The following is a 54,988-nucleotide window of genomic DNA, read 5'->3' as shown; positions in this document are numbered from 1 at the left end:
GTCGATCGCGCCCGGTCCGAACTCCTGTTCGATTCGCGCGAGAATCAGCGGATCGAGGCTCGTCGCCCGGCCGCGCGCATTGCGGATCGTCCCGGTGGAGCAGCCCAGTCGGGTAGCCAGCTGGGCGTCGGACAAATCCCCGTTCTTCTGGAGGTTACGGATGATCGAAGCGACCGCCAGGCGGTAGTCCTCACTCGAAAGTCTAGCGGATCGGCCTGTCGTCATGGTGTATGAACCTTTCACGTCTTTCGATGCGGGGACAAGAGCTTGTGGCGAAGGAGGCGAATCTGGCCAAGACTTTGTCGACGGAATCGCTATATGGCACCGAGGATATGAAGTTCAGCCGTCGCAATCTGATCGTTGCAGCCACCGCGTTCGCAGCGACATCGTCCTCTGCAGCCCGCGCCATCTCGTCCGCATTGCCGGAGCGGGGGCGTGGTGCTTCGCTTGTCCTCCCCAACGTTGGGTCCAAGACCGGGCCGAACGCGGGCTCGATCGCGCCGGTGTCCCCGGCAGCCTTGCCGCCGGTGCCCGCGCCGTTCCAGCCCGAGGGTATCCGCGCCGAGCTGTTCGATGCGGCGATGAAGGCGCTGGACCGCCACGATCGGCGCGTGAAGCGCGACCGGATCGGCGTGGTGGATTTCTCGGCCTCGTCCTCGCAGCCGCGCTTCCATCTGGTGGACCTGGACAATCGCAAGATCACGTCGCTGCCCGTGGCCCACGGCAGCGGTTCCGATCCCGGCCATACCGGCTGGTTGCAGCGGTTCTCGAACCGTCCCGGCTCCAACGCCAGCAGCGAAGGCGCCTATCTCACCGCCGACTATTACTACGGCGGCCACGGCCGTTCGCAGCGGCTTGTCGGCCTGGACGATACCAACAGCAACGCGCTGGAACGGGCGATCGTCATTCACGGGGCCTGGTATGCGGAGCCGAACATGATCGGGGCCCATGGCAAGCTCGGCCGCAGCCAGGGTTGCCTCGCGGTGGGGGACAGCCTCCTGGGCCGCGCCTTCGACCACCTCGGCGAGGGCCGGATGATCTACGCGGCCAAGATGGCCTGACCGGCCCGTCGCTGCCTTGCGGCCGCCGAGAAATCCCGGCGGCGCGGCAGCTTCAGATCGTCACCAGCGCGCTCACCCGGTGCGAGAAGGGATGATTGGGCGTCGATCCCCGGCTGATCTGCGAGAACATGCCCTCGCCCAGATCGGCCAGCTTGGCTTCCACCAGCGGCAAGTCCTCGCCCCGCTTGACGTCGAGATGGACGTGGAGCTTGCCCTTGAATTCCAGCGTCACGTCGTCCGCCTCGGCGATCCGCTCGCGCAGGTCACCCAGGATGGCGGAAAGCTGTTCGTTCAATGACGGTCTGGACGAGCCGGTCCGGGGGTTCGTGGAATCGATCGAGTAAACCGTTGCGTCCTTCGGCATTCGTGGTCCCATGCTGATTGCTGCCAATGCGAGCATAACATTTCAGCGCCGATAAAGAACGTTCCGGCGAACCTTTCTGTGCATTTCTTTTGGAGTAGGGGACGGTTTTCCGCCGTTCCTGACGCTTCTCGCCCTGGTTTCATCGGCCGAGTCGGGGTGTTTTCGCGCTGAATTCAGACGAGATTTTCGCTGCGGCGCACCCCGCTGTGGCATCTTTGCCGCAATCGTGTGCCGCAATCGTTGGCGCTGTTATCACCGGAGCCCCGGTGCGACCCGGAGGGCATTCCGGCCTGCTTCTCAGGCCTGGGCCGTCTTGGCGCGACTGGCTGCCACGAAGGGAGCGGCGTCGTAATAGAACGGCTTGATCTCGCAGCACTTTCCGTCGCGAAAGCGGAAACGCTCGCAGATCTCGGCGGGCGGCAGGGCGGGATCGGCGAAGCGCAGCGACAGGATCGTCACGGCATAGTCCTTGCCCGCCGTGGTTTCGATCCGGTCGAGCGCGACCACGTCGCACAGGCCCATGACTTTGGCGTAGAGTTCGCGCAACCCGTTGCGGCCACGATATTCGCCGGCCATTGGCAGGCTGTCCGCCTCGTGAGCCACGAAATCCTCGGTGAGCATGGCCGATGCCGTGTCCCAGTCGCCCGCGCCGGTGGCGGCATAGAGGCGGTCGACGAAATCGATCATCTGTTCGGGACTCATGGTCATGGCAATGCTCCTCTTCCCGCGCTCTGCTTGTGGCCGGGACTGTGACAAAGGCCGGAATTTCCCGAACCTAGCGTTTCGACTAGCAGTCCCCGCGGCCGCGCGGCGTCTAAGCTGCGCGGATGGGAAAGGTCAGACAGATAGTCCTGGCGAGGCGGCCGCAAGGCGTGCCCGTGGGGGAGGATTTCCGGCTTACGGAAACCGAATTGGCACCGCCTGGACCGGGCGAGTTCCTGGTGGCGATGCGGGTGGGCTCGGTCGATCCCGCGATCCGGGGCTTCCTTGACGATCGGCCCAGCTACGTCGAGCCGGTGGCGCTGGGCGCACCGATCAAGGGCATGTCGCTGGGCGAGGTCGTGGCATCCCGGCACGCGGACTATCCGGTGGGCACTTTCGTGCGCGCTTTCGCGACCTGGTCTGACCACTACGTTCTTTCCGGCGAGGCCTGGGGGTTGGAAAAGGTCAACCGGCAGACCGACACCGAACTGCACCACTACATGGGCGCGCTTGGCCCGGTGGGGCTGACGGCATGGGTCGGCCTGTTCGCCGTGGGCGAGGCGAAGCCGGGCGAAACCGTGGTGGTCAGCGCCGCCGCGGGCGCGACCGGGTCCACCGTCGGCCAGATCGCCCGGGCGCGGGGCTGCAAGGTGATCGGCATCGTCGGCTCGCCCGAGAAGGCGCAAGTGATCCGCGACCTCGGCTTCGACGCCGCCATCGACTATCGCGCCACGCCGGACATCGCCGCCGAAATCGCCAGGGCCGCGCCCGAGGGCGTGGACGTCTATTTCGACAATGTCGGCGGCGAAGTGCTGGAGGCGGTCCTGCCGCTGATGCGCCTTCATGGCCGCGTCGCTGTCTGCGGCATGGTCGGCCAATACAACGATGCCGACCATCCCCACGGCGTGCGCACGCTCTGGCAGCTCGTGGTCAACCGCATCCGCATGCAGGGCTTCAGCACTTACGATTACCCGCAGGTGCTGGGGCAGGCGCAGGCCGAGCTGGACGCCTGGGTGGCGGAAGGCAAGCTGAAGCCGCTCGCCAATGTGCGCGACGGGTTCGAGACGCTCCCCCAGGCCTTCATCGACCTGATGTCGGGCCGCACCATAGGAAAGACTCTTGTCCGGATCTGAGACCATGAGCGAAACCTGGCATCCCCTGCTTGCCGAGGCCGATTTCCCCGAAGAAGGCAAGCTGGCGGCGCGCGTGGCCGGGTGGAGCGTGCTGGTGCTGCGCACCGAGGAAGGCTTCAATGCCGTCAACGATCGCTGCACCCACCAGGCGGCGCTGCTCTCCGGCGGGAAAGTGCGGCGCGGCGCGATCATGTGCCCGCTCCACGGCGCGCGGTTCGAGGCGGCGACAGGCCGCTGCATCGGCGGTGCCTATGCGGACTTGCGAAGGTTCGAGTTGCGGATCGCGGACGGCATGATCGCGGTGGCCGTGCCCGATACCCCGCCCGGCCCCGACGAGCGCCCGGTGGAAACCTGAAAAGCGCCGGTGCCGCCACGATGTGCCCGGCAGGCATGGGGGGACCGATTTGCGAGAACCAGAACAGGAGACGACGATGCCCTACACCGGACCGTTCGAGGACCGCCTCGCCATTCGCGAGCTGCTGGAGACTTATGCCGATGCGGTGACGCGCCGCGATGCGGAGGATTGGGGCGCGACCTGGGCCGAGGATGCCGAATGGTCGCTGCCGGACTATCCCGAACTGGGCACGACGCGGGGCCGCCCGGCCATCGTCGCCATGTGGACCGAGGCGATGAAGGCCTATCCCGGCATCCTGTTCCAGGCCTGGCCCGGCTCCATCGAAGTCTCCGGCGCCAGCGCGACGATGCGCAGCTACACGGCGGAAGTCTATGACCACGACGGCGTGACCAAGCGCGACCGGGGCGTCTACGAGGACCGCTGCGTGAAAGTGGACGGGCGCTGGCTGTTCAGCAGCCGCTCTTTCCGCAATGTCCACCGCCAGCATGGGCCGAAGGGCTGCTGAGAAGGGCAGGGCTGCCATGACGATCCTTGGGCCGATACTGGCGTCGGCCCCGGCTGCGGATTGCGCCAAATCCGGAATCGACGCCGCGCATCCAAGCGCGTAGAGCGCAGGCATGACCTCGCAGATAACGATCCGCCGCCCCGACGACTGGCATGTGCATCTCCGCGATGGCGAGATGCTGGAAGCCGTCGTCGGCTATACCGCGCGCCAGTTCGCGCGCGCCATCGTGATGCCCAACCTCACGCCGCCGGTCATCACCGTCGCTGCGGCAGAGGCCTATCGCGGGCGCATCCTGGATGCGCTGCCTGCCGGTGCGGACTTCACGCCGCTGATGGTCTGCTATCTCACCGATGACGCCGATCCGGCCGAAATCGCCCGCGGCTACGAGCAGGGCGTGTTCGCCGCCTGCAAGCTCTACCCCGCCCATGCTACCACCAATTCCGCTCACGGCGTCACCGATATCCGCAAGCTCACTGGCCTGCTGGAAACCATGCAGCGGATCGGCATGCCGCTGCTGATCCATGGTGAAGTGACGGACCGCGATATCGACATCTTCGACCGCGAGGCCGTGTTCATCGAGCGCGTGCTGACGCCGCTGGTGCGCGACTTCCCGGCGCTGAAGATCGTGCTGGAACACATCACCACGGCCGAGGCGGCCGAGTTCGTGGCCGGCAGCGGGCCGCAGATCGGCGCGACGATCACGCCGCAGCACCTCATCATCAACCGCAACGCCATCTTCGACGGCGGCATTCGCCCCCATGCCTATTGCCTGCCCGTGGCCAAGCGCGAACGGCACCGGCTGGCGGTGCGCAAGGCGGCGGTCTCGGGTTCGCCCAAGTTCTTCCTGGGCACTGACAGCGCGCCGCACGGCATCGGCCGCAAGGAAGCCGCCTGCGGCTGCGCGGGCATCTTCAACGCGCCCTATGCGATGGAAAGCTACGCGCAAGTCTTCGACGAGGAAGGCGTGCTGGACCGGCTGGAAGGCTTCGCGTCCGAGCATGGCCCGAACTTCTACGGCCTGCCCCTGAACGAAGGCACGGTGACGCTGAAGCGCGAGGACGTGACCGTGGAGGACGTGGTGACTCACGGCGACATCCGCGTCGTGCCCTTCCACGCGGGCGAGACCATGCGCTGGCGCTTCGTCGGCTGAGCGCCTGGCTCCGCCTTGTGCACTGCGCCACGGCGCACGGCGGAAGCGGATAGGAAAAGGCCCGGCCTCCTTGCGGAGGACCGGGCCTTTTCCTTGCGCGGGGTTCAGAACTTCTTGGTGACTTCGACCATGACCGTGCGCGGCAGGGTGCCGAAGCCGAGCTGGTCGGCCTTCACCCCTGCTGGCGTGCCGGTGCCGCTGCCGGTGGAAGGACCGTCGACCACGCCGGTGACGTAGAAGCGGTTGGTGAGGTTCTTGCCGATCACGGCCAGCTGCCAGTTGTCGTCTTCGGCCCCGAAGCGGATGCCCGCATCGAGCGTGACGTATTTGCCCTGCTTCGAAAGCGGATTGCCGAAGGCCGAGGCATAGTAGCTGTCCGAGTACTTGGCATCGACGTTCATGCCCAGCTTCATCGCCGAGCCGACCGCCATCTCGTAGTTGATGCCCAGGTTGCCGGTCCAGCGCGGTGCGACGGAGAGCGACTTGCCGCCGAGGTCCTGGCGGCTGTTGCCCGCCAGGTTGCAGCCTTCCGCCGGGGTCTGGCCGGCGTAGCAGGGGGCCAGAGGGAAGTCGGTGTAGCGGGCCTTGTCGTAGTTGATGGAGCCGTGCAGGTCGAGCCCGGGCACGCCATTGGGCGCGAACTGGAATTCGGCTTCCACGCCCTTGGTCCGCGCATCGGCGGTCAGCGTCTGGAAGGCGAAGATCGGCGAGTTGAAGAAGTCCACCTGCAGGTTCTTGTACTTGTAGTTGAAGGCTGTGACGTTGAAGCGCAGCTGGCGGTCCAGCAGGGTGGACTTGAAGCCCAGCTCGTAGCCCTGCGCCTTCTCGGGGTCGAACGTCAGGTCGGCGTTGGGATCGGTCGACAGCTTCGAATTGATGCCGCCGTTGGAGAACCCGCCCGACTTGTAGGCGGTCTTGTACGCCGCATAGACCATCAGGTCGTCGGTCGGCTTCCAGGTCAGCGTCGCTTCCGGGGACCAGTTGGTGAAATGCTGGCGCGCGGTCACTTCGCCCAGCCCGTCGGGGTCGTTCCGGTCGCGGAAGATGCCGGTCAGCAGGGGGTTGTTGTAAGGCTGGGTGAAGAAGCTGTTCTTGGTCTCGTCCGAATAGCGCACGCCGCCGGCCAGTTCGAGGGTGGGCACGATCTTGTAGGTGAGCTGGCCGAATACGGCCATGGTCTCGCCCTTGGTGAAGCTGCTCTTGGCGCTGGCGACATATTCGAGACCGGCCGGCGCGGCCGAGTTGGAGACGCCGCCGGTCATCACGTATTGCTCGAAATCGCGCTTGGTCTTCTGGTAGAGCATGCCCAGCATCATGTTGAACGGCCCGTCGAACTGCGTAAGGGCGCGGAATTCCTGGCTGAAGGCCTTCCACGAGGAGTTCTCGGTCGCCCAGGTGCTGCCCGGGCCGGTGCCGCTGTTGCTGGACTGGAAGTCGCAGGCGCAGGTCCAGCGGTTGTTGTTCCACTGGTAGTTGGTGACGGAGGAGAGCTGCAGCAGGTCGGCGTCATACGTCACGTTGAGCGTGCCGCCTGCCGAACGGTAGCGGTTGTAGAGCTGGCCGTCCTTCTTGGCGAAAGGATAGGTGGCGGCGACGTCGGCCGGCATGTTGTTCTGGTGCGTGACGAAATCCTTGCCGCAGGGATAGCCGTTGAGCTGCGAGGTCTGCCCGTTGCCGCAGGCATAGGCCACGTAGTTCCACGAGGAATTGTTGACCTCGTTGAAGTCCACCGTGCCCTTGAGGCTGACGGTCAGGCGGCTTGTCGGTTCCCATTTCAGAGTGCCGCGGGCCAGGAATTCCTCCTCGCCCGGCGCCTTGTGCGCGGCCGGCGTGGCCATATGCGAGGTGGGATTGCCATTGCCGCCTGCCAGGATGCTGACGGCATCGACGTCGGTGAAGGTGACGTCTTCGGCGACGTTGCGATAGTAGCCGCCGTCCATCTTGGAATAGCGCGCAGCCAGGCGAATGCCGAGAGTTTCGGTCAGCGGCATCGAGGCATAGCCTTCGACGCGGTATTGCTGGCTGCGGAATTCGTAGCCGCCCTTGATCTGGAACTCGGGCGTGGGGGTGGGATCGGCGGTGGTGATCGAGATCACGCCGGCCGTGGCGTTCTTGCCGAAGAACAGCGCCTGCGGGCCTTTCAGCACTTCCACGCGGGCGAGATCGAAGAAGCCCTCCTGGATCACGCGGCCCTGCCCGTAATAGGCGCCGTCGACGACGACTGCGACCGATTGCTCGATGCCAATGGAGGTCGAGGACGAGCCGATGCCGCGCAAGGTGAGCTGCGCGCCCGAGCCGTTGGACGCACGCCCGACGTTGAACTGCGGCGCGATGGCGGCGATCTTCTCCACGCTGGTGATATCGCGCGAGGCGATCTGTTCGGCGGAGATCGCGGTGACGGCCACCGGCACGTCTTGCGCGGTTTCCTGTCGCTTGCGCGCGGTGACGATGATGTCGTGGATGCCGCCTGTCGCCACGGGGCTGCCGGTGGTCGACTCGCCCTGCGTTGCCGGGGGCGCGGCGCTCGGCGTCGATGGGGCTGTATCCTGCGCGGCGGCGGGCAGCGCCATGAGCGTCATGGTCAGCGTCGTCGACGTGAGCAGGATCGATTTCGAGAATCGCATTTCAGGACCTCCCACATGTTCTTCTTGTCCTGCCTTGGTAGGCCCGGCGGCGCGCGCGGCGGCCTGTGCAAACGGATAGTCCTATCAATTTGCACAGGTGGCGGGCCGGGGCGGCGCGGGCGACGGTGGCGGTTCGGCCCGCGCGGCCCATGGAGAGGCACCTTGACCGGCAATCGTTTCTGGCGGCTCGACCGTCATCCCGAAGGCAATAGGGATTTCGCCCGTTTCCTGACCCTGTGCGAGGAAGCCCCGGCGCCGCTGGCACCCGGCGAAGTGCGCATTGCCACCGCGTGGCTGTCCATGGACGCGGGCACCCGCATGTGGATGAGCCCGCGTACAGACGGCTATCAGCCGCCCTTGCCGCTGGGCGCCAGGATGGTGGGCCTGGTGCTCGGCCGGGTCAGCGAGACGCGCGATCCTGCCTTTCCGGTCGGCACCCTGGTGCGCGGCTTCGGGCAATGGGCGGAACAGGCGGTGGTCGTGCCTGCGCTCGCCGGGCTGGAAGCGGTGGACGAGGGGCTGGCCGATCCGCGGCAGCACTTCGGCGCGCTGGGGATGAACGCCTGGACGGCCTATGTCGGCGTGAAGGAAGTGGCGGCGGTGCGCCCCGGCGAATGGCTTGCCGTTTCCGCCGCGGCCGGGGCCACCGGCAGCCTGGCCTGCCAGGTCGGCCGCAATCTCGGTGCGAAAGTGGTGGGCATCGCCGGCGGCGCCGAGAAATGCCGCTGGCTGGTCGAGGACCTGGGCGTCGATATGGCCATCGACTATCGCGGCGAAGACGTGGCGGCGCGGCTTGCCACGATCGACGGCGGGATCGGCGCTTTCTTCGACAATGTCGGTGGGCCGATCCTCGATGCGGTGCTGCCCAATATGGCGCACTACGGGCGGGTGGCGATCTGCGGCATGGTGGCGGGCTATGACGGCGATGCGCCGATGCCCGGGCCGGCGCGCTTCGACCAGATCCTGATGCGGCGCCTGCGGGTCGAGGGGTTCTTCATTCCCGACTTCCTGGAGCGCGGCGCCGAGTTCCTGCCGGTGCTGCGCGGGTGGCTCGATGCCGGGAAGCTGGCGATGCGTTTCGACGAGACGGCGGGGATCGAGAACGTGCTCACCGCCTACGAGCGGATGCTGACCGGGAGGAACATCGGCAAAGTGGTGGTGAAAGTGGCCTGAATGCGGAATGGGCGTTCATGGAAACGTCGCCCCGGATCCGATCCGGGGCGACGCGATCCACACTCGTCCTTTCCCGACCGCGCCGGTCACATCGCGGTGACGCCCCCGTCCACCACGAATTCGCCGCCGGTGATGTAATTGGCTTCGTCGCTGGCGAGGAACAGGATCATGTTGGCGATGTCCACCGGCGCGCCCATGCGCTTCATCGGGATCGAGGCGACGATCTCCTTGAAGCCTTCCGGGTTGTCGCTGCGGGCGACGTCCTGCATGGCCGTCTCGATCATGCCGGGGTGGACCGAGTTGCAGCGGATGCCCTCGGCCGCGCATTCCATCGCCACCACCTTGGAGAAGATCCGCACCCCGCCCTTGGCCGCGCCATAGGCTCCGCACATCGGCACGCCCACGAGGCCGCCGATGGAAGAGAGGTTGACGATCGATCCCCCGCCGCCGGTCTTGCGCATCAGCTCCACGGCCCGGCGGGTGCCCAGGAATACGCTGTCGAGATTGACCTTGTTCTGCTTCTCCCAGTCGGCCAGCGACAGCGCGGTCAGCGGCTTGAGCACGGCGATGCCGGCATTGTTCACCAGCACGTCGAGCCGTCCGTGGCCTTTCTCGATGGCCTGGAACAGGTCTTCCCATCCCGCTTCGCTGGTCACGTCCTGCGCCAGCGCCTCGGCCTGGCCGCCGGCCTCGCGCAGGGCCGCCGCGACGCTCTCGGCGCCGCCCGCGTCAAGGTCGGTTACATAGACGAAGGCCCCTTCTTCCGCGAAGCGCCGCGCGGTGGCGGCGCCCAGGCCGCGTTCGTTCCCGGCGCCGGTAACCAGCGTGATCTTGCCTTCCAGACGACCCATGCTTTCGATCCTTCCAAATTGCCTGCCGCTCCTGAACCAGGAGCTAGAATTTCACGCCGACCGTGGCGCCGTATGTCCGCGGTTCCAGCGCCATGCCGAACGAGAACAGCCCGGCGACGGTGAAGGCGTGAGTGGTGGTCTTCTCGTTGAGGAGGTTGCGGCCGAACACGCGGAAGTAGGCTTCCTTGTCGCCGATATCGAAGTTGAAGGTCAGGCTGCTGTCGACCAGATCCTGCGTGGTGGTGCGCACGCGCGGGTCGTTGCCATTGACCACGACGCTGGTGACCGTGCCGGCGCTGTCCGTCGCCAGGGTGAGCGGCCCGAGCGAGATCTGCTCGTCATAGGGGCTGATATGGCGCCAGCCCGCCGTGGCGACGATCTTGCCGAAGCTGGTGGGCACCGAATAGTCGGCATTGACCGAGCCGGTGAACTTGGGGGCGTAGATCAGCCTGTTGGCGGAATAGTCGAAGGGCACGATCAGCGCGCCGTTGATGCCATCGGTCACGAAGTTGCGGAAGTGGGACTTCATGTAGGCGGAGGAGGCGGTGATCGTCAGTTCGGGCGTGATGCGCAAGGTGGCATCCATCTCGATGCCCTTGATGATCGCGCCGCCCGGCACGTTGCCGGTGATCGTCTGGTTGCCCAGCGGGCCGCCCGGCACGGTCAGGTTCTGCTGCATGTCCTTGTAGTCGGAGATGTAGCCGGCGATGTTGACTTCCACCCGCTTGTCGAAGGCGGCAAGCTTGGCGCCGATTTCATAGGCATCCACCGTTTCGGGCTGGAACGGCGTGCCGGCGGTCTGCGCCGTCGCCGCGCGCGGGCTGAAGCCGCCCGAACGGTACCCGCGCGACCAGGAGGCATAGAGCATCACGTCGTCGTTCGGGCGATAGTCGACGCCGATCTTGGGCGTGAACTTGGTGAAGTTGGCATCGCCCGAGCCGATCAGCCCCGCCTGCGCGAAGCTGTTGGTCAGCTTCTTGTTGTCATGCGACCAGCGGCCGCCGAACGAGAGGCGCCACTTGTCGGCAAAGGCCCAGTTGAAGTCTCCGAAGAAGGCGTAGCTGGTGGTCTTGCCGACATTGGTCTGGGGATTCTGGTCGAATTCCATCGGCGGGATCGAGGGATCGAAGCCGAAGAAGCGCGTCCACTGGGTCAGGTCGTACTTCGAATGGAAGTAGTAGCCGCCCACCACATAGTCGAAGCCGGTGAAGAGATTGCCCGCCGCGCGCAGTTCCTGGCTCCACTGGGTATAGTGCTGGCGGCGGTCCACGTAGTAGAGATCGGTGGAGGAACCATCGAAGTCCTGGGTCTGGGCTTCCTTGCTGTGGCGCCAGCCGGTGATCGAGCTGAGCTTCACCGCGCCCAGGTCGTAATTCATCTGCAACGTGGCGTTGGGCGCACGGTACTTGCTCTTCGCGGGAAGCGTGAAGACGGTGTAGAGATCGCTGGTGTTGTTGCGGTTGCACTCGTTGGCCGGGATCAGTCCGCAGAACAGTTCGGTGCTGTTGGTGAGGTTGCTCACCACCGGCTCGAAGTCCTGCACCACGTTCTCGACGCTGAGCTGGGCGTCGAAACCGCTGCCGGTGGGCTGGAACAGCAGGCTGGCGCCGTAGCTGTCTCCCTTGCTGCCGCCCGCGCGGGTGTCGCGGATGGCGTTGTGGTAGAAGCCGTCGGATTCGTTGTGGAAGTACCAGCCCTTGATGCCCCAGGTCTCTCCGTCGCCGTAATTGACGATGGCCTTGGCCGCCCAGGTGTTCCAGCGGCCATAGGTGAATTCGGCCTTGACGCCGGGCTCCATGGTCGGCTTGGTGCGGGTGATGTTGATGACGCCGCCGATGGTGTTGGCGCCGAACAGCGTGCCTTGCGGGCCGCGCAGAACTTCGATCTGGGCAATGTCGAACGCGTCCTGGAGCTGGCCGGTGCTGGTGCCGATCGTCACCCCGTCCACCACCACGCCCACGGTGGGCGTCTGGGACTTTTCGATATCGGCGTAAGTCAGGCCGCGGATCGAGATATTGGCCGCTTGCGCGCCCGAATTCTGCTGGGTGATGAGCAGGCCCGGTGCCGCGCCCTGCAAGTCGCCGATGTTGACGGCCGCCTTGTTCTCCAGCATCGCGGCGTTGACCGCGGTAATGGCCACGGGCGTGGATTGCAGCGTTTCCGCGCGGCGGCGGGCGGTGACGATGATCTCGGTCGCGCCGATGGGAGATGGCTGCGCGGCGGCTTCCGAAGCGGGGGCAGGTGCCTCTCCCGGAATTTCGCTTTGCGCCTGTGCCGGAGATACGATGCAAGTGAGCGCGCTTGTCGACAATGCGACAAGCCACGCTCCGCGACGACGTGCGGATGCCATTGGTTTCCTCCCTCTCCCCGACTATTCGTGTAGCCGACTTTACTTGATCACTATGCTACGAATTCGAGAGATACCCGAACTGACCATTTGCACAGGTGCGGCGGGGCCAGTGAACGACAAGTCAAGGCAGGCTGGAGAGGAGAACCTTGTCATGACCGCCAACCGCCGTTTCCTGCTTGCGCGCCGCCCCCGGGGAGAACCCGCGGCGGAAGACTTCGCCCTTGTGGAAACAGCGGTGCCGGCGGCTCCGCCCGGCGGTATCCTGGTGCGCAACCACTACGCCTCGCTCGATCCCGCGCAGCGCGGGTGGATGGACGATGCGCCCAGCTACATGCCGCCGATCCCGCTGGGCGATGCGGTTCGCGCGACCACGGTGGGCGTGGTGCATGCCTCGGACAATCCAGAGTTCCGCGTGGGTCAATGGGTGATGGGGCTGAACGCACTGGAGGACTATTCGGTGGCGATGCCGGGCGGGTTCACCATGGCGATCGACGTCGCTGCGGTGGCCTCCCCCTCGAACTATCTCTCGGCGCTGGGCGCGGTGGGGCTGACGGCCTATTTCGGCCTGCTGGAAGTGGCCCAGCCGCGCGAAGGCGAGACGCTGCTGGTGTCCGGCGCGGCCGGAGCAGTGGGGTCCGCCGTGGGCCAGCTTGGCAAGATCGCCGGTTGCCGGGTGGTCGGCATCGCGGGCGGGGCGGAGAAGTGCCGCCGCCTGATCGAGGACTACGGCTTCGACGCCGCCGTGGACTACAAGGGCAAGGACCACGCAGCCCTCGTCGCCGCGATTGCCGAAGCGGCGCCGGACGGCGCCGATATCGTGTTCGAGAACGTGGGAGGGCCGGTGCTGGAGGCGGAAGTGTTCAACCTCGCGCTTCATGCGCGGATCGTGCTCTGCGGACTCATCAGCGAATACAACGCGCCGGAGAAGCTGGGCCTGCGCAATCTCTGGCAGGTGCTGACGCGGCGGGCGACGGTGCACGGCTTCCTGATCGCCGACTACGCCCACCGCTTTGCCGAGGGCGGCGCGCAGATGGCGCAGTGGCTGGCGGAAGGGCGGCTCCGCGCGGATGAGGACGTGCAGGAAGGGCTGGAGAACGCCTATGCCGCCTTCATGCGGCTGTTTTCCGGCGCGAATACCGGCAAGCTGGTGTTGCGGATCGCCTGAGCGCGGGCCTGCGAGCGGCCGATCAACCGAAGACCTCGTCGCTCCGCGCGCCACCGCGAAAAAAGACGGCGGACCTTGCGGTCCGCCGTCAGCTCCGTGCTTGGAGGGTAACGCCTAGAACTGCACGCGCTTGGTATAGCCGCCATCGACCACGACATTGGTGCCGGTGGTGTAGGACGAGGCTGCGCTGGCGAGGAAGACGATGGTGCGCGCCACTTCCTCCGGTCCGCCCCAGCGGCCCAGCGCGAAAGCGGCTTCGGTGGCCTGGTAAAGTTCGGGCATGGCCTGGCCGATGGCTTCCCAGTTGCCGCCGGGAAACTTGATCGGGCCGGGGGAGACGCAGTTCACGCGAATGCCCATCGGGCCGACCATCTGGCTGAGCTGACCGGAATAGGCGATCAGCGCCGCCTTCATCGCGTTGAAGGCCTGAGGCACGATGAACGTCTCGGTCCCGGCGGTGGAGGCCATGATGACGATGGCGCCGGCGCCCGATTTCTCCAGCCAGGGCTGCAGGGTCTCGCAGCCGAGCACGGTGCCCTTGATGTCGGCGGCGAAGCAGGCTTCCCAGTCTCCTGTCGCGCCAGAGCCGGAGGCGCTGGCGCCGGGCACGAACACGTCGCAGCCGCCCAGCTTTTCAGCGGCGGATTTCAGCCATTCGACGTAAGCGTCGTGGTCCAGCATGTCGAGCGCCTCACCGACCACGATGCCGCCGTGGCGGGCGAGCGACTCGACGGTTTCCGCCACTTGTTCGGCATTGCGCGAGAAGAATGCGATGTCGCAGCCCTCCTCCGCGAAGACTTCCAGCGCCGCACGGCCGATGCCGCGGCTGCCGCCGGTGAGAATGACCTTCTTGCCCTTCAGTCCAAGATCCATGGCTGCCTGTCCTCTGCCTTCGCGCGTTGTTCTGTGCGCCGGTTGTCGCCTCTCGAAGGGGCGGGGGCCACTCCTATTTTGGTCAGGAACGGCGCGCCGCCCGCCGTGCTAGCCCCATGGAACAACCGGGAGAGAACGATGGGACGACTGCAAGGCAAGCGCGCCGTGATTCTGGGCGCCAGCAGCCCGGACAACATGGGCCAGCACATCGCCCGGCGCTTCATCGCGGAAGGCGCGCGCGTGCTGGTTTCGGGCCGCAAGGAAGCGGTTCTGGCCGACTTCGCTGCGCGCAACCACTGCGAATGGGCCGCCTGCGATCTCACCGACGCGCAGAGCGTGGAGGGTCTGGCCGAGGCGGCCACCGCCAAGCTCGGCGGCATCGACATCGCCCTCAACGCCACCGGCTGGGGCCTGCTGAAGCCCTTCCTCGACACCACGCACGAGGATGTCATGGCGATGACCATGCTCCAGTACGTGGGGCCGTTCCACTTCTTCCAGTCGATGCTGCGCCGCATGGCGCGCAGCCGGGGCGGCGAGGGCGGCTCGATCATCCAGATCAGTTCCGCCACGGCAACGATCATGCTGGACGACCACGCCGCCTACATGGGCACCAAGGCGGGGACCGACCATGTGATCCGCTGCGTCGCCAACGAGTTCGGGCGCGAGGGGGTACGGGCGAACTCGATCTCGCCGGGTCTGACCGATACGCCGATGACCGCCGATGCCAAGCAGGTGCCCGGCCTGTTCGACGCGTTCCTTGCCGGCTATCCGCTCGGCCGCATCGGCACGTCCGACGACATCGCTGCCGCCGCCGTCTGGCTCGCCAGCGACGAGTGCTTCATGACCGGCGAGAATCTGCAGGTGAACGGCGGCCTGACCTTGCGGCGCAATCCGATGAAGAGCGAGATCGACGCGGCCGTGGCGGCAGCCATGGAAGGATAGGCCGGGCGCCGTTCCGCCCGGGTCAGGTCCCGGGCGGCGTTACCGTACGCACATCTTCGCCCGCACATCCTCACGCAGCAGGTCCTTGCGCACTTTGCCGGAGGCAGTGCGCGGGAAATCCTCGCGGAATTCGAAGCGCTCCGGGATCTTCTGCCGCGCCAGGCCGCTCCCCGCGACATGGGCGGCCAGATCCTCGGCCGAAATCAGGCCCTCCGCCGCGATCACGTAAGCGCAGACGCCTTCACCCAGCCGTGCATGCGGCATGGCGACGACGGCCGCCTCGCGCACCAGCGGATGGGCGTGGAGCACGTCCTCGATCTCCTTGGCGGAGATATTCTCGCCGCCGCGGATGATCAGGTCCTTCTTGCGGCCGGTCACCGTGATTGCCCCCTCGGCCGTGCGCACGCCGAGGTCGCCGGTGCGGAAGAAGCCGTCCGCGGTGATCGCCTCGCGCGTCTGGCCGGCGTCGGCATAGCCCAGCAACATGCCGGGCCCGCGCGCAAGGATTTCGCCCTCCTGGCCATCGGGCAGGGCGTGGTCCTCGTCATCGACGATGCGGACCTCGTAATCGACCACTTTGCCGTCGGTAATGGCGGCCAGGTGCTCGTCGCGCGGCCAGCCGAACGTCACCAGCGGCACTTCCGAGGCGCCGAAGACGCGGAAGGCGCGGCACTGGGCGAAGGCGGCGTTGGCAGCGGGGATGAGGTCGGCCGGAACCGCCGCGCCGCCGCAAGCGAAGAAGCGGAACGAGGGAAGCGGATTGCCCGATTCGCGTGCCGCCGCCGCCAGTTCGACCAGGAACGGGGTCGCCGCCACGGTGCCGACCAGCCGGTGCCGGTCGATCAGTGCCAGCGCCTCGCCGGCGTTCCAGCTTTCCATCAGCACCGTGCGCGTGCCGCAGACGAAAGGCGCTTCCAGTCCGTTGGCATAGCCGGAGACATGCGTGACGGGCGAGGGCATCAGCGCCGCCTCGCCGGACGCGAAGCCCCAGTGCGCGGCGCTTGTCCGCAGGATGCGGGCGATGGACACATGGCTATGCAGCACGCCCTTGGGCCTGCCGGTGGTGCCCGAGGTGTAGAGAACCATCTTCACGCCCAGCGGATCGACGGCGGGCCGGTCGAAGCGAGCGCCGCGCCCTTCCGCGACCAGCGCGCCATAGTCGTTTCCGCCGCTGCCGCGCACCGTGAAGACATGGCGCAAGTCCGGCAGATCGGCGGCGATGCGCGCGGCCATGGCGGCATAGTCGAACTTGCGGAAGGCCGCCGGCACGAACAGTGCGGCGGCGCGGCAGTCGGCCAGCATCTGCGTGACTTCATGGTCGCGGTAGATCGGCACGATCGGGTTGACGACCAGGCCCGACATCGCGGCGGCCAGGTTGATGACCATCGCTTCGCGCCAGTTCGGCACCTGGAAGGCCAGCACGTCGCCCGGCCGCAATCCGCGCGCATGGAGCGCGGCCGACAGTGCCTCGGCATCGGCCAGCGCCTGCGCGCGGGTGACGGCGACATCGCCGTCGATCAGGGCCACGAAATCGGGGTCCGCCTCGGCCAGCGCGGCGGCCTGCTGCGCGATCGTGCGTTCGTCCCAGACGCCGGTACCGGCATAGGCGGCAAGGTGCTGCGGCGGCGTTTCGAGCCACGCCCAGGGGCTGTCGTTCCTCTCCATCATCGCCGATGACTGCCCTTGCCGGTGGTCGCGGCCAACTGGCCAAAGTACCAAGCTTTCTGTTCGACCTATCACCTTGCGCAGCTTGCCGCCACTCGCGGCGGCGCACAGGATCGCAGTCGATAACGATGCGGGAGAGGACCGAGTGGACCGCGTGAAGCAGATTGGCGATGTCGCCGAAATCATGCTCGACTATGTCGAGAACAGGAAGACCTTCCAGACGGACCGGACGTTCAAGGTCCCCACCGCCAGCTATACCGACAGGGACCAGTTCAACGCCGAGATGGAGCTGGTGTTCAAGCGCGTGCCGCTGATGCTGGCTTTCACGGCGGAAATGCCGAATCCCGGCGATTACAAGGCGATGGAGGCCGTCGGCCTGCCGGTGCTGATCACCCGCGACAAGCAGGGGCAGGTGCGCGCCTTCCTCAACGTCTGTTCGCATCGCGGTGCGCCCGTGGCCGCGGACGGACACGGCAACTGCGCGCGCTTCACCTGCAAGTACCACGCCTGGACTTACGGGGCGGACGGCCGCCTGCTCGGCATTTCCGAGGCGAGCACTTTCGGCCAGGTCGACAAGGCCGAGATGGGCCTGCGCCAGCTTCCTTGCGAGGAGCGCAGCGGCATGATCTTCGTCTGCCTCACGCCCAATGCGCCGATGGACCTCGACAATCATTTCAGGGGTTTCCTGGAGGATTTCGACGCGCTGGACTTCGCGGACTGGACCTATCTGGGCAACCGCACCATCGAGGGCGCGAACTGGAAGATCGCCTTCGACGGCTATCTGGAGGGCTATCACTTCCAGTCGCTCCATCCCGAGACGATCTTCCCGCGCACGCCGTCCAACTGCACGCATTACGAGGGCTTCGGCCCGAACATCCGCATCGGCTTTCCCCAGCACTCGATCGCCGAGCAGCTGAAGGACGTGCCGCGCGCGGAATGGGGCAACAAGGAGAACTATGGCTACGATTTCGTGCGCATCTTCTTCCCCAATGTCTCGATCTTCATCGCGCCGGAGATCACCCAGGTCGCCCAGCTTTTCCCGGGGCCGACGCCGGACCGCAACCGCACGGTGCTGAACTACCTGCGCCGCGATCCCATCCGCGACGAGGCCGACCGCGAGGGCGTGGAAGCGGCCATGAACTTCTTCCGCGATGTGACCTATCAGGAAGACTACGTGATCGGGCTGGAGATCCAGAAGGGCCTGGAATCCGGCGCACACGACGACCTGACTTTCGGCCGCAACGAAAGAGGCAACCAGTACTTCCACGAGTGGCTGAACTGGTACCTCCAAGACGACGCCTCCCTTCCCGAACCGCAGATGTAGGGCGGGCGGGACAGATGGCGCGCAAGCTCTCGCTCGCCTCGGGCGTGCTGCCCGAATTCGGCGCGGTCGACGTGGTGGAGGCCGGTGCGGCGACGGGTTTCGACGCCGTCGGTCTCTGGATAGACCCCGAGACATGGACCGCACGGCACACCCGCGAGGCCCGCGCGGCGCTGGCGTGCACCGGGATGCCGGTGCTCGACGTGGAAGTGGTGTGGATCAAGCCGGACTCCGCGCTGGACGATCATCGCCGCGTGATCGACGTGGGCGCGGAGCTGGGCGCGGGGAACGTGCTCTGCGTTTCCTCCGATCCCGACCACGGCGCCGCGGCGGCGAAGCTGTCAGCACTGTGCCGCCATGCCGAGGGTTCCGGGATGCGCGTGGCGCTGGAGTTCGGCATCTTTACCGAGGTCCGGAACCTGAAGCAGGCGCTCGCGGTGATCGGGCGCGTGGATCATCCGCTGGCGGCGGTGCTGGTCGATCCGATCCATGTCGACCGCTCGGGCACGACGGCGGCCGAAGTGGCCGCGATCGATCCGGCGCTGTTGCCTTATGCCCAGTTCTGCGACGCCCGGGCGACGCGGCCCGATCCCGCCGATTTTGCCGCCGTGATCGCCGATGCCGTGGACTTTCGCGAGCAATGCGGGGAAGGCGCTCTGCCCCTGGCGGCGCTGCTGGAAGCGCTGCCGGCGGACGTGCCGCTCTCCATCGAACTGCGCTCGGCCGCGCTGCGCGAGGCGTTCAGCCATCCGGCCTTGCGCGCCAGGGCCGTGCTCGATGCCACGCGCGGCTGGTTGGACAGGCTGGCATGACCGTCACCGTCATCACCCTGCTCAAGCGCCGCGAGGGCATGAGCCGGGAGCAATTCCGCGCCTATTACGAAAGCCACCACCGCCGCATTGGCGAACGCGTGCTGGCCGGGCATGCCACGCGCTACGTGCGCCGCTACCTCGCCCCGCTCGACGGCGTGGACCAGCCTTGCGATGCCGACGTGGTGATGGAGATCGACTTTCCCGACGAAGCTGCGCGCGATGCCTGCTTCGCCGCCCTGGCCGAACCCGAGACCCAGGCGATGATCGCCGAGGACGAGGCGCGCCTGTTCGACCGCGAGCGGATCCGGGCTTTCAGCGTAAGCGAGTCGGTGTCGGCCCTCGATCCCTAGTCGGGAGGAAAAGCGTCGAACATCGGCAGGCCGTCGCAGATCGGGTCCCAGTCGGCCTTGGAACCGGCGAAGATATGTGCGCTGGGCCGGATGGTCGGGCTGTCCAGCAAAGTGCCCAGCGTCACATGGACATATCGCTGTTTGCGAACGAGAGAGAACAGCAGCGATCCGCAGCGCGCGCAGTGGCCGTCATGGCTGCCCCGTTCGCCCTCGCCACTCTCGCCACTCTCGCCATAGCGCAGAAGCCGCTCGGGCGCGTGGACGCGCAGCCGCTCTGCCCGAATGCCGGCGAAAGGCTTGGACCCTGCTCCCGTCGCCCGGCGGCACTGCGAGCAGTGGCAGATCAGCGCATATTCGAAGTCATCCTCCACCTCGTACGTGCAAGCGCCGCAGAGGCAGGAGCCCTGAAGGATTCGCATGTCGGAAGGTATCTGCCGTTCAGCCGCCGTTTCAATCCTCCCGCGCGTCCATCGTGGTATATTCGCGGCGCGTGAAGCGCCAAGATCCCTCGATCCGCGCCAATTCGTCGGCATAGCGGCCGCGCAGGCGCAGGGTCTTGCCGGAAGCGGGGTCTTCGAAGATTTCCGAGGTATAGGAGATCGCGGTCGCAGCATCGCCCTCGACGCGAATCTCGCCCGGGTGGGCGACATAGATCATCGCTCGCTCGCCGCCGCCCAGCCCATAGCGTTTCATCGATTCCACCCAGGCCGCGACAATGGCCGCCTTGCCCGAATAGCCGCCGAGGTCCGGGAACTCGGGAAGCGCCCAATAGGCGTCCTCCGCCCAGGTTCCGCCCCAGGTTTCGGCATCGCGCGTCATCACGCCGTGGGCATATGTGTCCAGCAGTTCGCGGATCAGGATGCGGTCTTCCAGCGGTCCGGTAAAGGCCATTGCACGGTTCTCCCGGTTACCAGGCGTGGGTTTCGCCGTTCCACTTGTAGAACCCGCCCGACATTTCCGGCGTCAGCCGCTGCGCCAGGGCGGCAATGCCCTGCGCGCTTTCCAGCGGGGTGAGTTCGGCGGCGGGGCCGCCCATGTCGGTCTGGACCCAGCCGGGATGCACGCTGATCGCGATGATGCCGCGGTCTTTGGTGCCCAGGGCCACCGAAACCATCAGCCGGTGCAGGGCGGCCTTGGAGGCGGAATAGGCCTCGTAGCCCGGATAGGGCCAGGTCGAGGCGCCGACCTGGCTGCCGAAGCTCACCACTTTCGCGCCGGATCCGAGGCGCGGCAGGAAGGCCTGGAACACCCGCATCGGGCCATTGACGTTGACGTTGAACACATCCAGCCAGTCAGCGAAATCGGCGCTCTCCAGCTCGGAATCGGTGCTGCCGGAAACGCCCGCGACATTGTAGAGCACATCGATCGCGGCATCGCCGGTATCGGCCGCGCCTGCCTTTACCGAGGCATCGTCGGCCACGTCCATGGCGTGAAGCGTCACTTTCCCGCCCGAGCCTGCGGCAACGCCGCGAAGTGCGTCCGCACCATCGGGATCGCGCAGCAGGGCGAAGACACGGTCGCCCTTCGCCAGGTGCAGTTTGACGAGTTCCAGCGCGATGCCGCGCCCCGCCCCGGTGATTGCCACGTTCGCCATCGACAGATCCTTTCACGGGGCGATTTTTCCAGCGCCCACCAGCCGTTATCATCCTCTTGCGCGCAAGCCTATCAAAGGGCGGCGGCGGGCTGACCTCTCCATTCGATCAGGGCGCTGTGGCGACGTAACGGGAGCGCCTCAACGCGAGGCGCTCTCCCGCAGCCGGGTCGCCGCGGCGAGACGGCCGAGCAGGGGCGGCCATAGCCCGAGCAGGCCCGAGGCCAGCCGCGCCGCGATGGGCAGGCCGGTCACCCGGTGGAGCGCCATGGCCTTGCGGACTTGCGGCGCCACTTCGCGGCGCAGGCGGCGGGTATAGTCGGCGGAAGAGAGCCCGGCGAGCCATGCCTCCACCGCCAGGGCCGCGCTGCGCAAGGCGATGGCCATGCCGTCCCCGGTGAGCGGCGCGGTGAGCACGGCCTGGTCGCCCAGCCGGAACAGGCCGTCGCGGTCTTCCGATGGGCGGTGGACATAGCCGTAAGGCAGGCCGGCGATCGAGCAGGGCCGCTCGAACAGTTCGCTGGCGCCGTCGAGCCGCCGCGCGACATGCTCGTCGCGCCCGAGTTCGGCCAGCAGCGCGCTCCAGGAACCGCCGAAGCGGTCCTTGCGGACCAGCACGCAGAAATTCATCACCCGCGCGGCCACGCGCTGCAGCCCCAGATAGCCGCCCTCGACGAACACCAGTTCCACGGCATTGCCCAGCGCGGCGTCCTGCTCGGGCGTGATGCGCCAGTGCATCTTGAAACCCACGTAGCCGGAGCTGCCGCCACCAGCGGGCTCCCTTCCGGCACCGCGAATATCGTGCTTGCCGGTGGCGAGGAACCGCGCCGGCGCATCGAACCGGCCCGCGCTGGTGTCCATGCCCGCCGCGTCCAGGCCGATCACTTTCACCCCGCGCCGCACTTCGGCCCCGGCCGCTTCCGCGGCTTCCAGCAGGGCCTCGTCGAGGAGCAGCCGGCTCACCCCAAGCCCGGTGAAGGGCAGGCGCGATTCCGCGCTGCTGCGCCCGTTGACCAGCCGCACCCGGTCGATCGCCACGGCGCCCAGCCGAAGCGGCTCGAAGGCCATGTCGCGCAAGTCACGCTGGGCTTCCACCGACAGGAATTCGCCGCAGACCTTGTGGTGCGGCCCGGCCTGGCGCTCGAACAGCTGGACGCGCGCCCCCGCCCGCGCCAGCCGCAAGGCGGCCGAGGCACCCGCGGGGCCGCCGCCCAGCACGGCGACCTCCGATCCGGCCGGATCGTCCGGGCCTACCATTTCCGCCGGTCCACGCAGTAGCGGAACGGGAAGCGCCAATGGACCTCGGCGCGATCCTCCAGCCCCGCGGCGGCCAGCAGCAGGGCCCAGTCCTCCCGGCGAAAGGCGCGGGCGATGGAGAGCGGGCCGTCGTGGCGGACGAAAGGATGCCAGCGCACCGCCCCCGCCAGCAGCGAGAAGCCGTGATAGGCGAACCAGTGGCGGTGCAGGTCGTTGACGAACCAGCCGAGCGCGGCCTTGCGCTCCATCCATTGCAGGAATGCCACGATCCCGGCGTCGTCCATGTGGTGCGTGACGAGCGAACTCACCACCAGGTCCACCGGCTCGTCCGCCGCCATGGCGAAAGCGTCCCCGGTGCGGAAGTCGATGGCGAGATCGGGCGGCGTCAGGCGGCGGGCCACGGGTTCGCTGCGGGGGTTGATGTCGAAGCCGATCAGCCGCAGCGAACGCCCCCGTTTCCGCCCGTGCCGCGCCAGCGCGCGCAGCATGTCGCCCGCGCCGTAGCCCACATCCACCACGGTCAGCGTGCGGGCGGGCGGCGTGGCGGCGAAAGCACGGTCCAGGAAGGCCAGGGTCGGCGGGCGCGCCAGAGTGACGGTGTTGACCTGGGCCAGGTCCTCGATGCAGGCGGCGAATTCCTGCGCGGTCACGGCTTCGCCATCCATCCATTCCGCCTCGTGGGAGCGATGGCGAAGGCCGCGCATGGCTAGCGGGGGACCATTGTGAACCGGAAGCTCTCGGCCGCGAGTCCGGGGCCGAAGGCCATGGCGATGCCCTTACCTTTGCCGTTGCCTTTGCGGAGGTCGCCCTCATCGTCCTGCGGCGCCGCGCCCGCATGGCTCTCGATCATCGCTGCCAGCACGAACATCAGCGTGGCCGAGGACATGTTGCCATAGCGCCGCAGCACGTCGCGCGAGGGGCCGAGCGCTGCGGAGGGCAGCTCCAGCGCGCGTTCCACCGCGTCCAGGATCGTGCGGCCACCGGCATGGACCGCCCAGAGGTCGTAGTCTTCCGGCGCCAGATCCCGGAAGATTCCCTGATCGTCGTTGCGGCTGCGCTCGGCGCGCAGGGCATTGGCGATGAAACTGGGCACGCGCCCATCGAGGTGCATGTCGAAGCCCTGGTCGCCGATGCGCCAGGTGATCGCCTCGGCCGAACCGGCGATCGCGGCGGAGCGGAAATCGGTGAGCGCCACGCCCCTGGGTTCGGCGGTGACCAGCGCCGCTGCCGCCCCGTCTCCGAACAGCAGCATGGACAGCAGCTTTTCGAGGTCCTGCGTGCGCTGGAAATGGATCGTGCACAGCTCCAGGTTCACCACCAGCACCCGGGCTTCCGGTTCGGAGCGCACGATATGATGCGCCAGCCGCAGGGCGTTCACCGCCGCATAGCAGCCCATGAACCCGACCACGGTGCGTTCGACGGCGGGATCGATGCCGGTCTGCGCCACCAGCAACTGGTCCAGCCCCGGCGCGACGAAGCCGGTGCAGGATGCCATGACAAGATGCGTGATCCCCTCGGCGGCGATGTCGGGGCTGAGCGCCCGCACCGCCTGGAGCGCCAGCGCCGGGGCGTCTCGTTCGTAGCGGGCCATGCGCTCGGCCGTGGAGGGCCAGTCGCCAAGGCCGTAGAAACGTTCGCGGTCGGTGAGCTGCCCGTCGGGCAGCACTTCCGGCTCGATGAAAGAGAACCGCCGGTCGATCCCCGACCGCGACACCATGCGGTCGAACAGGCGCAAATGCGCCGGCTCCCGAAGGGCCGAGCGCACGAAGGCGACGAAGGCGTCGTGGACCTGGTGGGGCGGAACGGCGGTGCCGATGGCGTTGATATGGGCGGTTGCGGTCATGACGGGAGCCGGCCGATCAGCACGGCGTTGAGGCCGCCGAAGGCGAAGCTGTTCGAGACCAGCACCCGGTGGTCTATCGGCACGGCGCCGGGCGAGGCTTCGGCAAGGGCCAGCGGCAGGTCGCAATCCGGGGCGGCGCCGAGATGGTTGAGCACCGGTGGCGCAGCCCCGCGCGCCAGGGCCTCCATGCCGATGACGAATTCCATCGCCGCCGTCGCGCCGATCAGGTGGCCGTGGGCGGACTTGGTGGCGATCACCGTGCTTGCTTCCAGGGAGCGGCCGTAGATCGCCCGGATCGCCGCGGCTTCCACGGGGTCGTTCAGCCGCGTGCCGGTTCCGTGCGTGGAGATCAGCGCGGGCACTTCCGAAGCGATCCCGGCGTCCTCGTGCGCTGCGCGGATCGCGGTTTCTATGCCTTCGCGGTCCGGCGCGGTCATGTCGGCGGCGTCGCTGCTGGTGCCGTAGCCTGCCAGTTCGCCCAGGATATTCGCGCCCCGCGCCTGGGCATGGTCTTCGCTTTCCAGCACCACCACGGCCGCGCCTTCGCCCAGCACCATGCCCTTGCGGTCCTTCGAAAAAGGCCGGCAGGTATCGTCCGCCATCACTCCCACCGCGCTCCACGCCGTCCACGAGCCGAGCGTGAGGCAGGCCTCGCTGCCCCCGGCGATGGCCACGTCCGCGCGGCCGGAACGGATCATGTGCATCGCCTCTCCCAGGGCATGGGCGGATGAGGCGCAGGCGCTGGCGATCACGAACGTCGGCCCGTGAACGCCCAGCACCATGGCCAGGTGGCTGGCGGGGGCCGAGATCATCGAAGCAGGGATCGTCTGCGGATGAACTTTCGCCAGGTCGCGGGCGTAGAGGCGCTCGTAGGCCTGGTCCATCGTCGCATTGCCGCCGCTGCCGCAGCCGATCAGGATGGCCGTGCGCCGCGCCAGCGAGGGATGGCCGCGCAGCCCGGCGGCCTCTACCGCCTCCAGCCCGGCCGTCAGCGCGTGGAGCGAGAGGGGATCGAGCTGCCCCAGCGGCCGGAGGTCGTCCTTGTCGCCCACCGCCTGTTCCAGGGCCATGCGGCAGGCCTCGGCGTCGACACGGGCGGCGGGGCCGTCGATCCGCCAGGCGGGATGGCCTTCGGGCGCCTCGCGCCGCCAGGGCCGGATCGCCCCTTCGCCTGCGGCCAGTTTGCGCCAGGTCTGCGCCAGGCCGATGCCCAGGCCGCTGACGCAGCCGAAGCCGGTCAGGACGACCTTGCGGCTCACGAAGGGGCCAGTCGCATCACGAGGTCCACGAAATCGGCGATGGTGGAATGGGGATCGAGCTTGTCGGGATCGACTTCCACGCCGAACTTGTCCTCGATGATGAAGAGCGTGCTGGCGACGTCGAGCGAGCCTATGTCGAGCTGTTCGAACGTGGCGTCAGGCCGCAAGGCAGCGGGATCGAGCCCGGACTCTTCCGCAATGACACCCAGGATCGCTTCCTTGGAAACCGTCATGCCGCTGCTTTCCCCTTACATGTTTTGGGTTTCGGTGAACCGTTATCCGGCCTGTCTTGCCGATGCCGGGCCGTCTTTGCCTGCGGGCCGCTCATGCGGTGCCCTGCGCATCGGTGAGACGGGCGGCGGCAGGCCAGTTCGTCGCTGGCGGGCCAGCCGGGGCCGCAAGGGACGCGATCGAAACCAGGGCGAGCAATGCCTTCATGACGATCCTCCACCATGGCCGAAATGTCGGGCCGGAGGAGACGGTATCACGCACAATCAGCCGCGTACACGGAATTGCGCCCGTGAAGACAGGGTCATGCGGAATGGTCGGCCCGCCCGATCCGGCATGCTTCGGCCGGGGCAGGATTGTCGGCGCGGCGAAGGTGATCTAGGCCTCGCAGACGGCAGGGCAGACAGTTGGGCGATCAGGTCGGGGAAAGACGATGACGGACGTGCTGAAACTCTTGCCGATCCTGTCCGGTGCGGATGAGGGGGAGCGCTTCGACGATCTGCTGCGCCGGCCGGGTGTCCGCATCGAGCGGATCGAATCCCATGGCCACGTCGCCCCGGCCGACCAGCCCTATGTGCAGGACTGGGACGAATGGGTGCTGGTTCTCTCCGGCGCGGCGGAACTGGATCTGGACGGCACGGGGCGGTGCAGGCTGGGCATGGGCGAGGCACTGTTGATCCCGGCAGGCACGGCGCACCGCGTCACCTATACCGCCGATCCAACCATCTGGCTGGCTATCCACCTGGGTGAGACCGAGCCGCCCGCTGCCGGGTAGGAGAGAGCGGTCTGCGAGGGTCTGGTTCGGGACCACGACCGGAAACGGATTCTCGCTCGGCGGGGCGCCTTTTCGCTTCAAGTTCGCCAGCGGTGCCGGACGACGACAACCTTAAGCGGGTTCAGAAACCGTAGCGCAATTCGGCGGTGCCGCGCGGCGGCAGGGTAAGCGACCAGGTCGCCACGCCGTCGATCCGTTCGAGACTCTGTCCTTCTGCGGTAATGTCCTGCCCGGCGGAACCGATCGGCACATCGACCGCGACGGGAAAGGGATTGGCGTTGGTCAGGCTGAGCACGGCGCCCTTTGGCGAGGTTTGGCGCTGCGACACCAGCACTTGCGTGCTGGTTCCGGCGGAAAGGCGGAAGGTCTCGCCTTCGGCGCGGTCGGTGAGTGAACCCAGGCCGAGGAACTGCGTGCCGGTTCCGGGCGCCTGCGCATAGAGGGCGGTGCTGCCGGCGGGAAGCGCAAGGCCCAGCCCTGCCTCACTCTTGTTGCGCAGCACCAGGACCACGGCGCTCGGCGCATTGTCCAGCCTCTGCCCCGGATAGACCGCGCGCCGGTAGCGTCGCTCGAAAGGAACGGCGCTGCGGGAGAGCAGGGCCACCTGCTTCTGCCCGCGCGGGGAGACGGTGACGCGTTCGGGCACGCGGTAGAGCTTGAGATCGCCCAGGTCTTCCGGTGGCGGCGGGGGAGGCGGCGGCGGCGGTGGGGGCGGCGCAGGTGCTGCCATGGGGGGCGGGGGCGGCGCTCCGGCGCGCATGGCCGTGACGAAGATTTCCTCGGCCTGCGGAACGATCCGGCGCAAGTCGGAAGTGGTGGTGCCCAGGGGATAGCAGACGAGGCGCAGTGCCGAGACTGCGGCGCGCAAGGAGGGCGTGTAGACCCGGTTGAGGCGCCCGGCGACGGCGTTCACTTCGGCATCGGCGAAAGCCTGTCCGTTGCCGTTGGCCAGCGTCAGCCAGGCGAAGAGATCTAGCGAGCGACCGTCCGCGGCCTGGGTCGCGACATAGCTGGCGCGCCAGTCGAAGCCCGAGGCGATGTAGCTGAGGCGCACGGTGACCGTGCGCGCAGCCGGGCTTTCGGTGGTCACGCTCAGCACCGGCTTGCTCGAAAGGCCGGCCGGCACACCGTCGTAATGCAGCTGTTCGGGCAGTCCCGAACAGCGCAGCGTCTCGATCCCCGCCTTCGTCTGGAGCACGACACCGGGCTGAGGCCCTGCAACGATGGTGGCATCCTCGCTCACCGGGCGGCCGGTGGCCTTGTCCGTGCGCGTCAGCGTGACCTGTCGCCCCAGCGTGCCGTCCACCAGCGAGGCGGGCGAGAGCAGGCGGGCGTCGCGGTTCTTCTCGATCGTGCCACCGGGCAGGCCCTCGATCACGGCGCTGACCGGGATCACGCCCTCCGCCACGCCTTCGAAGCGCAGCACCGCCCGGCCGCGCGGCAGGCGGACCTTGCGCGTTTCCGTCACCATGGCGAACCCGTCGAGGTTACGCAGGTTCAGAGATCCCCCTCCGTTCGGCGCGCGGTAGACGGTCAGCGAAACCCGGTCCGGCCTGGGCGAGGTGACGGTGATGTCCGGCCGGGCGGGTTGCGGCGCGGCGCGCGGCGCCGGGGCGCTGTCCTGCACCCGATCCTGCGCTTCCAGCGCAGGCGCCGCAAGCGACGCAGGCAGCAGGACCGCCAGGCAGAGCCGCCGGAACATCAGTAGCGCGTGTCGAACGTGGCGGTGACGACCGCCTCTCCATTGGCGGGGACCGGCACCTGCCAGACCGTGGAGCCTGCATCGCGGCGCTCGCTCTTGCGGTTTTCCTCGGTCACGCGCGTATCCGTCCAGTCCAGGCCGCTCTGGACCAGTTCGACGGTGGCCGGCCGGCCCCGCGCATTGGTCAGGCGGTAGCGCATCTGGGTGCGCCAGCGCTGGTCACTCAGCTTGGTGCGGGCGACCACGGTGGGCTGCACTTTCACGTCGAAAGCGTCGCCGGTGGGCAGGGAGATCGTCGATCCCTGCGGGGTGTGATCGATGCTGTTCTCGCCGGTGAACTGCGGCTGGCCGCGCGCATCGCGCACATAGACGCGCACCGTGCCGGCGGGCAGCGCGTCTCCCAGGCCGGCGGCACCGGAATTGGCGAAGCGCAGCACGCTCTGGGCGCTGCGGCTCTCGTTCGCGCTACCCAGCCAGCCGTTCTCGAACCGGTATCCGGCGCTGGCGGCCACGCCCTTCGCGTCAAGGAAGCTGACCTGCTTGGTCTGCTTGTCGGCAATGGTGGTGCGCTCTGCCAGGGGATAGAGATAGAAATCGCCCAGTTGCTCGCGCTCGGCACTTTCGGTGCCGGGCTGCACGCGGGTCATGCGGCGGGGCTGGGGCATGTAGCTGTTGCGATCGTTCGTATTGCCCACTTCGCCGGCCACGAGCAGAGTGCGCGCATTGTTGAACGTGGTGCCGCTGGTGTTGGTCAGGGTGACCCAGCCCTGCACGTCCACTTTCCCGCTCTTGTCGTCGAACAGGGCGACATAGTCCGCGCTCCAGCCCAGGCCGCCGCTGAGATAGGAGAGCGTTGCCGGCCGCGTGCCCGACCGCGTGCTGGCGAGCGTGACGGACAGCGTGGGGCGGGCACGGAGCGATTCGGGCACGCGGTCGAACACGGCGCGCACCGGCAGACCATCGTCCCGCAGCACTTCGACATGACCGCCGACGTCCAGCACCACGCCGCCGTTTACCGCCAGGACTTTCGCCTTCTCGCGCGTTTCGGCGCCGGTGGCGGGATTGGTGCGGATGAGAGTGATCGTTTCTCCCTGCGCCTTTTCCATGAGGCTGGACGGGGTGAGCAGGTCGAAGTCGAAATTCTGCTCCACGATGGCGGCATCGGCCAAGGTGAGCGAGACCGTCTCGGGCCGGATGCGGGCGCTGACATCGGGGAAGTTCTGTCGCACGCGGCCGCTGGCGAGGCTGAGCTGGCGCACGTCCTGCACCAGGGCGACATCGTTGTTGTAGATCGTGACCGAGAGATCGCCCTGCGCGGTGGGTGCATTGGGCGTGGCGGGGTCCGTGGGGGCAGGCGCCTGAGCCGTTTCCTGCGCCGCCAGCGGCAGTGGCATGAGGCAGAGGGCCAGGATCGGCACGGCCCCTATCGGAACCACACGCGCGAAACGACCGGCCAGAAACGTGCGCATCGAATTCCCCTCTGCCATGACCGCTCCTTCATGCCGGTCCGCAGCGCGTCATTCAATGCACACTTGCTGTAAGATTTTACGAAAACGGACCTTTCTCCGCCTTGACCGGCTCGCGATGCTCGTTGAGGTCCTGCATGGTGCGGGCGGCGAAGCGGTGCAGGCGGGCCAGTCGTTCGCCGCTGCCGAAGATCGGCCGGTGCAGCAGCATGCCCATGTGCATGGCGCTGGTGAAATCGTGCGCCAGCTTGAGATTGTCCCAGTCGTCGCGCCACTGCGGGAAAGCCTCGATCATCTCGCCCATCCAGATCTCGTCGTAGCGGCGGGCGACGGGATCGAAGATGGCTGCCAGTTCTGCGTTCGTCCGCGCCGCCACGGTCAGTTCCAGCCAGGCGGCATATTCGCGCGTCTGCACGGAGCGCCAGTGCGCCTCGCAGGCCAGCTCGATCTTCGGTTCGCCGGCGCGGCGGGACAGCAAGTCGAGATAATCGTCCAGGAAGCTGCGCATGCGGTGGTAGACGGCATGGTCGAGCACGGCGCCGACCAGCGCCAGCCGCGAAGGAAAGTGGTGGTGCATGGCCCCGCGCGAAACGTCGCAGCGCGCCGCGACGGCGGCCGTGGCGAGGCCGGGATAGCCGTGTTCGACCAGGCAGTCGATCGCCGCCGAAACCAGCCGCTCGCGCATCCGCGCGCTCTTGCGTTGCTGCCATTTGACGGGCGGCTCGGCATGGATTTCCGGGGCCAGGGCGCTGAGGATGCGGTCCTGAAGGGTTTCGCTGTTCATGGCCTCTCCTTGGCCCTCATTGCTGCCTCACGTTGCTGCCCCTCTGGGCATGCGAACGCCACCTAGCCTTAGTCGCAGGTGAGGGACTGGGCCGCCTCATACCATAAAACCGGCAGTTGAGTCGGTTTTGGACGGCTCATCGGGCCCATCCAGACATGCCGCGAAGGCATGCGGGGGCGGAGAGGAAGGCAGACCATGACCGAGGCGCAACTGGCGACAGCCTACGATATTGCGGCGGAAGTGCGCGACCTTGCCGCAAGGCGCGACATTGCCGAGGCAGCGCACCGCTACATGCGCGGGCTGGACCGGCTCGACGCGGCGCTCCAGCGCCAGGCGTTCCACGATGACGCGATGATCGACTGCGGGCTGATGAAGGGGCCGGCGGACGAATTCGTCGCCTTCTGCCAGGATCTGCTCGGCACGATGGAAGCGACGCATCACCTGCTGGGCCAGCACCGCATCGAGATATCGGGCGAAAGCGCAACGGGCGAGGCCTATTTCCAGGCCTGGCACGGCGTGCGCGACGAGGCGGGCGGGGTGCGCGACCTCTTCATCGCCGGGCGCTATCTGGACGAATACGCCTGCCGGGACGGCGAATGGCGCATCACCTCGCGCCTGCTCGTGACCGACTGGGTCAAGGACGACCCCGGCTCGCTCGATTTCTTCGCCGCCAATCCCGGCGCCGTTCGTGGCGGGCGCCACGGCGCGGATCCCAGTTACACCCAGGCCCGACAGGCAGGAGCAGGTTCATGAACCTCCAGAGCAAGGTTTCCCGCTATTCGCAGGAATTCGATCCCCCGGTGCGCGGCGATACCATCACTGCCGACCGCTATATCTCCAAGGAGTGGATGGCAGGCGAGATGAAGAACCTCTGGCCCAAGGTCTGGCACCTGGGCGGCGTACTGGCCGATCTGGAGGAGCCGGGCGACGTGATCCGGCACAATTTCGCCAAGGAATCCGTCATCATGGTGCGGCAGGAGGACGATTCCGTTCGCGCTTTCTACAATTCCTGCCCCCATCGCGGAAACCGGCTGATCCTGGCCGATGTGACCAGCGTGCCGCGCATCACCTGCGGCTACCACAACTGGACTTATGACTTGGACGGCACGCTCATCAAGGTGCAGGATCCGGACGATTTCGAGGGCGGCAGCCCCTGCGGCAAAGTCCACTTGTCCGAACTGCGCTGCGAGACCTGGGGCCCGTTCGTGTTCTGGTGCATGGACGACGACGTCGCCCCGCTGCACGAATGGCTGGCGCCTTTCCCCGAGCGTCTGGCCGGCTACGGCATCGAGAACTGGGTGCGCGTGCTCAACCTCTCGGCCGATTGCGAGTTCAACTGGAAGATCATCCGGGACAATTTCAACGAGAGCTACCACCTGCCGACCATTCACCCGGAGCTGGCGACTTTCATCAACGACGGGCTGCCGGACACATTGTTCGAGATGTACCCCTCGGGCCACAACTCGATGTGGATGAAGGGCCATCAGGCCACCACCCGCGTCGATTACCACACCACCGAAGTCCCCGCCCCGCTCGACCAGATCGCGCGGGCCTGGGGTATCGACCCGGAGGCCTACGCCGGCCACACCGGCGACTTGCGCGCCGCCGTAATCGAGGCGAAGCGGCGGCTGGGGCCGGGCCGGGGCTTCACCAACTACGATAGGATGAGCGACCAGCAGCTGGTGGACTATTTTCACTGCACGCTGTTCCCCAACCTGACGCTGACCATGAGCCCCGAACAGCTCCAGGTCCTGCGCACGGAGCCGCATCCCACCGATCCCGAGAAGTGCGTGTTCCAGCACTGGTGCCTCTATCCGCCGGTGGAAGGCATGCGCGAGGTGGAGACTCCGCTCGGCACCGTGCCGCTGCGGCATGACGCGGTGGCGCGCCATTCGGTCTATGGCGACGGCGTTTCGGTGGGCTTCGTGGCGGATCAGGACCTCTCGATCGGCACCAGCCAGCAGCAGGGCCTCAATTCGCGCGGTTTCAAGGGCTGCATCCTGCCGGGCCAGGAAAAGCGCGTGCAGCGCTTCCACGAACTGCTCAACGACATGGTGCAGGGGTGAGCCCGGCGGCGCCCCGTCTCATCGAACGATGCCCGATCGAGGACAGGCTGGCGATCCAGGACCTGCTGATCGCCTATGCCCATGCGGTGGACAGCCTCCACGACATCGACGGCATCCTCGCCGTCTTCGTGGAGGATGCGGTGTTCGACCTGTCGGGCATCGGTTTTCCGGCTCTGGAGGGGCACGGGGCGATCGGCGGGTTCTTCCGCGATACGTTCGCGGCGATGGCTGCACACGCGCATTACCTCAGCAACTTCGCGATCACCGCCTACGAAGGCGACCGGGCCTCGATCCGCGCCTATGTCACCGGCATGGGCCGGTACGCGGCCGGTGGCGGGATCACCGTCCACGGGCGCTATTACTTCGATGTCGTGCGCACGGCGGCGGGCTGGAAGGCCGTGCGCTATACGATGGATTTCCTGATACCGCCCGAAGGCGCGGTGCCGGTCGAGGGATAGCCCCGGCCGGCTTGCCGCCCGCGGGCGGTCAGTCGACCGAGTCCTGGAGCGTGACTCCGAAAATCTCCCTGCGCGGCCAGCCATCCTCGTCGTAGACCGGCTCTACGCCTGTGGCTGCGTAGATCTGCACCGCAAAGCCCGTAAGCTCGTAGCGGCCGAGATGGTCGCGCATGGCGGCATAGGAGCTGTGCGCGAAGTGGCCGAGCAGGGCGCGTTCGCTCTCCCATTCCTCGTAGACGTGGATCAGGCCGGGATCGAGCGGATCGACCGCCCAGTTGTAGGCCGTGCAGCCCTGTTCCTCGCGGCTGGAGGCGATATGGGCGGCGCCGCCGCGGATGATCTCGCCGCAGAGCGCGCCGTCGCCCGCAAAGCGAAGGGTTCCGGCCACGATGATGCGCATGATGAGTCCTTTCAGATCGGGCGGATGGCCGGTGTCTCGTGGATTTCCAGGATTTCGAAGACGTTGCCGAAGAAGTCGCGGCAATACGTTCCCGCGTAGCCGTGCCGGCTGCCGTCGGCATCGGTGGTGATGGTGGCCAGTTCCGGCGGGGCGTGCACGGGAAGGCCGGCCGCGACGATACGCGCGTGGACGGCGGCAAGGTCCTGCACCTGCAAGGCGATATGGGTATAGCCATATTCGTTGACGCCGCGGCGCGGGTCCTGCGGCTGCTGCTTCGGCGCGCTATATTCGAAGACCTCGATCTGCACATTGCCGAGGCGGCAGAAGAACTGCTCCGCCGCGCTGCCCTGCAAGCCGACGATCTCGTCGATGAAGGGATTGTCGGCCCAATGCAGGGGCTCCACTTCTTCGACCGCGCCGAGGATGCCCAGGTAGAATTCGCGCGCCTTGCCGAGATCGGGCACCGAGACCCCGATGTGATGAATGCCGAGGATGCCGGGAAGCGGGGCGGGGGAGCTGGGTGTCATGGGATCTCTCCGGAAGGACCTTCGGTCAGACCTGGCTGAACCCTCCGTCCATCACGAGTTCGTCGCAGGTCATGAAACTGGATGCCTCGCTGGCGAGGAAGACCACGCCGCCGGCCATTTCCTCCGGCCTGCCGAGGCGGCCGATGGGATGGGTGGTGTTCATCGCCGCCAGTGAAGCCTCGCGCGAGGGCGAGGCGCCGAGTTCGACATAGCGGTCCATGATCGAGGCCAGCATCGGTGTCTCGATGCCGCCGGGATGCACGGAATTGACGCGGATATTGTACTTGAGCGCCGCGAATTCGGCGCCGAGGCACTTGGACAGCATCTTGATCGCCGCCTTGCTGACGCAATAGGCCGCATTGAACGCCGCGCCGCGCAGGCCGCCGACGCTGGAGAAGTTGATGATCGAGGCCCCGCCCTTGCGCGCCTTGCCGCCTTCCTTGAGCAGATCCAGCAGGACTTGCGTGCCGATGATCGCGGAATCGACGTTGATCGCGTTAATCCGGTGGAATTCGGAGAGCGGAGTCTCCTCGAACCTGGTGACGATCGAGAGGCCGGCGTTGTTCACCAGCACGTCGAGCCGGCCGTAGCTTTCGCGAACCAGCGCCTCCACCGCGCGCCAGTCGGCCTCGCTGGTGACGTCGTGCTTCAGGTAGTGGTCGGCGCCTTCGATCTCCGCCCCGTCCTTCAGATCGGTGGCGATGACGGTGGCGCCGGCGGCCTTCAGGGCCTTGACGATCTCGCGGCCGATGCCGCCCGCCGCGCCGGTGACGACGGCAATGGTGTCGGGAAGGGCGCCGGGTGAGGGTGCGGTCATCGTAAGTTTCTCCAGAAGGCTGTCATTTCGTTGGTCCTTCCCTCGCCTTTCGTCATTGCGAGGCCCGAAGGGCCGCGGCAATCCAGAGCGCAATGGCGCGGCGCTGGATTGCTTCGTCGGCTTCGCCTCCTCGCAATGACGAAGGGGGGAGAGTGTCCGGAAGGGTCACTGCGCGGTCCAGCCGCCGTCGATGACCAACTCCGCGCCGGTCATGTAGGAACTGTCCGCAGAGGCGAGGAAGAACACCGCGCTCGCCAGCTCGGAAGGATCGGCCAGACGGCCCATCGGCGTCTTGCTCGACATCAGGTCCACCAGATCCTGCGGCTTTTCGGCGACGCCCTTGTCCACCCAGCGCTGGAAGCCTTCCTTGAGCAAGGGCGTCATCACGAAGCCGGGATGCAGCGAATTGGCGCGGATCGGCATTTTCTTCTCGGCGAATTCCAGCGCGATGGACTTGGTGAACAGCCGCACCGCGCCCTTGCTGGCGTTGTAGCCGGAAACCTCGCTCATGCCGACGAGGCCCATGATCGAGCTGACATTGATAATCGAGGCGCCGCCCGCCACTTCCGCGCCGCTTGCCGCCATCAGCGGCACGAAAGTGCGCACGCCCAGGAACACGCCGTCGACATTGATGCTCATGATCCGCCGCCAACCCTCCAGCGAGGTCTCAGCGACTGCGCCGGTGAGGTCGATGCCCGCGTTGTTGACCAGGATATGGAGTTTGCCGTGGCGCTGGGTTACGGCATCGAGCACGGCGGTCCAATCCTGCTCGCTGGTGACGTTGGCCTGCACATAGCTGGCGGCCTGTCCCAGCCGCCCAAGCGTTTCGCCGACCAGCGCGCTGTCCTGCGCCTCAAGGTCGGTGAGCACGACTTCTGCGCCCTCGGCCAGAAAACGCTCCACGCAGGCGAGGCCGATGCCGCGAAGCCCGCCCGAAACCAGCGCCACGCGGCCGGTGAGCCGCTGCGAACCCAGATCGCTCATACGCCCATCATCCCTGCCGTGGTTGCCCCGTCGATCACGTATTCGCTGCCCGAGACGAACTGCGATTCGTCCGAGGCGAACCACGCGACCAGCCCGGCGATCTCTTCGACGCGCGCCATGCGGCCGAACGGGGACAGGCCCTCGTAAGCGGCGCGGGTGGTTGCCGGATCGCCCGAAGTCTCGATCAGGTTGCGGATCAGCGCCGTCTCCACCACGCCGGGCAGGATCGCGTTGACGCGGATGCCGTATTTGCGATTGCCCGCGTGGACCGCCGCCGACTTCACCAGCGCAACGACTGCCGCCTTGGAGACCGAATAGGCCACGAAATTGCCCATCGCCCGGTGCGCGTTCATCGAGGAATTGACCAGGATCGACCCGGTCGGCCCATCCGGGTTTTTGGCCATCAGCCGCATCGCGTGCTGCACGGTGAGCATGGCGCCGGTCTGGTTGACGCCGATGACGTTCTCCCACCCTTCCAGCGAGATGTCCTCCACGCTGCCGTCGCCGTGTTCGGTGCCGGCATTGGCGAAGGCGAAGTCCAGGCGGCCGTAATCGTTCGCGATCCGGGCGGAGAGCGCATCCCATGCGGCGCCGTCGCGCACGTTGTGGCTGACGAATTCGGCGCCGGTCTGGCTGCACACCGCGTCCGCAGCATTGCGGTTGGAGCCGGTGAACACGACCCGCGCGCCTTCCGCGCAGAGCCGCTGCACGGCCCCGGCGCCGATGCCGGATGTGCCTCCAGTGACCAGGGCCACCTTGCCTTCAAGCCGCTTCACGGCATTCTCCCAGCTGTTTGTTGCTTTCGAACATGGCGGATCTGCGTGATGGGGCAACCTATGATTAGAGCAAGGTGACTTCCCCTTCCCGCCGGTCCAGACATGCCCCAAACAGGGAAAAACGAAACAGGTTGGGAGACCTTGGAGCCATGGCCGAACGCGACCTTGAATTGGGCCGAGATCTGGGAGAGGACCGCAGCGAGGGCATCAGCTGGGCCGAACTCATGGCGCAGGATTCGCGGCAAGCGCCCGCGATCCTGACGCAGGAGAGCTATAGCTATCGCGGGTCGGACCCGATCCCGGCGGAGCGCTACATCAGCGAAGACTTCGCGCGCCTGGAACGCGAGCGGATGTGGCCCTACGTCTGGCAGTTCGTGGCGCGCGAGGAAGACCTGCCCGAAACGGGCGACTTCATCGTCTACGAGAACGCGGGCCGGTCCTACCTCGTCAGCCGGCAGGACGATGGATCGATCCGGGCGATGCACAATGTCTGCCTCCATCGCGGCCGCAAGCTGCGGACCGAGGACGGCCATGCCGACAAGTTCGTCTGCCCGTTCCACGGCTTTGCCTGGAACAAGGACGCCAGCTTCCATTCGATGCCCTGCCAGTGGGACTTCCCGCATCTGGCCGAACAGAACCTCGACTTGCCCGAGGCCGAAGTGGGGCGCTGGGCGGGCTATGTGTTCATCCGCGAGGAGAAGGGCGGGCCAAGCCTGGAGGAATTCCTCGCGCCGCTCCCCGAGCATTTCAAGCGCTGGCGGCATGAGGAATGCGCCAGCGTCATGCGCGTGGCCAAGGAAGTGCCGGCCAACTGGAAAGTGGTGATGGAAGCCTTCATGGAGGCCTGGCACACTATCGTCACCCACCCGCAACTGCTGCCGTTCACCGGCGATTCCAATGCCGCCTACTGGACCTGGGGGGACAATGTGAACGTCAACCTCGTGCCCTTCGGCGTGATGAGCCCGCATATCGAGCAGGGTCAGGGCGAGCAGTGGATCGTCGACGAATTCGTCAAGTACAACGGCCGCTCCGGCGACAATTACGAGGGCGAGGCTTCGGCCAATCCCATGGCGATCCGGGTGCCCGAGGGCGTCACCGCCCGCGCCGCACTGGGCGCGGCGATGCGCGCGGCCTATACGGAGAGCACAGGCTATGACCATGGCGAGGCGACCGACGCCGAACTGCTGGACGCGCTGGTCTACAACGTCTTTCCCAATTTCGCGCCCTGGGGCGGCTATATGCCGAACATCGTCTACAACTGGCTGCCCGGTAAGACGCCGGATACTTGCGTGATGGAAGTGCGCGTGCTGGCGCGCATTCCCAAGGGCCAGCCGATCCCGCGCGGCGCCCCGCTCAAGATGCTGCGGCTGGACCAGAAATGGACCGAGGCGCCCGAACTCGGCATCCTGGGTGACGTGTTCGAGCAGGACATGGATAACCTGCCTTATGTGCAGGAAGGGCTCCATGCCTCGAAGACGGGCAAGGTGAACCTTGGCAATTACCAGGAAATCCGCATCCGCCAGTTCCAGGACACGCTGATGAAATATATCGGCGGCGAACTGGGCGGTTCGCAGTCGGGCGGGGCAGCTTGAATCCATGAGCGACACTGCTGAAAGCCACCCGCCGCGCATCGACTGCGTGCTGATCTGCGGCGGGGTGTGGCACGACATGGACTTCGCCCGGCTGGAGCTGCTCAAGCTGCTGGCCGAGGATCCTGCCGTGCGCACCCGCGTGTTCGAGGATTACGAGAACCTTGACGCCATCCGCGGCGCCGATGTGCTCATCACTTACACCTGCGACGTCACGCCCTCGCTGGCGGCGCAGGAAGTGCTGCGAGACTGGCTTTCCGCCGGCGGGCGCTGGTATGCGCTTCACGGCACCAATTCGGTGCTGCGCCTGCTGGCGGACGGACCCGATGCGGGCTTGTGGGACGCGCCGCGCTGGGCGCCGCTGTTCATGGACCTGCTGGGCAGCCAGTTCGTCAGCCACCCGCCGATCGCGCCGTACACGGTCAGGGTGGCCGATCCCGGCCATCTGCTGGTGCAGGGCATCGCACCGTTCGACACGACCGACGAACTCTACCACATGGAGCGGCACGGCGACCTGCATGTCCTGCTCGAAACCGAATGCACCGAGGAAGGCACCGGCTTCGTCGAGGCGGCGGATGCCATCGGCACGCACCCGGTCATGTACATCAAGCAGCACGGCAAGGGCGCGGTGCTCTACAACACGCTCGGCCATTGCCGGGGCCATTACGACCTGCAGCCCATGCTGGACTGGTGGCCCACGGTGGACCGCTGCGCCTGGGACTTGCCGGTGTTCTACGAACTGCTGCGCCGCGGGATCGGCTGGATCAAGCAGCGCGAGCGGTAGCGCACCTGCCGGGGCCTCGCGCTCGCAGGCTCCGGCTGCTACAGGGCGCGGCATGAAGTTCCCGGACTCGAATCCGCTCCCCGCATCAGCCTCAGGCCCCGCTTCCGACGAACCCGATTTCGTGGTGGTCGACGTCGAGACCGCTTGCGCGCGGGTCAGCAGCATCTGCCAGATCGGCATCGTCGGATTCCGCCAGGGCCGCGAAGTCTTCGCCTACGAAACGCTCGTCGACCCGTGTGACGAGTTCTCCACGTTCAACATCCGCATTCACGGCATCTCGCCCGAGCATGTCGCGGGCAAGCCCACCTTCGGGGACATCCATGGCCTCGTCGCGGGCCACCTGACCGGCCGCATCACTGTGGCCCACTCCGGCTTCGACAAGGGCGCGCTCTCGGCCGCCTGCCGGATCGCCGAACTGGCCGCGATCGAGACCACCTGGCTGGACAGCGTGCGCGTGGCGAAGCGCGCCTGGCCGCAGCTTTCCAGCCACCGCCTCAACGTGCTGTCGCGCCACCTCGGGATACGGCACCGGCACCACGACGCGCTCAGCGATGCGCGGGCGGCGGGCATGGTGATCGTGCGCGCCATGGAAGAGACCGGCATCGACCTGCAGGGCTGGATGGCGCGGCCGGGCAAGCAGGGCAAGGCGCCCGCCGCCGCGGAAGCGGGCCCGCTGAAGGGGCAGCGCATCGCCATCCTCGGCGAGCCGCGCGACGGCGCGCTGGCGCAGTTCGTGGCCGGGGCGGGCGGGCGCGTGCTCACTGCCGTGGGCGCGACCACCACCATGCTCGTCATCAGCGCGCGCCAGCCTTACGGGCGCTGGGTGACGGCCGATGCCCAGCACCGCAAGGCCGAGGAACTGCGCAGCGCCGGGGCGCGGATCGAAATCCTGACCGAGGCGGAACTCCGCGCAAGGCTCGCCGGGGCCTAGCCGCCGGCAGCAGCGCCGGCATCGTTGGCCTCCGGCGCCAGTTCGCGGCGAACGGCCTCCATTTCGGCGAAGAACCGGTTGCGCGCGCCTTGGGCGAAAGGGTTGCTTTCGATGGCATGGCTGACGCCGGGCGCATCGTGGCGGACCATGTCCACCGCCTGCCGGATCAGGTCGAAGCTGCGCGTGGTGATGCGGTCGGGCAGGTGATCCATGCGCAGCAGCGCCTTGGCGATCAGGTGCGTCAGCCCCTGCGTCAGCGCGGCCTCGCGGTCATGTTCCTCGGGCGAGGCGATGAGCACGGCCAGTCCGAAGCGCAGCCGCAGGAAGGCCGCGATACGCGGCGCCGAGCGCCCGCGCAGAGGGCAGATCACCACTTTCAGCCCGCGCGTACCCGCAGCAATGCTTTGCGGGCCGAACATGGGATGAGTCGCGACGAGATCGACGTGAGGCGGCAGTTCGGCCAGCAGGATGCCGGCGGGCTGCACTTTGGTGGAGCAGACGTCCATGACCACCGTGCCGGGGCGCAGCAGCGGCGCGATGGCGCGGCACACTTCGGCCAGGGCGGAGAGCGGCACGGCGATCACCACCAGGTCGCAGCGGCAGACGCGGTCCAGCGCGGCCATCTCCACCCCGGGAAGCGGCGATTCCGTCACCAGCGGATCGGCCGCGAGCACGCGGAAATAGGGCAGGAGATAGCGCGCGGAAAGCTGCCCGAAGGCTCCGAATCCGATGATGCCCAGCGAGGGGCCATGCTGCGGCTGACTGCATTCCACGATTGTCACGACCAGGGGGCCTTCGAATGGGGCTCCGTAACCGTGGGTCTTGCTGGGAAGAGTTCAACCGCTGGTCACGCAGCGGTTGAGAACGACAAGGTGCCCACCGCCAATCAGCGGTAGTAATAGCTTCCTGCAAGGGCGGGCATCTTCGTCATGGCGTCCGAGCTAGGCGGGCGGCGTGAGCCTGTCAATCCTCGAGCGCCCATCCTAGAGCGCCCGCGACAGCACCAGGGTGAGCGCACTGCCGTCCCGCATCGTGCGCGCATCGGTGCCGGAAAGGGGGTAGGCGCGGGTCGGGCTGTGGAAGCGGCGCAGGCGGTTGCTGTGCACCCCGCCGATGGCGCTCGCCTTGAGCGAGAGCTTGACGCCGGCCAGGGCCGTGGTCTCGACATAGGCGCCCCATTCCTCGCCGTTGTTGGAGGTGAGGTGTTCGTCCACGTAGTAGATGTCGTAGCGTTCGGACACCGTGTAGCTCACGCCCCAGGAACTGCGCAGATGGGGCAGGTCGTGCCGGAATTCGGCGGTGAGGGCGCGGCGGGCCAGGTCGTCGATGCGGCGGTCCCGTCCGGTGATCGGATCGCGCAGCCTCGTCTTGCGCCAGGTGCCGTCCAGTGTCAGCCGTGCGCCCGGCAGCACCGCGGACAGCGGCAGGCTGGCCTGCGCGGTGGCGCCCCATTGGCGGGCATTGCCCAGAGTGCCCAGCGCCTGGTCGCCCGAGGGCAGCAGGATATAGCCGAGCATTCCCTGGTGGCGTTGGTGGAAGGCCTCCACCGCGATGGCGCCGCCCTTGCCCCAGCGGTGATCGATGCGCAGCAGCGCGCGGCTGATCCGGGCCGGACGCAGGCGGGCATTGCCGCCCAGCGGCCGTCCGTCCGCCTGGTTCACGGAGGCGGCGAAGTCGCTGAAGTCCAGCTGGTCCACCGTCCGCCGCCAGCCCAGCCGCACTTGCGTGGACTTGCCCGGCGACCAGACGAGCGCACCGGAGGGCTTGAGGTAGGACAGGCTCTGGCTCTGGTTGCTGTCTCCGGTGACGCGGATGCGAGAGAATTCCACGGCCAGCCCGGCTTCGGCCTCCAGGTTCCCGGAAAGGCGCAAGTTCGCATTGGCGAAAGCCTCGCCGCGCAGTTCGGTCACGCGGGTATCGGCATTGGTCAGGTCCACCGGGACCATCGTGCCGCTGCCCGCGTCCTCGCCGTAAGCGAGCTGGCTGGCGAGGCGGTTGTACGCCAGTTCCGCGCCGAATTCCGGGCGCAGGGCGTGGCTCCCTTCGCGCGAGACGGTGGTGCGGGCGACGAGTTCCAGCGGCTTCTGGTCCTGCTCGGACAAGCTGCGGAACGTGCCCTGCCGGTAATCCTCGTCCACCGAGGCCCGCTCGATCCGGGCCAGGCCGACGAGCTTGGTGTTCCAGTCCGCGCCGAGCGGCCGTGTCCAGTCGGCGCCGAATTCGCCGGTGGTGGACGTCTCGCCGTAGTCGATCAGGCGTTCCGCCGAGGGAGCGCCGGAGGATCCGGTTGCGTCCTCGCCTTCGCGAATGGCGATCTTGCGGTGAGAGGCATATTCATCGTGGTTGAGCCGCAAGTTGAGCGTCAGCGTACCGCCGGCCAGCGGGCGCGAGGCCGAGGCGGTCAGGCCATATTCGGGCGCCTTGGCCCGGATGCTTTCCGCGCGCGATTCCTGCAGCGTGCCGTCCGCGCCGCGGGTGCGATAGTCGGCCTCGGTGACGTAGCGCTCGTTGATGGCGGAGAGTTCGAGGCTGGCCTGCCACGCACCGATGCGGCGGGCATGGCTGACCCGCGCCGTGGGCGAGATCCGTCCGTCCTCGGTGCGTGCCAGTTCCAGCACGGCATTGCCCGAGCCCGCCGCATCGGTCTTGCGGATCACATTGGCGACCAGCGGCTGGCCTTGCGCTTCGGCCGCCTCGCTGCCGCGCAGCAGGACGATCCGGTCCACCTGCCGCGCGCCGATCCGCCGCAGGACTTCGGTAATGCCGCCTGCCTTGACGGTGGGGCGCTGCCCGTCGATCAGGACATTGCCCGCAGCCCCGCCGAAACCGCGCACCGCACTGCCTTCGGAGAGCAGGAAGCCGGGCGTGCGCTCCAGCATGTCGAGCGCGGTCTGGGGCTGGAAGGCGGCGTAGAAGGCGGCGGGATAGACGGGGTCCGGCCCGGTCGGCACGAAGGGCGCCTGGCTCTCCCCATCCGGCCGGTGCACCGCGTCCTGCGCTTCGGCATCGAGCGGCCCGGCGGTCATGGCCAGGCCCGCCAGCATCCATCGTATCGTCGTCATCGGTCGTTTCCGGGAAATTCGGGAAGCCGGGCGGATACGCCGCGGCCTCGTTGCAAGACTCGTTTCTGCTATTAAGACGTATTAGCAACAGAAATCACGACACGAGACGTGCGAATTTTCGAAAAAATGTCCCGCCGGTCCAGCGGGATGCGGGTTTCAGGCGGGGAAGGTGACGATGACGCGCAGGCCCGGTGCGGCATCTTCCAGCGCGAGGGCGGCGCCCAGTCGCTCGGCGGAAGACTGCACGATGGCCAGCCCCAGGCCGCTGCCGGAAGGGCCGTTCTCGCCCTGGAGGCGGGCGAAACGCGACATGGCCTGCGCGCGCAGTTCGGCCGGGATGCCGGGGCCGTCGTCGCTGACGATCAGGTGCACGCTCGCTTCGTCCTTCCGCAAGGCGATGGTCACTTTGCCGCCCGGCCGGTTGTAGCGGATGGCGTTGTCCACGAGGTTGGACAGCATCTCGTAGACCAGCGAACGATGGCCCTGGACGTGGAAGGCGGCGTCCTGCTCATCGTCGAGCAGGAGTTCGACATCGGCCTCGATGGCCTGGCGGATGCGGCGCGAAATCGTCCGGCGGCTCACTTCCACCAGGTCGACCTGTTCCAGCGGCGGCAGGGTGCCGGCCTCGTCCGCGCGGGCGAGAGTGAGCAACTGGGTGAGCAGGCGCTCCAGCCGGTCGGTCGCCTCGTCGATCTCGCGCAGGGCATCGTCAGAGCCGCGCCGGGCCAGCGCAACCTGGAGTTTCAGCACCGAAAGCGGCGTGCGCATCTGGTGCGAGGCATCGGCAGTGAAGCGGCGCGTGGCCGTGGTCGCATCGTCGAGCCGGGTCAGCAGGCGGTCGAACGAGCGCGAGAGGGGTTGCAGTTCGGCGGGCAGGGGGCCGGTCTGCAAGGGCGAGAGGTCGGGCGCGGCGCGGGTGTCGCGGGCCTCGATGGCGGCGCGCAGTTCGGCCAGCGGGCGCAGGCTCCAGCCCAGCGCTGGGCGGATCAGCGCCAGCGCCACGCCGACCAGCACCATTTCGCCGACCAGGAGCGCCGTCATCAACCGGCGGCGCAGGGCGTTCCGGTTGTCGAGCGTCTCGGCCACCTGCACCACCACCGGGCCGGAGACGCGCGGTAGGTCGCGCCGCACTTCGCCGATGCGGATGCGCTGGCCGCGATATTCGGCGTAGCGGAAGCGCGGTTCCTCGGTGGAGAGCGTGGCGATATCCGGCGCGGGCAGGTCGGCATAGCCGGTCAGCAGTTCGCGGCCCACGGCGATGCGGTAGTAGACATTGTCGCGCTCGGCGTTCTCCAGCATGCCGAAGGCGGCGGGCGGCAGGTCCAGCGTCACTTCGCCGCGCTCCACTTCGACCGTCTCGGCAATGGCGCCCAATGCGCCGCCGAGCACGCGGTCGTTGGTGCGGCGCACGACATCGGAGATCAGCGCCCAGCCGAACAGGCCCAGCGCCAGCGCCGCGATCGCCAGCGGACCGAGCATCGCGATGCCCAGCCGGAGCCGCAGCGAGACCGATCCCGCCCGGCCACCTGCCCTGTCGTCCCCGGACTTCACGAACGGTCGAGCATGTAGCCGACGCCGCGCACGGTGCGGATCGCCGGGCCGTCCGGCGCGAGCTTGCTGCGCAGGCGCGTGACGTTGACCTCCAGCGCGTTGGAGCCGACCGGATCGTCGAATCCGAAGACTTCGGCCTGCAAGGTCTCGCGCGAGACGATCTGCCCCGCGCGGGCTGCCAGCGCTTCCAGAACGGCCCATTCGCGGCGGCGCAGCTCGATCGGGCGGGTCCCCACTTCGACGCGCCCGGTGGAGCGGTTGATGGTCATGGCCCCGATCCGCATTTCCGGCGCCGCGTCTCCGCCGCGCCGGCGGCCGAGCGCACGGACGCGGGCTTCCAGTTCCTCCACGTCGAAGGGCTTGCGCAGATAGTCGTCGGCGCCGAGGTCCAGCCCGCGCACGCGGTCGTCCAGACCGTCGCGGGCGGTGAGCATCAGCACCTGCACCCGGTCGCCCCGCGCGCGCAGCCGGGCCAGGACTTCGAAACCGTCGATGTCGGGCAGGCCGACGTCCAGGATCACCAGCGAATAGGGCTCCGTCGCGGCCACCGACAGCGCGTCCTCGCCATTGGCGACATGGTCGATCGCGTGACCCGCCGCGCGCAGCAGCGAGACCACCCCGCGCGCGAGCTGCGCGTCATCCTCGACGATCAGGATGCGCACGAGGGCATTCCGATCCGCGGTTTTTCGTCAGCCGGGCTGTGAAAGTTTTCATGAAAGGTGGGTGACAGCTTCGGATCGTAGGGCATGACCAGCAGCTTATCCGACATGAGACCCGGAAAGCGAGAGGATACGGGAATGCGCAGCTTCATCACGGTTTTGACACTTGCAGCGATGGTCGCATTTCCCGCGATGACGGCGCCTGCCGATGCCCAGCGCCAGGGCAGGCCGGTCCAGGGCGGGCAGGTCCAGCGGCCTGCGGGCTATCCGCGGTCTTACGACGGTCTCATCGCCGATGCCCGCGCCGAGGGTACCGTGCGCATCTATGCCAATGCGGACAAGGCCGAGATGGTGCCTGTCGTCGCGGCCTTCCGCCGCGCCTATCCGGGCATCCAGGTGCTTTACGCCGATCTCGGTTCGGCCGAACTCTATCGCCGCTACACCGCGGAGACGCGGGCGAAGCAGTATTCCGCCGACATCGTCTGGTCCTCGGCGATGGACCAGCAGATCAAGCTCATCAACGACGGCTATGCGCAGCAGTACGCCAGCCCCGAGAAGCCTGCCCTGCCGGCCACGGCCGTGTGGAAGAACATGGGCTTCGGCGTCACCGCCGAGCCGATCGGCATGGCCTACAACAAGAAGCTGGTCCCCGGGGCGCTGGTGCCGCAGAGCCACCAGCAGCTCGAACAGCTCCTGCGCCATCGCCGCTCCGCTTTCATGGGCAAAGTGGCGACGTTCGATCCGGCGCGCTCGAACGTGGGCTATCTCTACCTCTCGCAGGACTTCCAGATCACCCGCGACACCCGCAGCCTGGCGGAGGCGATCGCGGCGACGCGCCCGGTGCTGGCCACGCATACCGAGGAAATGCTGCAGGGCGTCGCTTCGGGCAAGCTGGCCATCGCCTACAACGTGATCGGTTCCTACGCGCTGGAACGAGCGCGGCGCGATCCGAACATCGGCGTGATCTTCCCGCACGACTACACCATCGTCACTTCGCGCATCGCCTTCATCGCGCGCGAGGCGCGCCATCCGGCGGCCGCGCGGCTGTTCCTGGACTTTCTTCTCTCCCGCGCCGGGCAGTCCCAGCTCGCCCGGCACAGCCTCTGGCCAGTGCGTACCGACGTGCCTGCTTCCCACCGCCTTCCTGCCGGCCAGGCCCGCCCCGTGCGCGTCGGCCCGCAGCTTCTCGTCAATCTCGATCGCCTGACCCGCGCGCGCTTCCTGCGCGACTGGAACGCGATCCTCGCCTCCGGACACAAGACTCCATGAAGATGTTTGCATCGGGCACCGCGCTCCTCGCCCTGATCGCGGCGACCCCGGCGCTGGCCCAGGAACCGAGCAAGGAAGACCTTGCCGAACTGGTGCGCGCGCAAGCCGCCGAAATCGCCTCGCTGCGCCAGCGGGTGGAGAAGCTGGAAGCCGGGGCCACGCCCGCTCCCGCGATGGCCGCCGCTCCGCAAGCGCCCGCGGCTTCCCCGCCCGAGCCCGCCCCGCAAGTCGTGGTGACGCAGCCTTATGCCCCGCAGCTCGTTCCGCCGGGACCGGCCGAGCGCGATGTCGAGCGCGTGCGCGCCGCCGCCGTCTCGGCCTCGGGCGTCAGCACCGAATGGGGCGCGGGCCTGCCGGTATTCCACTCGGCGGACGGCATGTTCAGCTTCAAGCCGCGCGGGCGCATCATCACCGATGTCAGCACCACCACCGGATCGAAATACAGCGGCCGCAATCTCACCACCACCGGCATGCGCGCGCTGCGCATGGGCCTGGAAGGTACGGTGGGCACGCACTTCTTCTACCAGTTCGAGAGCGATTTCTCGGAGAACGAGGTGGATGTCGTCACCGCCTTCATGGGCTGGCGCAACCGCATCGCGCCGGGCATGGACTATGACGTGCGCGTCGGCCACTTGTTCAACGACCGCAGCTTCGAAGGCTCGACGGGTTCGGACTCGACGCCCTTCACCGAGCGCTCGGTGGTCGCCACCGCGATCATCCCGCAGCGCGCCTTCTACGGCCTCGGCATCATGCCGCGCCTGTTCTGGAAGACCGGCCACGCCTCGCTGACCGTGACCGGCGACCGCATCGACGGCGACCAGAGCACGTCCGACAATCGCACCGTGCTCGCCCGCGCGCACTGGAATCCGCTGAAGACCGACCGCCAGGTGCTGCACCTCGGCGTGTGGGGTTTCGACGAGATGCTCCACCCCGGCAAGAACACGCTGACCCGCAACACCGTGATCGGCGGCCGCTTCAACGGCGCGCTCAGGCTTTCCACCGGCACGCTGATCGGCGGCACCGGCACCACCGGCTACGGCGTGGAACTGGGCGGCTATTCCGGCCCGCTCTGGATCATGGGCGAAGCGGGCGAGCGCCACGCACGCCTCGACAACGGCCGCCCCGATTTCGTCACCCGCGCCTGGAGCGTTTCGGGCGGCTGGTTCCTCACCGGGGATCTTCCTCCCTATAACCCGCGCCTCGGCAGCTTCGGCCAGCCCAAGGTGCTGCGCCCGGTCTTCGAAGGCGGCCCCGGCGCGATCGAGCTGACCGCGCGCTACGAGAACCTCGAATTCGACGACATCGTCACGCCCGCCCAGGGCTGGGCGGCGACGCTGGGCGTGAACTGGTACCTCAACAGCTTCACGCGCTTCCAGCTCAACGCGATCCACTGGAACACCCAGAACACTGCCGGTGCCTATACCGGCAAGGACGATGGACAGACCCTGACGGCACGCGTCGGCGTGACGTTCTGATTATGTGTCTGAAAATTCGCCGGAAGCGAATTTTGCGGCACCGGCCCACCCCCCCCACCCGACCTCCCATCCAGGGTACACTGCTGTGGGAGGCCGGGTGGGGGCGTGGGCCGGTGCCGCACCGAAAATGCCCCTCGGGGCATTTTCCAGACAGCTCCCTTCACATCCATGACAGACATTCGGGGACAATCATGAGTCTCGCCCTTATCGGCTTCCTGATGGTGGCCACTTTCATGACGCTCATCATGACCAAGCGGATGACGCCGCTGGTCGCGCTGATCGTCGTGCCTACGCTGTTCGCACTGCTCGCCGGGTTCCACTCGGGGCTGGGCGACATGATGATCGAGGGCCTGACCAAGCTGGCGCCCACCGGCGTCATGCTTCTCTTCGCCATCCTGTTCTTCAGCACGATGACCGACACCGGCCTGTTCGACCCGCTGGTGGGCCGCCTGATCCGGCTGGTGCACGGCGATCCGATGCTGATCCTGATCGGCTCGGTGGTGCTTTGCGCGCTCGTCAGCCTCGATGGCGACGGATCGACGACCTACATCATCACGATGGCCGCCATGCTGCCGCTCTACAAGCGCTACGACATGAACCGGCTCTACCTCGTCTGCCTGCTGATGGTGACGAGCGGGGTGATGAACCTCACCCCCTGGGGCGGGCCGACCGCCCGCGCCGCCAGCGCGCTGAAGCTCGATCCCTCGACGCTGTTCGTGCCGCTGATCCCCGGCATGGTCGCGGGCCTGGCCTTCCTGGTGCTGCTGGCGATCCACTTCGGGCGCAAGGAACGCCGCCGCATCGGCCGCGTTCACGCCGCGACACCGCAGGAACTGGCCGACTTCGCGGTTTCGCAGTGGCCCGAGGCGCGCCGTCCGAAGATGATCTGGTTCAACGCCGCGCTCGTCGTGGCGCTGCTGGTCCTGCTGGTCTGGGGCGTGCTGCCGCTGCCGATCCTGATGATGCTGGCCTTCGCCATCTCGATGATCGCCAACTATCCCCATGTGAAGGAGCAGAAGGAGCGCATCGCCGCCCATGCCGGCAACGTGCTGGCGGTGGTCTCGCTGATCTTCGCGGCAGGCATCTTCACCGGCATCCTTTCGGGCACCGGCATGGTCGAGGCGATGAGCCGCGAGGTCGTGAACTTCATCCCGCCCTTCCTCGGCCCCTACATGGCGCCGATCACCGCGCTGATCAGCCTGCCGGGCACGTTCTTCATCTCGAACGACGCCTTCTACTTCGGCATGCTGCCCATCCTGGCCGAAGCCGGCGCGCACTACGGCGTGGAGCCCATGGCCATCGCCCGCGCCTCGCTGATGGGCCAGCCGGTCCACCTGCTCAGCCCGCTGGTGCCATCGACCTACCTGCTGGTCAGCCTTGCCGGCGTGGACCTGGCCGACCACCAGCGCTTCACCCTGGTCCCGGCAGCGCTGTGCTGCCTGGTCATGACGGTGGTGGGCATGCTGGTGCTGGCGTTCCCGTTCGTGGGGTAACAGTGTTGCACCAGCCTCGGTTTCGTCATTACGGCCCTGCTCGTCACTGCGAGGGTAGCCCGCCCCCTCGTCACTGCGAGGGTGGCCCGCTCCCGCGTCATTGCGAGCGTAGCGAAGCAATCCAGGGCGGCGCCGCACCGCTCTGGATTGCCGCGCCCCTGCGGGGCTCGCAATGACGAAGGATGGGACGAGAGCGAGGCCGAGGCCGAGGCCGAGGCTGGGGGCGGAAACGGAAACGAAGCCGAAGCCGAAGACCAGCCCGGGGCCGATCACCATTACGGTCATGATCCTGCGCTTTCTTGCCGCGCTCGCGCTGGGCGCGGCGGGGGGCGCGCTGTTCTGGGCGGTGGGCGCGCCGCTGCCCTGGGTGCTTGGCGCGATGATCGCCTGCGCGGCGGGCAGTATCGCCCGCCTGCCGATAGCCGCCTCTTCCGCCACCCGCCGCCCGATGTCGGCGGTGATCGGCGTGGTGCTGGGCAGCGCCTTCCATCCCGGCCTGATGACACAGGCGGCGGAGTGGATCGTGCCCATCGCGCTGCTGCCGCTGTTTCTTGCCAGCGCCGCGTTCCTTTGCGTCATCTATTTCCGCCGCGTCGCCCGCTTCGACCCGCCGACCGCCTATTTCGCCGGAATGCCCGGCGGCATTGCCGAAATGGTGTTGATGGGCTCCGAACGCGGCGCGGACGAGCGCATGGTCGGCCTGATCCACGGGGCGCGGATCTTCCTGGTGGTCTTCATCCTGCCCTTCCTGATCCGGGCTTTCGAGGCGGACGTCCATGCGCCCCCGTTCGTGACCGCGCTGGCCGCACCGGTGACGACGGAAGCGACCGGCTGGCCGCTGCTGTTCTGGGGCCTTGGCTGCGCGGTCGTCGGCAGCCTCCTCGGCCGGACCTTGCGCCTGCCGGCATGGCACCTGATGGGGCCGCTTTTCGTCAGCGCGCTGGTGCACCTGACCGGCCTTTCCGATTTCCACATCCCCGCCTGGGCCGTCGCCGCCGCGCAAGTCGGCCTTGGCGCGACCATCGGTTGCCGGTTCGTCGGCCTCGACCTGGCGACATTGGCGCGCACCCTGCTGCTGGCGGCCGGATCGACGGCGATCCTGCTTGTCATAACCTTCGGCTGGGCCTTTGCGATCGGCTGGGCTACGGGGCTCAACCCGGCGCTCGTCGCGTTGGCCTATTCACCCGGCGGGGTCGCGGAAATGAGCATGGTCGCCCTCAGCCTCTCGCTGGAGGCGGGCTTCGTCATCGTCCACCACCTCGTGCGCGTGATGCTGGTCATCGTCGGCGCGCCGCTTTCCTTCCGCATCATGGGAGCCCCCCGATGACCCCAGTGCCCGACCCCCGCGAACAGACCATCGCCATCCTCTACCAGGCGCTCGAACCGCCGGTGATCGACGGCGCGCGCAAGGAAGCCAAGCCCGGCGGCTATTCGGACAGCGGGGCGGACATCGGCGTGGCGCTCCTCGCCGCCGGGTGCACTTTGGCGACGCCGGTGGCAGACCCCGATCCTACCCGCGTGTTCGACTGGGTCTGGCCCGATACCGAGGAAGGCATCGCCGCTGCGCTGAACGCAGGGGCAACGCTGCTATGGGCCAATACCGTGGTCTTCGCCGGCCACCCCATCGAGGCGGCCAGCCGCAAGGCGTGGGTCGTCGGGCCGGACCCCCGCGCCATGCAGGAGATCGACGACAAGGCCGCCACCAATGCCCGGCTGCTCGACGCGGGCCTGCCGGTCGCGCGGTCCTGGCTGATCGATGGCGACGGCGATCTCGATGCCCAGCTCGCGCCTTTCGCGCAGGCCGTGCCGATCGTGGTGAAGCCCTTGCGGGGTCGCGGAAGCCAGGGCGTGGGCGTGGCGCGGACGCGTGAGGAACTGGCCCAGCAGGTTCGCGAACTGGCGGAAAGCCGCCGCTTCGGCGCGGCGATCATGCTGGAGCAGTTCCTGCCCGGCCAGGAAATCACCATTACCGTGATGCCCGCCGCCTGCCGCGCGGGCGAAGCCGGTCCTTTCGCCTTGCCGCCGGTGCGCCGCTTCGACCAGATCGGCGATGTGGCGCCCTATAACGGCGACGTGCCCGTCAGCCGTAACAGCGCCGCGATGACGCCCGAGGAATGCGCCGATCCTGCCATCGCCGCGGTCACGGCGGCCTGCGAAAAGGCCGCCGCGCTCCTCGAAATCCGCGCGACCATGCGGATCGACTGCCGGGCGGATGCCCAGGGCGCCTATTTCCTTTTCGACGTCAACGCCAAGCCCAACCTGACCGGGGCCGGCAGGCCCGGGCGCGAGGACGAAGACAGCCTTTCCACCATTGCCGCCGCCGCCTGCGGCTGGACCTATCCGGACTTTCTCCTGGCTGCCGCTCGCGGCGCCTGGAGGAGCCCCCAAGACCAACAGGGATAATACCACATGACCGACCTGTGGCAGCACATCGTTGCCGATTTCTCCAACCTCGGCTCGCCCACGGCGCTGGCCGCCTTCGGGCAAGTCGTGCTGATCGACGTGATGCTGGCGGCTGACAATGCCATCGTCGTCGGCGCCCTTGCCGCCGGACTTCCCGCGGCCATGCGCCGCAAGGTGATCCTGATCGGCGTGCTTGCCGCGCTGGTCCTGCGCATCGCCTTCGCGCTTGTCGTCACTCAGCTGATGCAGCTTGTCGGCCTGGTCTTCGCCGGCGGCCTGCTGCTGGTCTGGGTGGCGTGGAAGATGTGGCGCGAACTGCGCGAGGACGCGGGCGGAGAGGGCGATCCCGTCGCCAGCGCCGCGCCGCGTTCCTTCGCGGCGGCGGCCTGGGCCGTGGCCGTGGCCGACATCAGCATGAGCCTCGACAACGTGCTGGCCGTGGCCGGTGCCGCGCGCGACCATCCCGGCATCCTGGCCATCGGCCTGATCCTCTCGGTGGCCCTGATGGGTCTTGCCGCCAACCTGCTGGCGCGCGTGATCGAGCGCTATCGCTGGATCGCCTACGTCGGCCTGCTCGTGATCCTCTGGGTCGCCGGCAAGATGATCTGGGAAGGCCTGGTAGACCCCTCGCGCGGGTTGCTGGTGCTGTTCTGACAATGAGCTTCAGGCCGCGGTGCATCCTGCGCCGCGGTCCCGGGCTTCCCATGCGCGCCCGCCGTCGGGGGCCGCTCAGTTGAGCGGCGTGGGCGGGGGCACCGCGTTGCCGGTCTGCCCGTTCGTCACCAGGGCCCGAGCCTGCGATACCCGGCTATACGGCGGTACGCTGTGCGTCAGCCAGACATTGCCGCCGATCTCCGAGCCCCTGCCGATCGTCACGCGCCCCAGGATCGTGGCGGCAGCGTAGATCACCACGTCGTCCTCGACGATGGGGTGGCGCGGCAGCGCGCGGACCAGCGCGCCCGAACTCTCCGTCGTGAAGTCCTTCGCGCCCAGGGTGACGCCCTGATAGAGCCGGACATTGTCCCCCACGATCGCCGTCTCGCCCACGACCACGCCGGTGCCGTGATCGATGAAGAAGCCGCGCCCGATCCGGGCGGCGGGGTGGATGTCGATGCCGGTGGCGCCATGGGCGATTTCCGAGAGGATACGCGCCACCAGCGGCGCACCCAGCCCGTGAAGGGCATGGGCCAGCCGGTGGTGGATGATCGCCAGCAGGCCGGGATAGCAGATCAGCACTTCGTCCAGGCTGCGTGCGGCCGGATCGCCGCGAAAGGCGGCATCGATGTCGAGGTCCAGCAGGCGGCGGATATCCGGCAGGCGGCGCGAGAATTCCAGCACCAGCGCGTCGGCGCGCTGCTCCACGGCCTGCCGCGCCTCCTTTGCGGCATAGAGCAGTTCCAGCCGGACTTGCGCCTGCAACCGGCTGAGCGCGATCTGCAGGGACTGGGTGACGAAAGTCGCTTCATTGTGATGCCGCACGAAGTCCGGGCCGAGCCGCAGCGGGAACAGCGCGCCGCAGAGTTCCTCCGCCACTTTCGCCAGCCGCACGCGCGAAGGGAAGCCCTCGGCCCCGTGCTCGGCATGCTGGCGGCCTTCCGCGCGCCGGTTGCGGCGGATTTCGGAGAGTTCGCCGGCAATGTCCTCGACATTCCAGAAGTCGTCATCGGGGGTGGCGGCACCGTCCGCCGCCTGCCCATCGCCCGCCGCTGGAGGTCCGCCGCTCGTGGCCAGGGAGAGCGCGCCGCCGGGACGGGAATCGGCGGCGCTCGTGTCGCCGGAATTCGGGGAAGCCATCGTTTTCACCTCGTTGCTGAGGGATCACGACGCTTGGCGTTGTCGCCCCAGCATCGCGCGCTTTAGCGGTTGGTAACGCGGAGCAAGCTGCATCCCGATCAAATGCCGCGGGTCGACAAAGTGCGATGACGGGTATCGCCGACCGGACGCCCGTACTCCGGTTATTCGGGCAGAGCGCGCCGCCGTCAAGCAAGCGCGGGCCGTCCGGCGATAGAAAATCTGGCCGGTGCGAAACGCGAAGTTGCGCCGCGCACCGCGGGGGCGCTGCCATGCGATTGGCCCTTCCCACGGCGCCTTTCAGCGCCTAGAGGCGGCTCATCCCCGGGGGGCCGCTGACGCGCGGCTGAGAGGTGGTCAGCAGACCACGACCCGCTGAACCTGATCCGGTTGGTACCGGCGTAGGGAGGGCTGGCGGCAGAACCGTTGTCCCTCCGATTGGAGTGGACGCGACGCAATGAATACCCGTTCCCGCTGCATGGGCCATGCCATGCTGACTCTCCCGGCCCTGTTCCTCGCGCCTTCCGCCATGGCGGAAACCGAAGCGGATGCGCGCGACAACACCGCGCCCGACAGCATCGAAGTGATCGGCCACCCCGATCCCGAGGGCCTGCTGCCCGACCAGACCGCGCCCAAGGCCGTCAGCGCGATCTCCACCGACTTCATCGTCAAGCAGGCACCCACGCTCAATGCCTTCCAGCTGGTCAATCTCCTGCCCGGCGCCAATGTCTCCTCCAGCGACCCTTACGGCCTCTCCACCAGTTCCAGCCTGACCCTGCGCGGCCTGGGGCAGGACCAGATCGGCGTGCTGATGGAAGGCGCGCCGCAGAACGACATCGGCTATTTCTACGCCTATCCCTCCCAATTCGCCGATGCCGAGAACGTGCGGCAGATCACATTGGCGCAGGGCGCGGTGGACATCGACGCGCCGGTCGTGGCCGCCGCCGGAGGGCTGCTTTCGCTCTCGCTCGACGATCCCCGGCCGGAGATGGGCGGCCTGGTCAATCTCTCGGTCGGATCCTACGACCAGCGCCGCGCCTTCCTGCGCTTCGATACCGGCACGATCGGCAAGACCGGCCTCAAGGCCTTCGTTTCCTATTCGAACAACCGCGCGGACAACTGGCGCGGCGCGGGCTACGACCAGCGCCAGCATGTCGATGCCAAGCTGCTGGGCGAATGGGGCGATGGCAACCGTGCCAGCCTGTCGCTCTCGTTCAACGAGGCCAAGACTTCCGCTTATCCCAGCCCCACCATGGCCGACTGGCAGGCCGCCGGGCGCGGTTTCAACCACGATGAGCGCTACGATCCGACGGGCGCCTCGGGCAGTCTGGGAGGGACGAATTACTGGCGCCTCTACCGCGCGCCGTTCCGCAACTTCTATGCCGCCGCCCCGGTGCACCTGAAGCTGAACGACCGGCTGACGTTCGACAGCAGCGCCTATCTCCAGCTCGGCCACGGCAATGCGCCCTACGGCACGCAGCTCAGCGAAACCGGCAATTTCCTGGGCACCGAGGAACTGGCCCAGCCGATCACCCTGCCGGGCGCCGTGGACGGCGTGGCCACCGTGCTCGGCAACTGGACGGGCAAGCAGTTCCGCGTGGGCGATGTGAGCAAGCTGACGTTCGAGGCCGGCGCGCACCGGATCACCGCCG

At 67.5% G+C, this 54,988-nt stretch carries 54 protein-coding genes and 1 riboswitch (2 of these 55 cut by a window edge); of the genes, 25 read left to right on the top strand and 29 right to left on the bottom strand.

The features are described 5' to 3' along the window. Positions 1-225 carry the start of an XRE family transcriptional regulator gene (locus EDF58_RS16670; RefSeq protein ID WP_132267590.1) on the bottom strand. 234 nt of this gene lie to the left of the window's left edge, so the window shows 225 of its 459 coding nt (coding positions 1-225); the start codon lies at positions 223-225; its stop codon lies beyond the left edge, outside the window. A 107-nt stretch (positions 226-332) separates the two neighbouring features. Here EDF58_RS16670 and EDF58_RS16665 point away from each other — a divergent pair, with 107 nt between their 5' ends. Continuing rightward, a complete protein-coding gene (locus EDF58_RS16665; protein WP_132267589.1) occupies positions 333-1,061 on the top strand; it encodes a murein L,D-transpeptidase catalytic domain family protein in 729 nt (242 codons plus the stop codon). A 52-nt stretch (positions 1,062-1,113) separates the two neighbouring features. Here EDF58_RS16665 and EDF58_RS16660 read toward each other — a convergent pair whose 3' ends face one another. Both EDF58_RS16660 and EDF58_RS16655 read right to left on the bottom strand, forming a co-directional pair. Further along, positions 1,114-1,425, bottom strand: a complete 312-nt coding sequence (locus EDF58_RS16660; RefSeq protein WP_243654315.1) for a hypothetical protein — start codon at positions 1,423-1,425, stop codon at positions 1,114-1,116. Positions 1,426-1,722: 297 nt separating this feature from the next. Continuing rightward, entirely contained in the window at positions 1,723-2,133 is a 411-nt protein-coding gene (locus tag EDF58_RS16655; RefSeq protein WP_314467299.1) for a nuclear transport factor 2 family protein, read from the bottom strand. Between the two features lie 119 nt (positions 2,134-2,252). Between EDF58_RS16655 and EDF58_RS16650 the strand changes: the two genes are divergently transcribed. The 4 genes from EDF58_RS16650 to pyrC all read left to right on the top strand — a co-directional run bounded on the left by EDF58_RS16650 (position 2,253) and on the right by pyrC (position 5,270). Continuing rightward, positions 2,253-3,260: an NADP-dependent oxidoreductase gene (locus tag EDF58_RS16650; protein WP_132267587.1), complete on the top strand. Its 1,008-nt coding sequence runs from the start codon at positions 2,253-2,255 to the stop codon at positions 3,258-3,260. A gap of 4 nt (positions 3,261-3,264) precedes the next feature. Further along, positions 3,265-3,615, top strand: coding sequence for a Rieske (2Fe-2S) protein (locus EDF58_RS16645; RefSeq protein WP_132267585.1), 351 nt, complete (start codon positions 3,265-3,267; stop codon positions 3,613-3,615). 76 nt (positions 3,616-3,691) lie between these two features. After that, positions 3,692-4,120, top strand: coding sequence for a nuclear transport factor 2 family protein (locus EDF58_RS16640; protein WP_132267583.1), 429 nt, complete (start codon positions 3,692-3,694; stop codon positions 4,118-4,120). 112 nt (positions 4,121-4,232) lie between these two features. Further along, on the top strand, positions 4,233-5,270 hold the full coding sequence (gene pyrC / locus EDF58_RS16635; RefSeq protein ID WP_132267581.1) for a dihydroorotase: 1,038 nt from the start codon (positions 4,233-4,235) through the stop codon (positions 5,268-5,270). 104 nt (positions 5,271-5,374) lie between these two features. Here pyrC and EDF58_RS16630 read toward each other — a convergent pair whose 3' ends face one another. Continuing rightward, entirely contained in the window at positions 5,375-7,894 is a 2,520-nt protein-coding gene (locus tag EDF58_RS16630) for a TonB-dependent receptor (RefSeq protein WP_132267579.1), read from the bottom strand. A 162-nt stretch (positions 7,895-8,056) separates the two neighbouring features. Between EDF58_RS16630 and EDF58_RS16625 the strand changes: the two genes are divergently transcribed. Next, the gene (locus tag EDF58_RS16625; protein WP_132267578.1) at positions 8,057-9,067 is read left to right on the top strand and encodes an NADP-dependent oxidoreductase; all 1,011 of its coding nucleotides are present in this window, start codon (positions 8,057-8,059) and stop codon (positions 9,065-9,067) included. Between the two features lie 86 nt (positions 9,068-9,153). Here EDF58_RS16625 and EDF58_RS16620 read toward each other — a convergent pair whose 3' ends face one another. Both EDF58_RS16620 and EDF58_RS16615 read right to left on the bottom strand, forming a co-directional pair. Next, positions 9,154-9,918: an SDR family oxidoreductase gene (locus EDF58_RS16620; RefSeq protein ID WP_132267576.1), complete on the bottom strand. Its 765-nt coding sequence runs from the start codon at positions 9,916-9,918 to the stop codon at positions 9,154-9,156. A 43-nt stretch (positions 9,919-9,961) separates the two neighbouring features. Then, entirely contained in the window at positions 9,962-12,268 is a 2,307-nt protein-coding gene (locus EDF58_RS16615) for a TonB-dependent receptor (RefSeq protein WP_132267575.1), read from the bottom strand. Positions 12,269-12,419: 151 nt separating this feature from the next. Between EDF58_RS16615 and EDF58_RS16610 the strand changes: the two genes are divergently transcribed. Continuing rightward, positions 12,420-13,433 carry an NADP-dependent oxidoreductase gene (locus tag EDF58_RS16610; protein WP_132267573.1) on the top strand — a complete coding sequence of 338 codons (1,014 nt, stop codon included), beginning with the start codon at positions 12,420-12,422 and terminating at the stop codon, positions 13,431-13,433. A 114-nt stretch (positions 13,434-13,547) separates the two neighbouring features. Here EDF58_RS16610 and EDF58_RS16605 read toward each other — a convergent pair whose 3' ends face one another. Next, entirely contained in the window at positions 13,548-14,306 is a 759-nt protein-coding gene (locus EDF58_RS16605) for an SDR family oxidoreductase (RefSeq protein ID WP_132267571.1), read from the bottom strand. Between the two features lie 138 nt (positions 14,307-14,444). Here EDF58_RS16605 and EDF58_RS16600 point away from each other — a divergent pair, with 138 nt between their 5' ends. Then, entirely contained in the window at positions 14,445-15,248 is an 804-nt protein-coding gene (locus EDF58_RS16600) for an SDR family oxidoreductase (protein WP_132267569.1), read from the top strand. A gap of 39 nt (positions 15,249-15,287) precedes the next feature. Here the strand turns inward: EDF58_RS16600 and EDF58_RS16595 are convergent, their stop codons facing one another. After that, positions 15,288-16,916, bottom strand: coding sequence for an AMP-binding protein (locus EDF58_RS16595; protein ID WP_132267568.1), 1,629 nt, complete (start codon positions 16,914-16,916; stop codon positions 15,288-15,290). Positions 16,917-17,058: 142 nt separating this feature from the next. Here EDF58_RS16595 and EDF58_RS16590 point away from each other — a divergent pair, with 142 nt between their 5' ends. Genes EDF58_RS16590 through EDF58_RS16580 form a run of 3 tightly spaced genes read left to right on the top strand, consistent with a single transcriptional unit; the run spans position 17,059 to position 19,396 of the window. Then, positions 17,059-18,237: an SRPBCC family protein gene (locus tag EDF58_RS16590; protein WP_132267566.1), complete on the top strand. Its 1,179-nt coding sequence runs from the start codon at positions 17,059-17,061 to the stop codon at positions 18,235-18,237. A gap of 14 nt (positions 18,238-18,251) precedes the next feature. After that, positions 18,252-19,046 carry a TIM barrel protein gene (locus tag EDF58_RS16585; protein WP_132267564.1) on the top strand — a complete coding sequence of 265 codons (795 nt, stop codon included), beginning with the start codon at positions 18,252-18,254 and terminating at the stop codon, positions 19,044-19,046. Beyond that, positions 19,043-19,396 carry an EthD domain-containing protein gene (locus EDF58_RS16580; RefSeq protein WP_132267563.1) on the top strand — a complete coding sequence of 118 codons (354 nt, stop codon included), beginning with the start codon at positions 19,043-19,045 and terminating at the stop codon, positions 19,394-19,396. The genes EDF58_RS16585 and EDF58_RS16580 overlap by 4 nt, the downstream gene beginning before the upstream one ends. Here the strand turns inward: EDF58_RS16580 and EDF58_RS16575 are convergent. From EDF58_RS16575 to EDF58_RS16540, 8 genes are all read right to left on the bottom strand, one after another. After that, complete coding sequence (locus EDF58_RS16575; protein WP_132267561.1) at positions 19,393-19,815, bottom strand: GFA family protein; 423 nt, start codon at positions 19,813-19,815, stop codon at positions 19,393-19,395. The two genes, EDF58_RS16580 and EDF58_RS16575, sit on opposite strands and share 4 nt — an antisense overlap. A gap of 31 nt (positions 19,816-19,846) precedes the next feature. Then, entirely contained in the window at positions 19,847-20,287 is a 441-nt protein-coding gene (locus EDF58_RS16570; RefSeq protein ID WP_132267559.1) for a nuclear transport factor 2 family protein, read from the bottom strand. 16 nt (positions 20,288-20,303) lie between these two features. Then, positions 20,304-20,990, bottom strand: a complete 687-nt coding sequence (locus EDF58_RS16565; RefSeq protein ID WP_132267557.1) for an SDR family oxidoreductase — start codon at positions 20,988-20,990, stop codon at positions 20,304-20,306. A gap of 138 nt (positions 20,991-21,128) precedes the next feature. After that, positions 21,129-22,244 carry an FAD-dependent monooxygenase gene (locus tag EDF58_RS16560; RefSeq protein WP_132267556.1) on the bottom strand — a complete coding sequence of 372 codons (1,116 nt, stop codon included), beginning with the start codon at positions 22,242-22,244 and terminating at the stop codon, positions 21,129-21,131. Continuing rightward, a complete protein-coding gene (locus EDF58_RS16555; protein ID WP_243654314.1) occupies positions 22,238-22,909 on the bottom strand; it encodes a methyltransferase domain-containing protein in 672 nt (223 codons plus the stop codon). Before EDF58_RS16555 ends, EDF58_RS16560 begins: the two co-directional genes overlap by 7 nt. A gap of 41 nt (positions 22,910-22,950) precedes the next feature. After that, positions 22,951-24,087 carry a type III polyketide synthase gene (locus EDF58_RS16550; protein ID WP_132267552.1) on the bottom strand — a complete coding sequence of 379 codons (1,137 nt, stop codon included), beginning with the start codon at positions 24,085-24,087 and terminating at the stop codon, positions 22,951-22,953. Further along, positions 24,084-25,346, bottom strand: a complete 1,263-nt coding sequence (locus EDF58_RS16545; protein WP_132267551.1) for a beta-ketoacyl-[acyl-carrier-protein] synthase family protein — start codon at positions 25,344-25,346, stop codon at positions 24,084-24,086. Before EDF58_RS16545 ends, EDF58_RS16550 begins: the two co-directional genes overlap by 4 nt. Further along, positions 25,343-25,579 (bottom strand): acyl carrier protein, encoded by a 237-nt coding sequence (locus EDF58_RS16540; RefSeq protein ID WP_132267549.1) that lies wholly within the window; start codon positions 25,577-25,579, stop codon positions 25,343-25,345. Before EDF58_RS16540 ends, EDF58_RS16545 begins: the two co-directional genes overlap by 4 nt. A gap of 437 nt (positions 25,580-26,016) precedes the next feature. Here EDF58_RS16540 and EDF58_RS16535 point away from each other — a divergent pair, with 437 nt between their 5' ends. Beyond that, complete coding sequence (locus EDF58_RS16535; protein ID WP_243654313.1) at positions 26,017-26,349, top strand: cupin domain-containing protein; 333 nt, start codon at positions 26,017-26,019, stop codon at positions 26,347-26,349. A 121-nt stretch (positions 26,350-26,470) separates the two neighbouring features. Here the strand turns inward: EDF58_RS16535 and EDF58_RS16530 are convergent, their stop codons facing one another. The 3 genes from EDF58_RS16530 to EDF58_RS16520 form a co-directional block, all read right to left on the bottom strand. Beyond that, positions 26,471-28,051, bottom strand: coding sequence for a hypothetical protein (locus EDF58_RS16530; RefSeq protein ID WP_243654312.1), 1,581 nt, complete (start codon positions 28,049-28,051; stop codon positions 26,471-26,473). Next, entirely contained in the window at positions 28,051-29,445 is a 1,395-nt protein-coding gene (locus EDF58_RS16525) for a DUF4139 domain-containing protein (protein WP_243654340.1), read from the bottom strand. The genes EDF58_RS16530 and EDF58_RS16525 overlap by 1 nt, the downstream gene beginning before the upstream one ends. A gap of 151 nt (positions 29,446-29,596) precedes the next feature. Next, entirely contained in the window at positions 29,597-30,301 is a 705-nt protein-coding gene (locus EDF58_RS16520; RefSeq protein ID WP_132267545.1) for a TetR/AcrR family transcriptional regulator, read from the bottom strand. A gap of 195 nt (positions 30,302-30,496) precedes the next feature. Here EDF58_RS16520 and EDF58_RS16515 point away from each other — a divergent pair, with 195 nt between their 5' ends. Genes EDF58_RS16515 through EDF58_RS16505 form a run of 3 tightly spaced genes read left to right on the top strand, consistent with a single transcriptional unit; the run spans position 30,497 to position 32,825 of the window. Beyond that, complete coding sequence (locus EDF58_RS16515) at positions 30,497-31,054, top strand: nuclear transport factor 2 family protein (protein ID WP_132267543.1); 558 nt, start codon at positions 30,497-30,499, stop codon at positions 31,052-31,054. Further along, the gene (locus tag EDF58_RS16510; RefSeq protein ID WP_132267541.1) at positions 31,051-32,367 is read left to right on the top strand and encodes an aromatic ring-hydroxylating dioxygenase subunit alpha; all 1,317 of its coding nucleotides are present in this window, start codon (positions 31,051-31,053) and stop codon (positions 32,365-32,367) included. The genes EDF58_RS16515 and EDF58_RS16510 overlap by 4 nt, the downstream gene beginning before the upstream one ends. Further along, the gene (locus EDF58_RS16505) at positions 32,364-32,825 is read left to right on the top strand and encodes a nuclear transport factor 2 family protein (RefSeq protein ID WP_243654311.1); all 462 of its coding nucleotides are present in this window, start codon (positions 32,364-32,366) and stop codon (positions 32,823-32,825) included. Before EDF58_RS16510 ends, EDF58_RS16505 begins: the two co-directional genes overlap by 4 nt. Positions 32,826-32,853: 28 nt before the next feature. Here the strand turns inward: EDF58_RS16505 and EDF58_RS16500 are convergent, their stop codons facing one another. The 5 genes from EDF58_RS16500 to EDF58_RS16480 form a co-directional block, all read right to left on the bottom strand. Further along, on the bottom strand, positions 32,854-33,225 hold the full coding sequence (locus EDF58_RS16500; protein WP_132267540.1) for an antibiotic biosynthesis monooxygenase: 372 nt from the start codon (positions 33,223-33,225) through the stop codon (positions 32,854-32,856). 11 nt (positions 33,226-33,236) lie between these two features. Continuing rightward, entirely contained in the window at positions 33,237-33,752 is a 516-nt protein-coding gene (locus EDF58_RS16495; protein ID WP_132267539.1) for a VOC family protein, read from the bottom strand. Between the two features lie 25 nt (positions 33,753-33,777). Next, positions 33,778-34,569: an SDR family oxidoreductase gene (locus EDF58_RS16490; RefSeq protein ID WP_132267538.1), complete on the bottom strand. Its 792-nt coding sequence runs from the start codon at positions 34,567-34,569 to the stop codon at positions 33,778-33,780. 165 nt (positions 34,570-34,734) lie between these two features. Next, positions 34,735-35,553, bottom strand: coding sequence for a glucose 1-dehydrogenase (locus EDF58_RS16485; protein WP_132267537.1), 819 nt, complete (start codon positions 35,551-35,553; stop codon positions 34,735-34,737). Next, positions 35,550-36,329 (bottom strand): SDR family oxidoreductase, encoded by a 780-nt coding sequence (locus tag EDF58_RS16480; protein ID WP_132267536.1) that lies wholly within the window; start codon positions 36,327-36,329, stop codon positions 35,550-35,552. Before EDF58_RS16480 ends, EDF58_RS16485 begins: the two co-directional genes overlap by 4 nt. A 149-nt stretch (positions 36,330-36,478) precedes the next feature. On the opposite strand from EDF58_RS16480, the gene EDF58_RS16475 reads away from it, so the two are divergent. The 3 genes from EDF58_RS16475 to EDF58_RS16465 are packed head-to-tail and all read left to right on the top strand — an operon-like array spanning position 36,479 to position 39,633. Continuing rightward, positions 36,479-37,921: an aromatic ring-hydroxylating dioxygenase subunit alpha gene (locus EDF58_RS16475; RefSeq protein ID WP_132267534.1), complete on the top strand. Its 1,443-nt coding sequence runs from the start codon at positions 36,479-36,481 to the stop codon at positions 37,919-37,921. A gap of 4 nt (positions 37,922-37,925) precedes the next feature. After that, positions 37,926-38,702, top strand: coding sequence for a ThuA domain-containing protein (locus EDF58_RS16470; RefSeq protein WP_132267532.1), 777 nt, complete (start codon positions 37,926-37,928; stop codon positions 38,700-38,702). Between the two features lie 52 nt (positions 38,703-38,754). Beyond that, a complete protein-coding gene (locus EDF58_RS16465; RefSeq protein WP_243654310.1) occupies positions 38,755-39,633 on the top strand; it encodes an exonuclease domain-containing protein in 879 nt (292 codons plus the stop codon). On the opposite strand, the gene EDF58_RS16460 is transcribed toward EDF58_RS16465, so the two are convergent. From EDF58_RS16460 to EDF58_RS16445, 4 genes are all read right to left on the bottom strand, one after another. Beyond that, a complete protein-coding gene (locus EDF58_RS16460; RefSeq protein WP_207913036.1) occupies positions 39,630-40,415 on the bottom strand; it encodes a prephenate dehydrogenase in 786 nt (261 codons plus the stop codon). The two genes, EDF58_RS16465 and EDF58_RS16460, sit on opposite strands and share 4 nt — an antisense overlap. A gap of 201 nt (positions 40,416-40,616) precedes the next feature. Next, positions 40,617-42,695 (bottom strand): TonB-dependent receptor, encoded by a 2,079-nt coding sequence (locus EDF58_RS16455; protein ID WP_132267530.1) that lies wholly within the window; start codon positions 42,693-42,695, stop codon positions 40,617-40,619. A 156-nt stretch (positions 42,696-42,851) separates the two neighbouring features. Further along, the gene (locus EDF58_RS16450; RefSeq protein ID WP_132267904.1) at positions 42,852-44,174 is read right to left on the bottom strand and encodes a sensor histidine kinase; all 1,323 of its coding nucleotides are present in this window, start codon (positions 44,172-44,174) and stop codon (positions 42,852-42,854) included. A gap of 68 nt (positions 44,175-44,242) precedes the next feature. After that, the gene (locus tag EDF58_RS16445) at positions 44,243-44,908 is read right to left on the bottom strand and encodes a response regulator transcription factor (RefSeq protein WP_207913035.1); all 666 of its coding nucleotides are present in this window, start codon (positions 44,906-44,908) and stop codon (positions 44,243-44,245) included. Between the two features lie 135 nt (positions 44,909-45,043). On the opposite strand from EDF58_RS16445, the gene EDF58_RS16440 reads away from it, so the two are divergent. From EDF58_RS16440 to EDF58_RS16415, 6 genes are all read left to right on the top strand, one after another. Continuing rightward, complete coding sequence (locus EDF58_RS16440; protein WP_207913034.1) at positions 45,044-46,174, top strand: ABC transporter substrate-binding protein; 1,131 nt, start codon at positions 45,044-45,046, stop codon at positions 46,172-46,174. Beyond that, positions 46,171-47,649 (top strand): porin, encoded by a 1,479-nt coding sequence (locus EDF58_RS16435; protein ID WP_132267528.1) that lies wholly within the window; start codon positions 46,171-46,173, stop codon positions 47,647-47,649. Before EDF58_RS16440 ends, EDF58_RS16435 begins: the two co-directional genes overlap by 4 nt. A 164-nt stretch (positions 47,650-47,813) precedes the next feature. Then, entirely contained in the window at positions 47,814-49,142 is a 1,329-nt protein-coding gene (locus EDF58_RS16430) for a CitMHS family transporter (RefSeq protein ID WP_279388330.1), read from the top strand. A gap of 283 nt (positions 49,143-49,425) precedes the next feature. Continuing rightward, positions 49,426-50,469, top strand: a complete 1,044-nt coding sequence (locus tag EDF58_RS16425) for an AbrB family transcriptional regulator (RefSeq protein ID WP_132267524.1) — start codon at positions 49,426-49,428, stop codon at positions 50,467-50,469. Continuing rightward, a complete protein-coding gene (locus tag EDF58_RS16420; RefSeq protein WP_132267522.1) occupies positions 50,466-51,545 on the top strand; it encodes a biotin carboxylase in 1,080 nt (359 codons plus the stop codon). Before EDF58_RS16425 ends, EDF58_RS16420 begins: the two co-directional genes overlap by 4 nt. Positions 51,546-51,551: 6 nt before the next feature. Continuing rightward, positions 51,552-52,199, top strand: coding sequence for a YjbE family putative metal transport protein (locus EDF58_RS16415; RefSeq protein ID WP_132267520.1), 648 nt, complete (start codon positions 51,552-51,554; stop codon positions 52,197-52,199). A gap of 75 nt (positions 52,200-52,274) precedes the next feature. On the opposite strand, the gene epsC is transcribed toward EDF58_RS16415, so the two are convergent. Further along, positions 52,275-53,339, bottom strand: a complete 1,065-nt coding sequence (gene epsC / locus EDF58_RS16410) for a serine O-acetyltransferase EpsC (RefSeq protein ID WP_132267518.1) — start codon at positions 53,337-53,339, stop codon at positions 52,275-52,277. 312 nt (positions 53,340-53,651) lie between these two features. Then, positions 53,652-53,761: riboswitch (TPP riboswitch) on the top strand. A gap of 32 nt (positions 53,762-53,793) precedes the next feature. Between epsC and EDF58_RS16405 the strand changes: the two genes are divergently transcribed. Further along, positions 53,794-54,988, top strand: the 5' portion of a protein-coding gene (locus tag EDF58_RS16405; protein WP_132267516.1) for a TonB-dependent receptor. Its footprint extends 1,133 nt past the window's final position; 1,195 of the gene's 2,328 nt are visible here — the first part of the coding sequence; it begins with the start codon at positions 53,794-53,796; the stop codon falls past the right edge of the window.

This window comes from Novosphingobium sp. PhB57, assembly GCF_004342985.1.
In the GTDB taxonomy this organism is placed as follows: Bacteria; Pseudomonadota; Alphaproteobacteria; order Sphingomonadales; family Sphingomonadaceae; genus Novosphingobium.
This window is presented reverse-complemented; position numbering and strand designations above follow the sequence as displayed.

What these genes read in the sequence shown, in the direction of transcription:
- EDF58_RS16575 (WP_132267561.1), bottom strand. Translation starts at nt 19,815, where the DNA reads ATGCGAATCCTTCAGGGCTCCTGCCTCTGCGGCGCTTGCACGTACGAG.
- EDF58_RS16630 (WP_132267579.1), bottom strand. Translation starts at nt 7,894, where the DNA reads ATGCGATTCTCGAAATCGATCCTGCTCACGTCGACGACGCTGACCATG.
- EDF58_RS16555 (WP_243654314.1), bottom strand. Translation starts at nt 22,909, where the DNA reads ATGGATGGCGAAGCCGTGACCGCGCAGGAATTCGCCGCCTGCATCGAG.
- EDF58_RS16655 (WP_314467299.1), bottom strand. Translation starts at nt 2,133, where the DNA reads ATGACCATGAGTCCCGAACAGATGATCGATTTCGTCGACCGCCTCTAT.
- EDF58_RS16490 (WP_132267538.1), bottom strand. Translation starts at nt 34,569, where the DNA reads ATGACCGCACCCTCACCCGGCGCCCTTCCCGACACCATTGCCGTCGTC.
- EDF58_RS16510 (WP_132267541.1), top strand. Translation starts at nt 31,051, where the DNA reads ATGAACCTCCAGAGCAAGGTTTCCCGCTATTCGCAGGAATTCGATCCC.
- EDF58_RS16440 (WP_207913034.1), top strand. Translation starts at nt 45,044, where the DNA reads ATGCGCAGCTTCATCACGGTTTTGACACTTGCAGCGATGGTCGCATTT.
- EDF58_RS16620 (WP_132267576.1), bottom strand. Translation starts at nt 9,918, where the DNA reads ATGGGTCGTCTGGAAGGCAAGATCACGCTGGTTACCGGCGCCGGGAAC.
- EDF58_RS16470 (WP_132267532.1), top strand. Translation starts at nt 37,926, where the DNA reads ATGAGCGACACTGCTGAAAGCCACCCGCCGCGCATCGACTGCGTGCTG.
- EDF58_RS16450 (WP_132267904.1), bottom strand. Translation starts at nt 44,174, where the DNA reads ATGCTCGGTCCGCTGGCGATCGCGGCGCTGGCGCTGGGCCTGTTCGGC.
- EDF58_RS16530 (WP_243654312.1), bottom strand. Translation starts at nt 28,051, where the DNA reads ATGTTCCGGCGGCTCTGCCTGGCGGTCCTGCTGCCTGCGTCGCTTGCG.
- EDF58_RS16500 (WP_132267540.1), bottom strand. Translation starts at nt 33,225, where the DNA reads ATGCGCATCATCGTGGCCGGAACCCTTCGCTTTGCGGGCGACGGCGCG.
- EDF58_RS16605 (WP_132267571.1), bottom strand. Translation starts at nt 14,306, where the DNA reads ATGGATCTTGGACTGAAGGGCAAGAAGGTCATTCTCACCGGCGGCAGC.
- EDF58_RS16610 (WP_132267573.1), top strand. Translation starts at nt 12,420, where the DNA reads ATGACCGCCAACCGCCGTTTCCTGCTTGCGCGCCGCCCCCGGGGAGAA.
- EDF58_RS16665 (WP_132267589.1), top strand. Translation starts at nt 333, where the DNA reads ATGAAGTTCAGCCGTCGCAATCTGATCGTTGCAGCCACCGCGTTCGCA.
- EDF58_RS16660 (WP_243654315.1), bottom strand. Translation starts at nt 1,425, where the DNA reads ATGCCGAAGGACGCAACGGTTTACTCGATCGATTCCACGAACCCCCGG.
- EDF58_RS16645 (WP_132267585.1), top strand. Translation starts at nt 3,265, where the DNA reads ATGAGCGAAACCTGGCATCCCCTGCTTGCCGAGGCCGATTTCCCCGAA.
- EDF58_RS16650 (WP_132267587.1), top strand. Translation starts at nt 2,253, where the DNA reads ATGGGAAAGGTCAGACAGATAGTCCTGGCGAGGCGGCCGCAAGGCGTG.
- EDF58_RS16600 (WP_132267569.1), top strand. Translation starts at nt 14,445, where the DNA reads ATGGGACGACTGCAAGGCAAGCGCGCCGTGATTCTGGGCGCCAGCAGC.
- EDF58_RS16580 (WP_132267563.1), top strand. Translation starts at nt 19,043, where the DNA reads ATGACCGTCACCGTCATCACCCTGCTCAAGCGCCGCGAGGGCATGAGC.
- EDF58_RS16465 (WP_243654310.1), top strand. Translation starts at nt 38,755, where the DNA reads ATGAAGTTCCCGGACTCGAATCCGCTCCCCGCATCAGCCTCAGGCCCC.
- EDF58_RS16495 (WP_132267539.1), bottom strand. Translation starts at nt 33,752, where the DNA reads ATGACACCCAGCTCCCCCGCCCCGCTTCCCGGCATCCTCGGCATTCAT.
- EDF58_RS16565 (WP_132267557.1), bottom strand. Translation starts at nt 20,990, where the DNA reads ATGGCGAACGTGGCAATCACCGGGGCGGGGCGCGGCATCGCGCTGGAA.
- EDF58_RS16420 (WP_132267522.1), top strand. Translation starts at nt 50,466, where the DNA reads ATGACCCCAGTGCCCGACCCCCGCGAACAGACCATCGCCATCCTCTAC.
- EDF58_RS16515 (WP_132267543.1), top strand. Translation starts at nt 30,497, where the DNA reads ATGACCGAGGCGCAACTGGCGACAGCCTACGATATTGCGGCGGAAGTG.
- epsC (WP_132267518.1), bottom strand. Translation starts at nt 53,339, where the DNA reads ATGGCTTCCCCGAATTCCGGCGACACGAGCGCCGCCGATTCCCGTCCC.
- EDF58_RS16570 (WP_132267559.1), bottom strand. Translation starts at nt 20,287, where the DNA reads ATGGCCTTTACCGGACCGCTGGAAGACCGCATCCTGATCCGCGAACTG.
- pyrC (WP_132267581.1), top strand. Translation starts at nt 4,233, where the DNA reads ATGACCTCGCAGATAACGATCCGCCGCCCCGACGACTGGCATGTGCAT.
- EDF58_RS16615 (WP_132267575.1), bottom strand. Translation starts at nt 12,268, where the DNA reads ATGGCATCCGCACGTCGTCGCGGAGCGTGGCTTGTCGCATTGTCGACA.
- EDF58_RS16595 (WP_132267568.1), bottom strand. Translation starts at nt 16,916, where the DNA reads ATGATGGAGAGGAACGACAGCCCCTGGGCGTGGCTCGAAACGCCGCCG.
- EDF58_RS16485 (WP_132267537.1), bottom strand. Translation starts at nt 35,553, where the DNA reads ATGAGCGATCTGGGTTCGCAGCGGCTCACCGGCCGCGTGGCGCTGGTT.
- EDF58_RS16415 (WP_132267520.1), top strand. Translation starts at nt 51,552, where the DNA reads ATGACCGACCTGTGGCAGCACATCGTTGCCGATTTCTCCAACCTCGGC.
- EDF58_RS16475 (WP_132267534.1), top strand. Translation starts at nt 36,479, where the DNA reads ATGGCCGAACGCGACCTTGAATTGGGCCGAGATCTGGGAGAGGACCGC.
- EDF58_RS16640 (WP_132267583.1), top strand. Translation starts at nt 3,692, where the DNA reads ATGCCCTACACCGGACCGTTCGAGGACCGCCTCGCCATTCGCGAGCTG.
- EDF58_RS16560 (WP_132267556.1), bottom strand. Translation starts at nt 22,244, where the DNA reads ATGGTAGGCCCGGACGATCCGGCCGGATCGGAGGTCGCCGTGCTGGGC.
- EDF58_RS16540 (WP_132267549.1), bottom strand. Translation starts at nt 25,579, where the DNA reads ATGACGGTTTCCAAGGAAGCGATCCTGGGTGTCATTGCGGAAGAGTCC.
- EDF58_RS16550 (WP_132267552.1), bottom strand. Translation starts at nt 24,087, where the DNA reads ATGACCGCAACCGCCCATATCAACGCCATCGGCACCGCCGTTCCGCCC.
- EDF58_RS16425 (WP_132267524.1), top strand. Translation starts at nt 49,426, where the DNA reads ATGATCCTGCGCTTTCTTGCCGCGCTCGCGCTGGGCGCGGCGGGGGGC.
- EDF58_RS16525 (WP_243654340.1), bottom strand. Translation starts at nt 29,445, where the DNA reads ATGCCACTGCCGCTGGCGGCGCAGGAAACGGCTCAGGCGCCTGCCCCC.
- EDF58_RS16455 (WP_132267530.1), bottom strand. Translation starts at nt 42,695, where the DNA reads ATGACGACGATACGATGGATGCTGGCGGGCCTGGCCATGACCGCCGGG.
- EDF58_RS16585 (WP_132267564.1), top strand. Translation starts at nt 18,252, where the DNA reads ATGGCGCGCAAGCTCTCGCTCGCCTCGGGCGTGCTGCCCGAATTCGGC.
- EDF58_RS16520 (WP_132267545.1), bottom strand. Translation starts at nt 30,301, where the DNA reads ATGAACAGCGAAACCCTTCAGGACCGCATCCTCAGCGCCCTGGCCCCG.
- EDF58_RS16435 (WP_132267528.1), top strand. Translation starts at nt 46,171, where the DNA reads ATGAAGATGTTTGCATCGGGCACCGCGCTCCTCGCCCTGATCGCGGCG.